This is a genomic window from Laedolimicola ammoniilytica (assembly GCF_025567165.1).
Taxonomy (GTDB): domain Bacteria; phylum Bacillota; class Clostridia; order Lachnospirales; family Lachnospiraceae; genus Laedolimicola; species Laedolimicola ammoniilytica.
Genome location: NZ_JAOQKC010000022.1, coordinates 1 through 56,553 on the forward strand (window position 1 = coordinate 1; position 56,553 = coordinate 56,553).

Consider the following 56,553-nt stretch of genomic DNA (forward strand, 5'->3'; position numbering starts at 1 on the left):
TCTTATATGCTTGTAAGTACATAATTTTTGCAGTCATGACACAAGAAAAGCTCCCTCACAGGAAGGAGCTTTGTCTACAGTCTGAAATGAACTGTTATAATAATGACAGTTCATTTTTTTAAGGAGTATTCTGGTTATGATTCCTTCCTATTGCGCCATTGGTATCTTTTTTGGCATCTTCTGGGGTGTCTGTGTTCTCTGCCTGCGTTCTGGCCGTCTGTCCTTTTCCAAGGCGGAGCTTCTGGTGTTTTACCTGTTTTCACGAATCGTGCCCGTTTTTATGCAGGAGCATATCGCGGCGCGGAGCCTGCTGTGCCTGCTCCTGGAATGGATCCTGATCGGCGTTCTCACAGCTGTATGCCGCAAAAGAGAAGCAGCTGGACGGCGTATGCTCGCCTTTTACCTGTTTCAACCGGCTTCGATATTCTGTATTCTGGAAGGAATGGTTTCCGGTCTGTATCTGGTTTTCCTGTTTTTTATGGCAGTTTTGGCATTGGAACATCTGATTCGTCCACGCGACGGGAGACTTCTGAGCTTTTGGCCAGAATATCTGTCCGGCTGTATCGGGATTTACTGTACGGGATGGTCTGTTTTGCTTTTTCACGGACGTGCATCCCTGTTATCGGGCGTCGGAAATGTTCTTCTGGCCGGTTCTGTTCTGCATGTGTTCTACCGCGTATGGAAGCGGGACTGGAACCTTAGCCGCCCTGTGTCGAAGGGAGAGAGAAGCGTAGAAGTCCCGGCACCGCCATCACATTTTCGAACCCATGACGTCGTTCTGATGCTCCTGTTGACGTTTATCTTTGGCGCGATTGTTCTTTTTCGGCTGGGAAGTACCCAGGCCCCGGAGACCTTCCGCTCCATGACAGCTGAAAAATCGGATCAGAATCAGATTGTCTTAAAATTCAAAGAAAATACAAATATTTCAAAAATATATCTATTTCTCGGCTACCAGTCCAACCGCTGTTTTTCCTTCTCCTGTATCCAGCCTGGCGAGAATACGTGGACAGTATTTGACAGCAGTCGGGTGCTTCGAAGCGCTTTCTGCTGGAACGCTGTGGAGGTAAATCGGGAGCTTTCCTCCCTTGGTTTGGTACTGATGAAAGAGGATGCTGCTGTCGGGGAAATCGTCTGCCTGGACAGCAGTGGACAGCAGATTCTGCCGGAAAACGCGTCCGCGTATCCGGAGCTTTTCGATGAACAGGAGAGCTTTCCAGAAATTCCTTCCGCTTACGATCAGACGATTTTCGACGAGGTTTACCATGGCCGGACAGCCTATGAATTCCTTCACGGACTGCCCATCTACGAGACGACCCATCCGCCTTTTGGGAAAACCATCATCGCTGCGGGCATCCGGCTCTTCGGTATGAATCCTTTCGGGTGGCGGATTTCCTGCGCAGTACTCGGTATTCTTATGATTCCGCTGTTTTATCTGTTGGCATTTCAGTTGTTCCGACGGACCGGACCGACCGTTTTTGCAGTACTTCTCCTGGAAACGTCCTTTATGAATTATACCCTGTCCAGAATCGCGACCATCGATATTCTGGTGGCGTTTTTTGTGCTCTGTATGTTCTTTTTCATATTGTGTTTCCTGCAGAGCCTGGAAAAGCAGGAGAGTCAGGGACGGCAGTTCCTGTGGCTGTTTCTGTGCGGCTGCTCTACAGCCTTTGCCATATCCGTCAAATGGACCGGCTTTTACGCCGCAGCCGGAATTGCCATCTTCTTTTTCGAAGCCCTGTTCCGGGAAATGAGAGGGATCAGGAGCCGAAGCTATGCCTGGCATCATGTGATGCTTCCTATGGGGCTCTGGTGCTGCCTTTGCTTCCTTCTGATTCCGGGTCTGGTATATCTGCTTTCCTATATCCCGTTTCAGCGGCTCTATCCGGAGCAGAATCTGGTGAAACTGGCGGTGGAGAACGCCCGTTCCATGTTCAGCTACCATGTGGCCACCGTGGCGGAGCATCCCTATGCCTCTGAATGGTATCAGTGGCTGGTGGACTGGAGACCCCTCCTGGACAGCTATACGGCCTTTCCGGACGGCAGAACGGGCACTGTGTCCACCTTTCTGAACCCCTTACTCTGCTGGGGCGGTCTTCTGGCTCTGTTTCATCAGTTTTATCTGTGGAAGAAGCGCAGAGACCGGAACGCGCTGTTCCTGATTGTGTGCTACGGCGCCATGGTGCTTCCGTGGCTTTTTATTCACCGGACGGTTTTTATCTATCAGTATTTCATTGGCGGCTGTCTGCTTCCTCTGATGTTCGCCAATTCCTGCCGGCAGTTCCGGCAGAGCCGGGCGCTCATGGCTGGCATTTCCGTGGCATCCCTGTTGCTGTTCCTGGCTTTTTTCCCGGTTCTTTCCGGCCTCCCGGTTTCTCCGGCCTATGTAAGAACCTTCCTGACATGGCTGCCTTCCTGGATTTTTGTATAATCAGATATTGGATGAAAAAATAAAGAACCCTGCTTTGCGGGATTCTTTATTTTTTCGAACATATGTATTGACAAACGAATGTTCGGGGCTTATAATACAAGTATCAAAGGAACAGTTGTTCGGAAAACATGTTCGAATGATGCGACGCGCAGGAGAGCGCAGAATCTGGGGAGGGCACAGTTTATGTACGAGAGAAAAGCGAGATATGAGAGAAGAAGAGCACACGAAAGAAAAAGGAATCTGATGATTCTGGTTTCCGGCTTTTGCCTGGCCCTGACCTTTGCCTTTCTGTTCGGAAGTTTTCTTTCTAAAGCAGAGACAAGGGAATCTGACACTGTCTATTACAAGTATTATACGAACATCGAGATTCAGGCTGGCGATACGTTGTGGGATCTGGCTGCGGAATATATGGGAGACCAGTATGAATCCCGCACTGCCTACGTCGCAGAGGTTTGCCAGATCAACGGCCTCGCCAATACCGACGACATTGTGTCCGGAGAATATCTGGTGATGCCATATTATTCCGCAGAGTATAAGTAAAGAGCCTGCACTGTAACATGGCTATGTTTGTCAGTGGTACCACTGAGTTTTACATAGATATACATACGAGGAAATGCTTCTCTTTTAGGTACGAAAGCATATCTGCAACTGGGACACAAAAGATAAAATTTTTAAATTATAATACCAAAGAAACCCGGAGGTTTGATTCATTCATAGATTCAAACTTCCGGGTTCTTATTTTATGAATGAAAGGCAGAGAGTATCTATATCATATATTTCCATGGATTTCTATAGAAACAGATCTATTCGCCAAATCCTTGTTTTTCGAATAGATTAACCGAGATTGTCTAAAGAATCGTATGGATTGCGCCCTTTACAGATTTCACCATCCATGTCACACAAACTCAGGACAAAAAAACATCTGCCACCAGAATGTCCAAACTCCTCTCATTCCCCCCACCGGGAAGCTGCAGGTAATCCCGAATGAAAAGAAATTGAAAAATCTGAACATCACTGAGACAGATGTTGAAGCGGCCGGATTAAATATTGGGGTTGGTTTATAATGTAAGCGAATTCGTTGGGTAACAAGATATCGCTTTTTGAGGGATTTTGGTGAGGTACATTTAGCTTCCCAGCGTAACAAGCCGAATGCCGTCACGACCTGTCAGACCAGAAATCAAAATGTATGTTCAAGATTCATATCCCGGCTGCCTGTACGGTTCCACATCGAGCGCATTCCATAAACAAAAAATGCCTGCTTCCAAAAGCAGACACCCCAAAAAGGCATAACGCAAATACCTTTTTGTCAGGAACTGAACTTTCATCGGAAGTCTCTCCTCAAGTACTAAGCAGGTTTCCTGACTTACAGATCAACATATACCTTTTTCCTTCTCATACTGTAAAAGTACAATGGATACAAACAAAGGCTACTCCCTGAATACAGTGACCGGATCGCTCAGGATTCACACCTGATTCCCTTTTCTCATCGGGTTGAGAAACCCTCTGAGCACTTAATACCCTATATGGAATTGTACAAGAATTATTATAGCAGTTTGTACAGAAAAGTCAATTCTTTTCTGGAAGTTTCGCACAATAAATGATAAAATAAACCCATGGAAAGGATGAACAGAATCATGAAATACAAAAATTACCATGAGCAGAAGGATGCGGAGAATATTCAGCGGCTGCGGGAGGTGCTCACTACCCTGCCCTCTTTTGTCAGCGATTTTTTCAGGGCAAAGGAAATGAGCATGGCTACTACCACCAGAATTTCATATGGATATGACATACGAATTTTTTTTCGCTTTCTGGTAGAGAAAAATCCTTTATTTAAAAATTATAAAACAACAGATTTTACATATGAGGATTTAGATAAAATTAGTACCGTTGACATTGAGGAATACAAAGAATATTTAAAATTATATCAACGTGAGGAAGAACAGGGCGAAATTGATATTACAAATGGAGAACGCGGTATGAAAAGAAAGTTATCAGCCGTCCGTAGTTTGTTTAATTATCTTTATCGTTACGAACTGATAAAAAATAACCCCGTCGTCCTTGTCGACATGCCCAAGCTCCACGACAAAGCCATCATCCGTCTGGAACCCGACGAGACAGCCCGCCTTCTGGATTTTATCGAACATGGAGGCGACGATTTGACCGGGCAGAAAAAGGTCTATTATGAAAAGACCAAAGATCGGGATCTGGCTATTGTCACCTTACTTTTGGGTACCGGGATCCGTGTATCCGAGTGTGTGGGGCTGGATGTCACCGATATTGACTTCAATACCAATGGGATCCGTGTCATCCGAAAAGGCGGATCAGAAATGATCGTTTATTTTGGTGATGAGGTGGAAAAGGCGCTGAAGGATTATATCAATGGCAGCCGAAAGCTTGTGAATCCCCAGGAAGGCCATGAAAATGCCCTCTTCTATTCCACCCAGCGCCGTCGTATCGGCGTAAAAGCCGTGGAAAACCTGGTAAAGAAATACTCCCGTCAGGTGACGCCTCTGAAGAAAATCACACCCCATAAGCTACGTAGCACCTACGGCACGACCCTCTACCAGGAAACCGGCGATATTTATCTGGTGGCGGATGTCCTGGGTCATAAGGACGTCAATACCACAAGGAAGCACTATGCCGCTCAGGATGAGTCCCGGAGACGCAGCGCGGCGAATGTGGTGAAGCTTCGGAAAGAATAAGAAAGAATCGAAAGACAACAAAGAACCCGCGGGTTTCAGTCAGGCTGCAACCCGCGGGTTCCATTTTTGAAGTTGTTTACTCGACTACCAGTTCGCTCCACACATCGTCTGCTACAAAGCCAATGTAGGTCTTTCCGGTATTGATGGTAATCTCATCACCGTTCAGATCGCGGTATATGGTGCGATTCAGGTCAGAGTTCTTGGTCCAGGTGATTGGAATCGCCTTGCCGTTGGTGATGTAGTAGCCTTCCTGGCCGCTGGCCAGACAGTTCCATACCATGTAACCATGCTCATCCAGCTGGCTGTAGGACATCTTCTGCAGAATGACGTTCTTGAATGCCAGCTGCTTATTATCATTGCCCGGATCCAGGTGCTTGGAGCCATACTCGGAGTACAGGTAAGTGCCGCTCTCTTCATCGTAATCCAGCTGAGAACCATTGTGTTTGAAGGGCAGATCCACCAGGGTGCAGTCGATGCCGTCAGACAGCGCCACCGGCTTGCTCTCGGAAGCAAATTTGAAATGAGCCTCTGTGGGTGCATATTCATTGTAATTGCGGTCGATGCTGGAATTATTTTTAAAGTTCTTCTTCATATCGCCAGTCAGAACATACTCCGTAAACTCACGGGGCTTTCCGTTCTTTACGCGGGAGAAGGTTCCGCTGAAATGATCCACATAAGGATTGTTCAGGAATGTATTAATGTAGAAGGGGCCTCCGTCATGACATACGATGGCGTTCCATTCCGGAGCAATCATCAGGTTGGTGGGACGGACGCTTCGTACACTTCCCAGCTGCTTGATGCTGTCATAATCCTTTACCAGAACCATGAAGCGGGTAATGTGATCATTCAGTGTGCTATTCATCATTTCATAAATGATATCAGCCTGGGTCAGACCGTAATGCGGAAGCGCTGTTTTCTCATTATCTACCATGACTGCGATGGGACGCTGATCCTTCAGATCTTCGCTGATCCATTCATTGGTCAGCTCACTGCGGTACATCCCTTCCGGAGCGACCTCGTCCTCCGCTTCCTCTGTGTTCTCCGTGTCCTCTGCTCCATCTGCTGTCACTTCATCCTCTGTAGAAAAAGTGTTATCTGATGTGGCTTCCTCATCACTCTTGCCGCAGCCGGCAATGCTGAGAACGCCTGCAAGAGATAAGGTCAGCAGAATCAGGGTTAAACGTTTTTTCATCTGCATAGTTTCCTTCCTGTGTAGAATTTAATAATCCAGTAACAATTATAACATGTTCTGTAATCAGATACCAGTAAAAAAGAAAAAGTCTCTTAAAATTTACATAACATTCCAGCACTTTCGCCCTCTTTAGTATACATAAGTTTATTATGTATACTAAAGAGGAAATAGAACAAATTTTCTAAACATTTGTTTGCATCATCATACATCCTGTGGTATACTGATAATAAATACAGACCTTACGAAACAGGGAGGAATCGAATTATGGCTTACGGAAAAATTTCGAAAAAACAGTCCGAAATTCTTGAATATATTAAATCACAGATTATCAATAAGGGCTATCCGCCCTCAGTTCGCGACATCTGTGAAGCTGTACAACTGAAGTCCACGTCTTCCGTTCATTCCCATCTGGAGACTCTGGAAAAAAACGGCTATATCCGTCGCGACCCCACCAAGCCCCGCGCTATCGAAATCATCGATGACAGCTTCAATACCGCCCGCCGCGGTGAGGTGGTGAATGTACCGGTCGTGGGCCGTGTGGCTGCCGGAGAGCCAATTCTGGCGGTGGAAAATGTGGAATCTTACTTCCCGGTACCCATGGAATTCATGCCCAACGAGCAGTGCTTTATGCTGCAGGTCAAGGGCGAGTCCATGATCAATGCAGGTATTTTTGACGGAGATACCATTCTTGTGGAGCAGTGTCAGACAGCGGCCAATGGCGATATGGTTGTAGCTTTGATCAATGATTCCGCGACGGTCAAGACCTTCTATCGCGAAGCTGACCACATCCGTCTTCAGCCGGAAAATGATACCATGGCGCCGATTATCGTGCCGGATTGTCAGATCCTTGGCAGAGTATTTGGCGTGTTCCGTTTTTTCCGGTAAAATGTAATTATGAATATCAATAATCAGGCATATCAAAACCTTCACGCTTTCATGTAATATGGTATTTCCTATAGAGTAAAATAGCTCTGTATCACATGGGTTATCCCGATTTAGGATATCCTTTGTAATACAGAGCTTTTTGGTTTAAAATCTGATTGAGATCACAAAATCTCAACGTTAATTCTTATTTCATATTCAAAAATCCAAAAGGTTTTTCCGGATCTTCATACAGAAAATGCATCATCATATATGCGCACATCAGAGATACATTCTCCTCTTTCAGAATTCTTCGAATTTCCGCACGATCTGCCAGAACCACTTCGATCTCCTCGCCGTCCTCCAGGCCATCCCTGGAAAGCATGCCGTCTGCAGTTCCGTACACTGCAGCACAGGACTCATCGGTCATACCGATGGTGGTAAAATAGGGACGGCTGTACATCTCATCTACTTTGATGGGATGAAAAGTCAGACCAGTCTCCTCTCGCAACTCTCGCACGCCTGCCTGATGGTAATTTTCACCTTCGTCCACCAGTCCTGCCGGAAACTCATAAATATAATCGCCGATGCTGAAGCGATACTGGCGAATTAAAACTACCCGATCCCGCTTCTCTCCATAGAGGGCGTAGATAATGACGCCGTCCGGCTTATTAATATGAGTATTCAGTTTCAGCTCGGAGACATCCTTTGCCCTGGACGCCACATGGTAGAGCGCCTTGTGGCCGGTTTTGGTAACAGTATCCAGGTCGTACATATTCAGGAAGCGGTTGTCGGTGGTCTTTGTCACCTTTTCGATTTTACTCATTTTTACGCCTCCAGATCCTCGGCGGTAATGACAGATCCATCTCTCCAGATACGCTCCAGATCATAGAACAGACGATTTTCTTCATCGAACACATGAATGATGATATCGCCATAATCCAGCAGGATCCAGTTGGCGCTGTTATAGCCCTCCACCTGCTTTGGGACGAAGCCTGCCTTATGGAGCTCCTCCTGCACGTTGTCCACCATAGCCTGCACCTGGTTTTTATTGGAACCGCTGGCAATCAGAAAATAATCGGCCAGAACGGAAATTTCCGAAATATCAATGATACGGATATCACGCGCTTTCTTGTCTTCCATGGCCTGATAAGCCAGACGCGCCATTTCCTTAGACTGCTTCTGTGTCATGGTTTGCCTCCTCACGCTTTGTCTTGTAATATTCATAGGCTTTGACTGTCATCTCGTCCACCTCGCCCGGGCCATCGTCCAGATAGGACAGCGTATCAGACAGAATCTTATACAAAGCTTCATTCAAGTCAATGAATGCAAGCTTCCGTACCTCCGTCAGATTCGGTGCCTTGTTCCGGCGAGGCTCGATGTAGTCCGCCACATAGACGATCTTGTCGAGCAATGACATATTTGGTTTACCGGTTGTATGATTTAAGATAGCGCTGACAATCTCCTTGTCGTCAATGCCGTATTCATGCATGGCCAGAAAAGCCCCAAGCTTTGCATGTAGCAGAAAAGGATTGCGCCGCTCCACCTCTGTGATTTGAATGTTGTGCTTCTCACACAGCTTTAATTTCTTTCCATTGGGAATGCATTTGGCACAGTCGTGAAGAAGTCCCGCCATCTGCGCCTTCTGAATATCGTACTCATAGCGCATGGCCAGCGCGGCAGAGGTATACATGACGCCCAGCGTGTGCTGGTAACGTCCCTCGTCCATCTCCCGCTTCAGCTTTTTCTGATAGGATTTCATATCATAATTCTTCATCATACTTGGTACTCCTTAAGCCGGACTGTATAATCCCTGTTTGTAAATATATTCCTCCACCGCGGCAGGCACATAATACCGGATGGAACGGCCGTTGTGGACGCGCTCTCGGATCATATTGGAGGAAATGTCGATGTTGGGCGTCTCCATGGGATAGATATGAGCGCCGAACATCCCGGAAAGCTCCTGAATGCGCCTGGTCAAAGCCTCACTTTCCATATGATCCCGGGTGGCTGCCAGAATGCTGCAGGCGTCGCAGATGCGCTTGGGTTCCATCCAGGTGTGAAAATGCACCAGGGAATCCGCTCCCAGGATAAAATAATAATCTGTATCCGGGTGCTTCCGTTTCAGAAATTCCAGGGTCGCATAGGTATAATGATAATCCTGTGGCGTCTTCTCGAAATCAGATACCTTAAGATGGGGATTGTCAGACACCGCAAGCTCGGCCATGTGGGTGCGGTCTGCCATACTGGCGTTCACCTGACCGGCCTTGTGGGGCGGATTGCCATTTGGCATAATCAGCACATAGTCCAGGGAAAAGGATTCGTAGGCCGCTTCGGCCAGAATCAGATGTCCGGTATGAATCGGATCGAAGGTTCCACCAAGAATACCGACCTTTTTTCGCGTAGGCTCCATGATAATAACCGCCTTTCCATGTATACTGTGTCTGAAAATTATTTATAACGGAAGAAGAATCTTCTTTTTCTTATACTTTTCGTCTGTATTTTCGCGATACAGCACGATCTTCTTGCCGATAACCTGCACCACCTGAGAGCGGGTGCGGTCGGCGATAACCTCTGCGATCTCTCGGGGATCGTCGGCGCAGTTCTGCAGAACGCTGAGCTTAATCAGCTCTCTGGCAGTCAGCGCTTCGTCCACAGCCTTGGTAAATTCCGGTGTGACAGAGGATTTGCCCACCTGGAAAATCGGGTCCATGGTCATCGCAAGGCCTTTTAAATAAGCACGCTGTTTACTTGTCATGGTGTCTCCTTTTGTCTTATATTTATACCGCAGTGCGGGCTCAACTTGCCCCAGGGCACTCTCTCGCCCTCCGGGCTCACCTTGCCGCTACGCTCCGTTTCGCTCGCGGGCTTCGCCCTATGTGTCCAAAAGTCAACCGTCTGCCTTATGTGCAAGCACAACGTCAGCCAGCTGACTTTCGTCCACGCACTGCTCATTGCCTAACGAAAGTATTCGAATGCAAGTCCGTACATTCGGACGGTATCGCCTTCCTGAATGCCGGCCTGTTCCAGCTCCTTCAGGATGCCTGTGTTTTTCAGGAAGTTCTGGAAGAAAGCAAAGCCTTTCTCAGAATCCAGATTGGTATAACCCAGCATCTTTTCGATACGCGGGCCTTCCACGATAAATACGCCCTCTTCTTCCTCGGATTTGGCAACGGTATAGGGAAGGTTTTCGTATACCAGCTCTTCGCCCGGGAAGAATTCCTGTTCAAAAACGATAGCTTCCTGGGGTGCCTGGTCTAACAGCTCTCTCACATAGTAGAGAAGCTCCTTCAGACCTTTTCCGGCCACTGCGGATATGGGGAATACCCGGATTCCCTTGGGCTCAAATTCGTCCTTCAGACGCTGAATGGGCTCCTCGTCGTCGCCCAGGGCGTCAATTTTATTGGCTGCAATGACCTGCGGGCGGGCCGCGATTTCTTCATTGTAGGCCTCCAGCTCCTTGTTGATGGCATAGATATCCGCTACCGGATCCCGTCCCTCGGTGGATGCCGCGTCTACAATGTGAATCAGCACACGGGTACGCTCAATATGGCGCAGAAATTCATGTCCCAGGCCCATGCCCTCGGAAGCGCCCTCAATCAGTCCCGGAATATCCGCAATCACGAAGCCCGGAGCGCCCTGAAGATCCACCACGCCCAAATTCGGGTTCAGTGTGGTGAAATGATAGTTGGCGATCTTCGGCTGCGCATTGGTCACACGGGATAAGAACGTAGATTTTCCCACGTTCGGAAATCCGACCAGTCCCACGTCCGCGATCACTTTCAGCTCCAGAAGAACCTCCAGCTCCTGAGCCGGTACGCCCGGCTGGGCATACTTGGGAACCTGCATGGTGGAAGTGGCAAAATGCATATTGCCGGCGCCGCCACGGCCACCCTGGAGGATCACCTGTCTGCGGTTTTCACCGGACATATCCGCGATGACCTTTCCGCTCTCTGCTTCTCTGATGATGGTTCCTTCCGGAACCTTTAATATAATATCGCTGCCGTCCTTACCGTGGCAGCGTCGTTTTCCGCCTTCTTCGCCGTCCTGTGCCTTAAACTTTCTTTTGTGACGGTACTCATAGAGGGTATTCAGTCCCTCGTCTACTTCAAAAATGACGTCTCCGCCCCGTCCGCCGTCTCCGCCGTCCGGACCGCCGTTTGGTACGTACAGCTCCCGTCGGAAGCTGACATGTCCGTCTCCGCCCTTACCGGAACGGATCAAAATCTTTGCTCTGTCTGCAAACATATAATAAATCTCCGAAAATTAAAATGGTAAAAAAGGCTTCAAATCTTTCCGACTTGAAGCCTTTCATAACCAACTTATTCTGCTGCTACCGGAACGATAGAAACCTGCTTCTTATCTCTTCCCTTTCTCTCGAATCTTACGATTCCGTCGGTCAGAGCAAACAGTGTATCATCGCCACCGCGTCCTACGTTCACACCCGGGTGAATCTTGGTTCCGCGCTGTCTGTAAAGAATGTTTCCGGCCTTTACGAACTGTCCGTCGGCTCTCTTAGCTCCCAGTCTCTTGGACTCGGAATCTCTGCCGTTCTTTGTAGAACCTACTCCCTTTTTATGAGCGAATAACTGAAGGTTCATCTGTAACATGGTATTACACCTCCTTGAATACAATCCTGATATATGGTTTCCCATAGCTTTTTTGAATGTCTGTCAGCCCAAGTACCATGGAATCCATCAAAAGTGCGGCTTTCTCGGATAAAGGCTCCGGGAACGTACAGGTCAGCGACCCGTCCTCCTGTTCTCCGGAAAATTCATCCTCTGTGAAGGCCTCGATAGAGTTCAGCGTATTCAGTGAAAGTACACTGACCGCTGCACAGATGATATCGGAACCCTCCTCCGCGTATCCGGCATGTCCATTGATATCAAACCCCAGATACTGATTGGATTTCTTATATATGGTAACGGTTATCATGACAATTACTCAGCGTCTGCTGCTTCAGTGTCAGCTTTCTTCGCACGCGGCTTTCTTACGGAGATCTTCTCGATCTTCACTTCCGTGTACTGCTGTCTGTGACCATTCTTTTTGTGATATCCAGATTTTCTCTTGTACTTGTAAACGATGACTTTCTTGCCCTTACCATCACCGATTACAGATGCAGTTACAGTAGCTCCTGCTACAGTCGGTGTACCTACGGTCAGAGAATCTCCGCCAACTGCGAGAACCTGATCGAACTTATACTTCTCACCAGCTGCAACGCCAAGCTTCTCAACCTTGATCACGTCGCCTTCAGATACTTTGTACTGTTTACCACCTGTTGCAATAATTGCGTACATCCTGTGGCACCTCCTAATATAATTACTCGCCAATTTCGGTGACATGCCTTTCAGCATAACTGAAAATGCACATACTTATACCTCGTTGTGCGGCATCTTTAATATAATAACAGGATGATTTGTCTCTGTCAAGATATTTTAAAATTATTTTACGGATTTTTTGGGAATACGCACCTACTCCTGCACCTGCTCTGCCAGTGTTTTCTGGATCTTTTTCCGGGTGATTTCCACCAGTCCCAGAGGCGTCATATCCACCAGCGTGGCTTTAACCGGATCCCGTTTTAATTCGGAGGCAAGCACAGACAGTAATGTCCGGTTATCCTCCTCCCGATCCATGTCGATAAAGTCCGCTACGATAATACCGGACAGATTCCGGAGACGCAGCTGGCGGGCTGCTTCCCTGGCGGCCTCCAGATTGATTTTCAAAAAGGTGTCCGATTTTTTCTTTTTGCCTGTGTATTTGCCGGTGTTCACGTCTATGACGGTCAGAGCCTCCGTAGGCTGGATAACCAGATAGCCGCCGGATTTGAGCCATACCCGCTCCTTCAGGGCGTCCTCCAGGGCTTTGGAGAGCCCATAGACGCTATCCAGGGAAGGGGCTGTTTTTTCATAAAACTCAAGCTTTGGCAAATCCTCCGGCTGGTGGAGCGTCAGGTAATCCCGTAGCTCTTCGTATATCTCCGGCCGATCCGTCAGAATCTTATCAAAGCTGTCGGTCCGCAGTCCCCGCAATCTGGCAGTATAGGCGGAGGGTTCTCTGTATACAAGGGAAAAACAGGTCTGGTTCCGACCGGTTTCCACGGTGCGGCGATAGGTTTCTGTCAGCTCTTTCAGCTCCTGGCGTAAATCCTCTTCGGAAATTCCGGCCGCATTGGTACGGACGATGATACCGAAATCATCGCCCAGAAAGGGCTCCGCGATCGCCCGGAGCCGTTCTCTTTCGGCAGGTGTCAATTTGGAGGAAAGTCCCAGATGTCGTTTCCCGCTGGTGAGAACCAGGTATTTTCCTGCGAAATTCAGGTTTCCGCTGACGGTAGGAGCTTTCGTTTTCACGGCCTCCCGGCTCACCTGGACCAGAAGCTCGTCTCCGGCTGCCAGCTCCTTCTTTTTCTTCGGCGTAGTAAAAGCAGGCGTTTCCCCGGCGTCCAGGGCGTAATAACAGAGCTGCCCATCCCCTATCTCGATAAAAGCGGCGTTGATGTTGGCGGCAATGTTTTTTACCTTGCCCACATAGATATTGCCCAGGATAGAGTTGCCGCCGGAGGGCAGGCAGGAAAGCTCGGCCGCGGATCCATTTTCATAGAAAGCGTAAACAGTACGCTCCACGCCTCTGACCGAAAGGGTGGAAACTAAAAAAGTACCGCTTGTTGTCTGCTCCTTGATGAGCTCTGTCGGTTCCATTAAAATTCTTCTCCCAGATCTTCCAGTGATACCAGTCTGCGGGGTTCTCCCTCAGCCACCAGATTCGCGTACAGCTCCTTCCGGTGAAGCAGAAGGGCAAATTCCGGAAGGGTAAAGCCGGCGTAAGCCGCAAAAGCCTCCAATACCAGCTCCGGCTTTACATTCTCCGCGCTGCCGGCAGAAAGCTGCAGGAAAATGGAATCCTCCTGACAACGAGACTTATAAATCAGGGGCTTCAAATCCAGCTCCCGCTCTCCCTTTTTCGTCTTTTTGGTGACCAGAATCTGTTCCTGTGCGCAGAACGCCGCCCATTTTTCCTCCAGGCCATTTCCAAAGACGCAGCCCTCAGGCAGGCTGTTTTCCCGGAAACGAACCTCGTAATCGGCAGCCGCTACCAGGGACATGGCGTTGGCGGACTTTTCCTCGGGGATCTTCCGGAAGGAAAGAACCTCCACGCCCTCAGCCATAACCCCGTTCAGCCGCTTGACTGCCGCTTCGGAGGACAGTTCATTTCCAATCTCAATGTCCAGGTACTCGCCGTCACTGGTAAGGCCTACGCCTAAGGGAGAGGCGAAGGACATGATCATATGGGGGCTGAAGCCTGCGGAATAACAGATATCGATATCTGCCCGGCGCATGGCCTTCTGGAAATAACGCATGATATCCAGATGGCCGATAAATTTCATGATACCGTATTTACGGAATTTAATGCGGATTTTCATGCGTTTTCACCTCCTGTAACCATCGCCGCTGTGGGACAGCAGCCTGCGTGATAGCTGCCTGCGCCACAGCCCTGGCACTGCTGACGGCAGTTGGGCGTCACGGTCTCTTCGTGAGCGCGCTTCCACTCCCGCAACAGAAATTTTTTGGTAACGCCGATGTCGATAAAGTCCCAGGGGAACCGCTCGTTTTCATCGCGATGACGTGTCGTGTAGAACGGAATATCCAGACCGGTCTCTTCAAAGGCCTGAAGCCACTTGTCGTTATCGAAGCATTCGCTCCAGGAATCGAAGAGGCAGCCCTTGCGGTAGGCCGCAAGCAGGGAAGCTCCCACCCGCCGGTCGCCCCGGGCCAGGATTCCCTCCAGCACCGTTACGTCCGCCTCATGCCAGTTATATTTGATACTCTTTTTATTGAGCTGGGCTTTGATTTCGCTGTTGACAATATATGCCTTATCTAGGAACTCCTCCTTGGTACACATGCGCGCCCACTGGAAGGGCGTAAAGGGTTTCGGCACAAAAAAGGAGGTGCTGACGGTAATCTGACATTTGCCATTCCGCTTATCCTTGGGAATCTCATAGTACCGTTTCGCAATCTTTTCAGCCAGCCATGCGATAGCCTTCTCATCTTCTACCGTCTCCGTGGGCTGTCCCAGCATAAAGTAAAGCTTCACCTTCTGCCAGCCGCCCTCAAAGGCCTGTCCGGCTCCTTCCAGAATGATTTCCTCGGTCAGCCCCTTGTTGATCACGTCCCGGAGACGCTGGGAACCGGCCTCCGGCGCAAAGGTCAGGCTGCTCTTGCGGATATCCTGTACCTTGCTCATGACGTCCAGGGAAAAGGCGTCGATACGAAGGGATGGCAGGGAAATGTTGACGCCTTTATTTCCAAAGGTGTCGATGAGAAAATTTACCAGCTCCGGTAAATGACTGTAATCACTGGAGCTTAAAGAGCTTAAGGAGATTTCCTCATGTCCGGTATTCCGGAGCATTTCGGTTGCAGCCTCCGTAAGCATCTCCAGAGAGCGCTCCCGGATAGGACGGTACAGCATACCGGCCTGACAGAAGCGGCAGCCACGGATGCAGCCGCGCTGAATTTCCAGCACTACACGATCCTGGGTGACCTTAATAAACGGAACCAGCGGCTTCTTCGGATAAAAGGTATGGGTCAGATCTGTAACCACCTGCTTTTGAACCTTTGCGGGCGCATGGGGATTGTTGGACTCCATGGACGCAAGGGTTCCGTCCTCGTTATACGTCACATCATAGAACGAAGGCACATAGATTCCCGGGATTTCCGCCGCACGCTCCAGGAATTGTACACGGCTCTCCCCTGCCGCTTTGGAGGCCTTGAACGCGTCCAGAAGGGCAAAATAGGAGGTTTCTCCTTCACCGATGTAAAAGAGGTCGAAGAAATCGGCCAGGGGCTCCGGGTTGGTAGCACAGGGGCCGCCTCCGATGACAATGGGGTCGTCCCAGGTACGGTCCTTTGCGTAAAGAGGGATCTGGCTCAGATCCAGAATCTGCAGGACATTCGTGTATGCCATTTCGTACTGGAGGGTCACTCCAAGAAAGTCCATCTCCCGAATGGGATCCTGGGATTCCAGGGCAAACAGGGGAATGTTCTGCTCCCGCATGATTTTATCCAGATCGGTCCAGGGAGAATAGACGCGTTCACACCAGACGTCCTCTCTTTGATTGAACATGTCATACAGAATTTGAATGCCTAAGTGGGACATGCCGATCTCGTAGACGTCCGGGAAGCACATGGCAAAACGGACGTCCACTGCGTTCCGGTCTTTCATTACCGCGTTGATCTCGTTTCCAAGATACCGGGCCGGTTTATCTATTTTTAATAAAATTTCATCTGATAGAGCTAATCTTTTCATAAATACCTCTCTGATTTCTTATATTTTACAGGCTGTTGTCGGCCTGTGTTCCTGGTGTTTCGGTCGCCCGTTCCAGCTCCTGTACCGCCAGCATTCCCAACAGAATAAATCCGAAATCCAGGAAAATACTAGTGCGCTCCGAGGAGGCCCAGACTGTAGGCGACAAGCCCATACTGATCTTGGAGGCGGAGGCAATGACGAGGAGTGCCAGCGTGTCCATGAAACGTTTTGTCCTGCCCCAGATGAGGAACAGGGAAATTACCACACAGACGCAGCAGAGCGTGTATACAAGCAGCAGGATCCGTACAGAATCCGGCAGGCTTCCCTGATAATATACCACAGGCTGATCAAAGTCAAATACATGGAGAATCAGGTGTACCCATGGGTACTCCCTGTATCTTCCAAAGAGCAGGACGCCCAGAAGCCCCAGGTTCGAAAGCAGCGGAATCGCTGCGATTACGCGCGCCGGGAGGCTTCTCTGCTTCTTCCATACGGCAGCCAGAAGAATCATGGTCATCAGAAGATACGGCAGATTCAGATCCTGATACAGCGTCTTTAACAGGCTGTACCAGCCAAGCAGTATTTTCTGAACCAGGCTGAAACCGGCGTAGGCCGGGAACCAGAAATCAATGTTAGAGGCCTTGCGTGCCGCATTGCCGGGGCAGATGACGACGCAGACGGCAAAAAATATGGACAGGGTCAGCAGCAGGTACAGATAGGGATTCGTCTTCCGGCCCCGTAGTTTATCTGTAATAAGCAGATACAGGCAGGCCAATAGGGCCATGGCGCAGATTTGCTCCTGATTGATGGCAAAGATGGCCGCAAAGGCACCGAGGACATAGAACCCTTTTTTGCAGGCACCGTCCTGATACCAGAGGTACAGGGGCAGCGCAGCCACCAGAAGAGCTGCCAGAGGCCACCAGTAATTGATGGTTGTGGTCATATAGCCAGCCGAATCCATTTCCGTAAAATCATAGGAAAGGAGGAGGCAGAGGAACAGAATCAGGGATGTAAGCGGAACAGCCGTCCAAGTCCCAGACAAAGTGTTTTTGTCAGTCTGGATACTGCTTCCACTTCCATGTTTCCCATAGCCGCTGCAGAAAAATCCGCACAACAGCCACGCAATCAGCACCGACACCAGAATATCCAGCACCTTCCAGACCCAGATGGGTTGCTGCAGTACCAGCACCAGCACGCCCTCGATCACAAGCCGGGAGGACCAGCCATACCAGCGCTTCACCATGAATGCGCCGAAGCTTGTATCATCAAGGCAGGTCATAAAGTAGTAATCGTCCCCGCCGCCTAGCTTCAGCCAGAACATATGAAAAAGAATCGCCAGGACTCCATAGAAGCCAAGCAGAATCCAAGTTCGTTTGTCTTTCAACCAGATCATAACCTATGTTTCTCCTTCATTCGCCTGTGTCAAGGCATATAAGTATATTCCTGGTGCCGCATTTTATTTCGGACTTTCAGTTACGCCTGTATTCCGTGCACCGACACCAGATTCGGAATGCCCACGGTATAGAAGCTGTACAGGGACAAGAGACAGGTCAGACACAGTAATATCCGCAGCACCTTACTCTTCCCTTCGCAGTCCGCCCGATGAATCAGGTAGGCCGCATAGAACACAATCGGCAGCAGGTAACGTCCCTGAGGCTGGAAGTCCACCACCCAGGCATTGTATACAATCAGCGCGTACTGAATGAACAGAGACAAGGCCGCCGCACCAATCTCCCACCAGGTTCGGGAGTCCTTTTTCCGGTAAGCCCGTGCCAGCAGATATCCGATGATCGCCAGATAGAGAATGGCCATAACTGTATAATACCAGTCCCGCGCGCCGAATGCGTAAGAGCCGAAGAAGCCCGCAAAGGTGCGGAACAGATTTTTATTGAAATCAAAGCCGGTCAGAAGCTCTCCCAGGGTAACGCCCTTTTCCATAAAGCTCATGGAATACGCTCTCTCCAGTGCCGGGGTGGAAAGCTTGTATTCGGGCAATGCCGTCTGCTCCATCATATCCATATAGACCTGATATTTTCCAAACAGACCGTAGTACGGAAAATCTGTAATCATATATCGGATGGCGAAGATGCCAAGGGTAAAACCCACGATACCGAGATATTTATACAGTAGGACCTTCTGCTCCTCCTTCGGCGTATAGAACAGCCGGATCAGCAGCACCAGGAAAATGAAGATGAGCACCACGTAAAAGGTAGGCTTGCCCCACAGCGGCTGCACAAACAGCAGCCCCAGAAGCGCCATGGAAAGCAGCTGCTTTTTACAAAAGGGTCCGTCCAGCACCCGGTTCAGCATACTGTCCTTTTTCATGACCTGATACATACACAGGAAGCTTACGAAGAAGTCCAGGGAATCTGAAGTACAGTAGGAAAACAAATACCATACCTGGGGCGTCAGAAGCAGCATGGCAAAAAGCGCCCAGTTCTTTTTTACATTTTTCAGTGCGATCCCTGCCATGACGCAGAAGGTCACTGTCGTAAAAAACCGTACCCGGATAATCGGATCCGAGAAAAACTGGCCAATTTTCGCGGTCAGAAAATAAAACACCGTCCATTCACTGTGTCTGGTAGTGCCATAGATGGCGTAAGAATCAAGGATCTCCGGATCCCGCATATCCGGCGGCATGAAATGGGAAAAATAATAATTTACCGCCGACAGGGTATGATATTCGTCCGGATTCAGATAAAAGGGATTCCAGAAGCCGGTAAAAACCGTCATCAGAGTAGCCGCAAAAAGTCCGCCGAACAGTACGCAGGAGGTTAGTTTAAAAAAGAGACTTTGTTCCGCGATGGCCCGCACAAACCAGTGCACCAGAAGAATAGCCAGTACCAGCAGGAGACCGCTTCCAAGCCCGCCCAGAAGTCGCGCCGCAAGGGGCGTCCGGGCGTACAGTGCTTGGAATGCGTCCGTCGGAAGCATCTGGGAATCCTCGCCGGTCACACGGAAGGTAAAGCCTTCCTCTCCTATCAGCTCCAGATCCCCATTCACTGTAAAATAAGTCCGCAGCTCGTCTCCGGTAAGCGCCACAGTCTGAATGCCATTTTTCTTCACGGTAAGCCCCGTAATGGTCAGCGGCTCTCCCGTAGAATAATGCTGATCCAGCGGATCGATCCGCTTCAGAGAGCAATGTCTGCCATACTGGAGATCGCCATAGAAAACCCGCGCCACACCGTTCACCATCACCCGGTGATGGTCGTCCCGGGCAGTTATATTCGCCCCGGAACCGGCAAAGACAGTCGTCACTACTTCACCGTGGGGATCGCTTTCAAAGGTCAATGTCACGGTGGTAAATACCGGTGTCACAAATACGCAAACAAGCAGCCACAGGACTGCCGCTGCCAGAAAAAGTTTCTTTTTGTTCTGTTTTAAATGATTAAAATTCATGTCTTTCCTACTTTAAATCCGTTTATTTAAATTCGTTATTTAAAAAAAGTTCATTACAGCCTGAAGCACTCGCTGCTGAAGGTCTACACTTCGTTTCGGTCGGAGCTGAACAGACATCCACTGGATGTCTAGCTCCGTAAGAAAGTGATTCAGGAGTGCAAAATCCCATCGGCGAAGCCGATTTTATATGGATTTTGCAGCGTAACTGTGAAGGAACTGAACAGTTACATCAGCTGCACTAAGAGCATATAGCAGAAGGTTCCTGCCGCAATGCTTAAAAGCACATTCCGCTTCCAGACGTGTAAAAGCGCCGTCAGAAGCGTGGCTGTGAACTCCGGGATGCCGTGTGTGGCGGAAAAGAGATCTGCGCCCTTCAGACAATAGACCACCAGGGTCGCCATAATCGCCGGGGGCAGAATGGCACCCAGGTAGTTGACTGCTTTCGGCATCTCCTTGTTCCCTCCAAAAAGCACGAAAGGAGCAAGCCGGGTGATCAGTGTGCAGACAGCCGTCACCAGAATTATAACAAATGCTTGCGTTGCTGTCATGTATTTTCCACCTTTCCTTCCAGTCTTTTTTGCAAGGCCATGAGAATTGTCACCGTAATAATCAGGGAAGGCAGGATAAAATTACTGCCGCCGAAGATCAGAAGGCAGATCACCGAGCTGATAAGACCAATGACTGCGGGCAGATGGCTCTTCGCTTCTCTCCACTGATCCACAAAGATGGTCACAAAGAGCGCCGTCATGGCAAAATCAATGCCCGTCATATCGAAGGGCAGAACCTGTCCCAGAGCCGCGCCCACCACAGAACCGATGATCCAGTAGATCTGATCCAGCAGGGAAATCAGGAACATGACTTTCTTTTCATCCATTCCCTCCGGCACCTTTAAGGAGCACAACAGGGAATAGGTCTCGTCCGTCAGGGAGAAGATCATATAGGGTCTGGATTTCATGGCCTTGAATTTTTCGATGAAGGTCAGGCCGTAAAAAGCGTGGCGGCTGTTGATAAGTAAAGTCATCACAGCCACCACCGGAAGACTTGTCCCGGCGGTCAGAAAGCTTACCAGTACGAACTGAATGGAACCGGCGTAGACAATAGCGCTGATCAGAAGCGCCCACCAGAAACTGTAACCGGCTTCCTGCAGGAGCAGGCCGAAGGCCAGTCCCAGAAATAAATATCCCAGCATAACCGGGATGGTTTTCAAAAATGCAAATCGAAAAGATTCTTTCATTCGTTAAAATCCTGTATACAATCTAAAGTATAGAAAATCTCTGCCCTGTCTAAGGACACTGCCTCAGGAACCGGAAATCCGTATGGTGGACGCCGCCCGGCTTAGAAGCTGATTCAGATCTAGGTTTAATTGTTCTGAGTAATCCCGCTCCACTTCCCGGCAGATGCGTTCGCTATTCCAGGAAGCAACATTTGCCTGGCTGTAATCCAGCAGCACATACGCCGCAAAAAGACAGAGACAGACATAAAAGCGAATCCGGATCCAGATTCGTCCGGTCGGCTCCTCCGACGCCGGGGCCTGCCCTCGCTGCGCCAGAAGAAGCTGTCGGTACTGCCCGCCCTGTCTTTCTGATTTTTTCATATTTGATTACCGCCTTTTATTTTATGGGAATTACTACACAGTATGAAATCCGTTCCAGAATCAGAACTGCCATTCATCCAAGTCCAGATACCTCATATCCGATAGTTACTCTTTTTAGAAATTCCCTGTAGGAAAGTATTCTATGGAAATCGGCGGTTATTAGCCATGGTTTTCTTCTTTGTTTATCGGTTCGCCAGCTCCGACGTAATATCCTCCCAGGTCACGCCCCGCTCCACCATCAGAACCATGGCATGATAGAGAAGATCCGACATCTCGTACTTGATTTCCTCCGGATCCGGATTCTTTGCCGCAATGACCAGTTCGGTGGCTTCCTCTCCCACCTTCTTCAGGATTTTGTCGATTCCCTTGTCGAAGAGGTAATTGGTATAGGAACCCTCCTTCGGATGTACCTTACGATCTGCGATGACCTTGTATACATTCTCAAAGACCTTTAAGGGATTCGTATTCTTATAATCGGTTTTCGCGATCTCATGGAAGAAGCAGGACTTGTTGCCCGTATGGCAGGCTGCTCCGGTCTGGGATACCTTTGCCAGTATGGTGTCGCAGTCGCAGTCTACCACCAGCTCCTTCACATACTGGTAGTGGCCGCTGGTCATTCCCTTTACCCAGAGCTCCTGACGGCTTCTGCTCCAATAGGTCATCTTTCCGGTTTCGATGGTCTTATGGAAGGATTCCTCGCTCATATAAGCCACCATCAGCACCTCATCCGTGCGGTAATCCTGTACCACCACCGGAACCAGGCCGTCGGGACCCAGCTTGAACTCGGACCATTCCATATTGCAGCTTAAGGGACGGACCTTCTCCACGAAGGGGGCGATCTCGTTCAGATAAATGAGTTCGCTTACATACTCCTCAATCAGAGCTGCCGGAGCGCTGACCACGTCGGAGCTGTCCACGCAGGCCGCGATCTTCTCTTTGCCGAAGCGTTTGGAAGCCTCCTCGGTCAGATCGATATTCTCCTGTCGGCCATAATTTAGAATGACTTTCTCGCAACCCGCATAGAGAATTTTCTTTACATCTTCCAGCCGTTTGATTCTGCCGCCGGCCTTCACCGGCACCTCTACCGCGCGGCAGATTTCTTTCAGGGCTCCGATGGACAGGTCGTGATCCGCGTCTGTATCGGACAGATCAAAGACCAGAATCTCATCCGCTCCATTATCACTGTAATAGCGTGCCAGGACATCCCCGTCCTTATCTGCCTGCTCTCCCTGCACCTTTCCGGCCAGAAGCCGGATGACTGCTATATTTTTTTCACTCATATCAAAGACTTCCTTTCGTAGATAATACGTCTGTAATTCTCGGGTCCTGTGTGGTCGCCATGTCGAGGGCCTTGGCAAAGGCCTTAAACATGCCCTCAATCATGTGATGGCTGTTGCTGCCGGAGAGCATTTTGAAATGCAGGTTCATACCGGCGCTATAGGAAATGGCGTAGAAAAACTCCTTCACCATCTGGGTGTCCATTTCTCCTACCTTTTCTGTCGGAAACTCTGCGTCAGACACATAATAGGGACGTCCGGATAAATCCAGGGAGCAGAGTACCAACGCTTCGTCCATGGGAAGAATGCAGGTGCCGTAGCGCACGATGCCCTTCTTATCTCCCACCGCCTTCCGGATCGCCTGCCCCAGCACGATGCCCGTATCCTCGATGGTATGATGGCAGTCCACCTCCAGATCCCCCTTCACCTGACAGGTCAGATCAAAGAGTCCGTGCCGGGAAAAACCGTTCAGCATATGATCGAAAAAGCCAATGCCCGTGGAGATATCCGCTTTTCCGTTGCCATCCAGATTCAGGGTGATGGCGATATCCGTTTCTTTCGTAGTTCTGGAAAGACTTGCGATTCGTTCCATATGCTAGTCCTCCTTCTTTTCAAACCGTACGGCGATGGAATTGGCATGGGCGGTCAGCTGCTCTGCTTTCGCAAAGGTCTCGATATCCTCATGCACGGCCTCCAGAGCTTCTCTGGAATAATAGACGATACTGGATTTCTTCATAAAATCGTCTACACTAAGCGGGGAGAAGAACTTCGCCGTACCGTTGGTCGGCAAGATGTGGTTCGGTCCCGCGAAATAGTCCCCAAGGGGCTCGCTGGAATTTTCTCCGATGAAAATCGCGCCTGCGTTCTTAATCTTGGTCATCACCTGGAAGGGATCCTTTGTGACGATCTCCAGATGCTCGCTGGCGATCTCGTTGGCCGCCGCAATGGCCTCGTCTAGATTCTCCGCAATCAGAATATATCCATAATTTTCCAGGGATTTCTCCAGAATCGCTTTTCTGGACAGCTTCTGTACAAAATCCTCGATCTCCACCTGTACTTTGTCCGCCAGCTCCTTACTGGTAGTCACCAGAATTGCGGACGCCATCTCGTCATGTTCCGCCTGGGATAAGAGATCGGCCGCCACATAACGGGGATTCGCGGTCTCGTCGGCCAGCACCAGAATCTCGCTGGGGCCTGCGATGGAGTCAATGCTTACATAACCATAAACGGCCTTTTTCGCCAGGGCCACATAGATATTGCCGGGGCCTACAATCTTGTCTACCTTCGGCACACTCTCCGTACCAAAGGCCAGGGCTGCGATGGCCTGGGCTCCGCCCACCTTGTAGATCTCATCCACGCCCGCCTCGCAGGCAGCCACCAAAGTATTCGGAGATACCTTACCGTCCTTTCCGGGCGGTGTGGTCATAACAATGCGGTCTACGCCTGCCACTTTGGCCGGCGCCACGTTCATCAGAACGGAAGACGGATAGACCGCCTTGCCGCCGGGCACATAGACGCCGCAGGAGGCGATAGACCCGATTTTCTGACCAAGCAGAGTGCCGTCCGGCTTGCTGTCAAACCAACTGTAGCGGCGCTGCTTCTCGTGATAGCTACGGATATTGACCAGAGCTTTTTTGATGACATCCAGAAGCTTCGGATCTACTTCCCGGTAAGCCTCCTCGATCTCCTCTTTGGTGACGCGGATAGTGGAAGCGTCAAGCTTCGCCCCGTCGAACCGCTCCGTATAGGAAAAGAGGGCTGCGTCTTTATTCTTTTTAACATCTTCAATGATGGCGTTGACCCGTTCGGTAAACTCCCCGTAATGGTTGGGGCTTCGCTTCAACAGCTCATCCAAGAGATTTTGTTTGCTATTCTCATCCAATGTAACGACTTTCATTTTGATGACCTCCCAATGAGACGTCCGAACCAACGGTTGAAGATCCGGACAACCGGAACCTCCGCGGCACAGACCAATATTGCAACGCCCAGATTGAACACAGGCTGGGACATTGGTATCCATTTTTTGATAAAAAACATGCCTAACGACACATAGTATATCACCAGAAAGGTGGCGTGTGTACACATAATCACCAGGGAATTCCGGCCAAGCCAGCAAAGTACGCGGTTCACCGGAAGGGCTTTTACCAGGCTGATGATCCCGGCGCAGCATAAAAACGCGTTCAGATAATGCACCGGATGCACATACAGATAATGCAGATCAAACACGGGCGACCGGAGTGCCAGCAGGCTTCCCGGAATCAGCAAAAGCGTATACCAGCCCTTCGGAATCTTCACCAGATACCAGCCCATCAGCAGAAACGGCAGGGCCAGAAGACCCCGAAGCATCGTGATAAGCAAATCGTAACCGATATATCCACCCAGGCTGCATTCCCAGGTCACATACTGATCAAGCCCCAGTCCGGCGGAAAGGCCGTAAGCGCCAAGGGCCAGCAGGATAATTGCCAGATTCCGCTTCCATTCCCGCATGCCCTGAAGCAGCGCGAACACGGCTCCCGCGATAAAATAGGCCGGTAAAAACCACAGGATATGCACGCCATAACCGGTAAACGTATCTAGATACTGCCTTGCGAGTGTCGTCCCGGAAAGGGTCTCCGGATTTCGGATACTGGTGATGGTATTCATGACCAGCAGCATCAGGGAAAAGGACAGATAAGGCGTCAGGACGCCCCGGATCCGGCTGCCGATGGTCTCGAATGCCGTCCGGCCCGTATCCCGTCTCAGATACACCAGAATCCCGCCCACCACGAAAAAGAGTGGCATATGAAAGGACGAGAGCCATTTCAGGGTGTCCTCCTGTATATATTCGATATGTCCCAGGATCACCAGAAAGATTCCGATGCCCTTCGCCATATCCAGATAGTCCAAACGCTTTTGCTGCATGCTTCCTCCAGTTTAAAGTGCAGCCCTCAGATCCTGAATCAGCTTCGTAATCCGCTCCGATTCCATCTTCATGCTCACCTGATTGACCACCATGCGGGCGGACAGAGGCATTACCTCTTCCAACACGCCAAGGCCGTTTTCGCGGAGCGTGGAACCAGTCTCCACGATATCCACGATCACATCAGACAGGCCCACGATGGGCGCCAGCTCGATGGAGCCGTTCAGCTTGATGATCTCCACGGTCTGATGCTTCTGATTATAGAAATAATCCTTTGCGATATCCGGATACTTGGTGGCCACGCGGATCTGTTCCTGATGAGCCAGCTTCTCTCTGGCCGACTCCGGTCCGCAGACGCACATACGGCATTTTCCGAAGCCCAGATCCAGCACCTCGTACATCTTCCGGCCTTCTTCCACCAGCGTGTCCTTGCCGACTACGCCGATGTCCGCCGCGCCGTACTCCACATAAGTCGGCACGTCCGGTCCCTTTGCCAGGAAGAACTTGAGCCCCAGCTCTTCATTGACAAAGATCAGCTTCCGGCTGTCCGGATCCTTCATCTCCTGGCAGGTGATGCCCACCTTTTCCAGAAGCTCCAGAGTCTTCTTTGCCAGACGTCCCTTGGTCAGCGCAAAGGTCAGATAGCGCTTGCTGTCGCCGGTGGCGTCCATTTTCTTCCCCGCGTCGTTTCTGAGGGCCCGCTGAAGCTGATCTACTACGATGGCAAAGCCGACCGCAGGCAGCTCCCGGCCAAAGTGGGACAACAGGTTGTCATAGCGTCCGCCCTTGGCAATGGGTTCGCCGTAGCCATAAGAATACGCATGGAAAATGATACCCGTATAATAATTATACTTGCTTAACATGCTCAGGTCAAAGGTAACGTACTTTTCATAGCCCTTTTTCTTCAGTCCTCCGTAAATCTCCTGAAGCCGCGCAAGGGCTTCTAGGGCCTCGGCGTTATCAGTCAGGCTCCTGGCTTTCTGCAAAGCCTCTTCGCCGCCGGTCAGTGTCGCCATTTCCAGGAATGTATTGCGAAGTTTCTCCGGGATCTCGTAACTGGACAGAAGCTCCTCCGCGCCGAAACGGTTCTTATCGGAAATGAGTCTTCGAAGGCTTTCCTCCGCCACATTCCCGATGCCGGCCTCACGAAGCAGAGCTTTAAAGAACTCCACTTGTCCTACACTTACCTGAAATTCCCGAAGGCCAGCTTCCTGAAGGGCCTCAATGAGCACCGAAAGCAGCTCCACATCGGACTGCACGCTGCCGTCGCCCATAAGCTCCGCGCCCATCTGGGTGGTCTCTTTTAAGCGACCCTGATATTTGTCGTAGTTGATAAAGGTATTGCCCATATAGCAGAGCCGGATGGGCGTCTCGTCGTGAAAATACTTGGATACCGCCCGGGCGATGGACGGCGTCATGTCCGGCCGAAGCACCAGGGTGTTCCCCTCTTTATCGAAAAATTTATAGAGCTCCCGGGATGGAACGGTACCGACTTCGCGGGAAAATACATCGAAAAACTCGAAGGTGGGCGTCTCGATACCCTGATAGCCGCGCCCTGCCAGCACCCGGTATAACAGCTGCTGCAATTCAAATTTCTGTACGAACTCATTGCCGTAGATATCCCGGACGCCTTCCGGGGTATGCAAAAGCGGATTTTGATTTTTCATCGTAATTTCTGCCTCCTAAACGCTTTACTGATTTACCATTATAAAGTGTTTAGCCCGATTCGTCAATCACTTTCTGAATTCCGTCCAGATAGGGAACCAGGTAGCCGCCGTGGGGCGCAAGCACATATGACAGGTCAAGCTCGTCATGGCGGAAGCTCTTCCGTCCGCCTGCCTCAGCCCGATCCCAGAATTCCTTCATTTTTTTATAAGGAAGAAAATAGAGTTCATTACGTCTGGAAAACAGAATAATCAGGAAGGACACGCCTTCCTGGTGCTCAAAATCGCCCATAAATTCCACCTGATGGGCGTGAATATTCTGCAGGGGAAAGGTGTCCGTATCGCACTCCTTGGCGTCGAAGCACACGGGAATGCCCTGGACGGCCCCGATATAGTCCACAGTGCTCTTCTGGTCAAAATAAGCCAGGGTAATGTGACGGTGTTCTTTATCGATTTTCATGGGAGTAATGGGCGTCGGGACTTTCTGAATCAACGCCAATCCCTGTTCCCGGTATTTTTCATTGGTTCGGTTGATCAGATCCTCCAGGGTCGAGCCCCGGAGGCCTCTGGAATTCCAGGTTGCCATTGCTTTGTCCTCTTTATCTTACAAATTAGAATCAAATAACATTATAAATCGAGAACGGCCATAAAACAACCTCCTATTTTTTCAGGGCGGTATCCGGGGAAAACAGCCGGAGTAAATAGCTGGGATACGAAAAAGCCAGTTCCCGAAAGAACTGACTTTTTACATAACTGTTACGTATCTTCCAGTATCCTGTGGATGTGCAGAGCCAGATACATCTTCTCCTGGCTGGAGAGCTTCTGGCGAAACTGCTCATACACGTAGATCTGAATCTTCTCCACGCACTCAAACTCCTTCTGACAGATGGAATGGATCTGCTCATAGAGAATGTCATTTTTTTCATCAGGCAGCTGATTCCGGCTCACCAGCCGCTGGGCAAACAGCCGTACATGGGTCACATACCGGGAATATGAAGTACTGTCTTCATTGTAAGTAATCCCAAAGGCATATTTTACAATATCCAGCACCGCGTCCAGCGTCCGGGAAATCAGCAGGTTCTGACTGTTGTAGGGGTGATTAAACTGGGCGTTGATGAAATGGAAGGCGATATTGCCCGCCTCGTCCGCCGGGATCTCCAGATCCAGGCGCTCCCGCATCAGGTTCACCGCATATTCCCCCACCTGAAACTCCTGGGGATTGAATTTTTTCATTTCCAGCGTGTAAAAATTCTGCAGAACAATGCCTTCCCGCACCCGTCTGGCCGCAAAGGACAGATGATCCGTCAGGGACAGATAGATATGGTCCATCAGCTTCATATCGAACTGTTCAATGGCATAATCAATCACCGCCTTGGCCAGCTCAAAGAAGACGCTGTCTGTCTCTGCCGCCAGACGGATGATGTTCCGGGAGACCTCCTTGTCCTTGAGAACAAAGACCTTTTCAATCTCGCTTTCCTGAAACTCATATCCTATGGACTTGTGAAAGCCGATTCCCTTTCCCATGAGAATAGACTCCTGGCCCGCGTTGTCCAGCGCAAGCACCAGCGAATTGTTCAACACCTTAATGACACGCATGGTATTACAGATTCTCCCCGTTTGTCTTAATTACATTCTGATACCAGTAGAAGCTGTCCTTCTTGATTCTTCCCAAATCCTTCAGGTTGAAATCATCACGGTTGATGTAGATAAAGCCGTAACGCTTCCGGAAGCCCTGATGGGAGCTTAAAAGATCCATCACAGACCAGGGACAGTAGCCCATCATTTCCACACCATCGTCGATGGCGTCGGAAATCGCCTGGATATGGCCGCGCAGATAGTCGATCCGGTAATCGTCATGCACGCGTCCGTCCTCAGTCAACTCGTCCGCCATACCGAGACCATTCTCGGTGATAATCAGCGGCAGATGGTATCTGCGATAGTACTCATTCAGCACAATCCGAAGACCCATGGGATCAATCTGAGCGCCGTATTCGCTGGCCTTCAGGTTCTCATTTTTCTCGTCCCGGCAGTAGCCGTACTGGTCAAAGTCTACCTCATTGCCACGGAAGACTCTGGAGCCAACCGGATGCTCCTCGTCCGCAGGCAGATAGCTTGCACAGAGGGTACGGTAGTAGTTCAGAGCAATGTAGTCTATTTTCGCGGACTTCAGAATCTCCGCGTCGCCCTCTTCCATCTTCGGAACAATATTGCGCTCCTTCAGATAGCGCATATAGTAACCCGGATACTCGCCGTTGATGTGCATCTCCAGGCAGTAGTTGGTCTTCAGCCAGTCGTTCATTTTGGCGGCCCATACGTCCTCCGGTTTGTTGGTCAGCGGATAGGTACAGGTGGAGGATACAGCCGGAGCGGCCTTTCCGCCCTCTACCAGCTCATGGCAGGCATTGACTGCCAGCGCATGGCCCAGAAACATGTGATAATCCATCTGAGCACGCATACGATCGGCTTCCCAGTCGTCCTCGGTGTAGATATTCATACGGTTGTTGACGCGGATCATCAGGTTCTGCTCATTGATCATCTGCCAGTATTTTACACGGTCTCCGAAGGCCTGGTAGCAGACACGGGCGTAACGCTCAAAGGCAAAGGCGCAGTCCCGGCACTCCCAGCCATTGTATTTCTCAACCAGTGCGTAAGGCAGGTCAAAATGATACAGAGTTACGAGGGGCTGGATGCCCTGTTCAAGCAGGTAGTTGATCACACGATTATAGAAATCGATGCCCTTCTGGTTCACCTCGCCATCTCCGTCCGGAATAATGCGGGCCCAGGAGAGGGAGAAACGGTATGCTTTCATACCCATCTCCTTCATCAGGTCGATATCTTCCTTCCAGTGGTGATAGAAATCGCTGGCCACCTTACTGTCCGCCTGCTTATCGGAACGTTTAAAAGAATTATAGTCTGCTACGGTCATGCCTTTGCCGTCTTCGTCCCAGCCGCCTTCGATCTGAAATGCAGAGGAGGAAGCGCCCCAGAGGAAATTTTCAGGAAAATTTGTCATAATTTTGTGCTCCTTTAGAAAGTTGTAAAAGCCAGGCAGAAGCATAGAGACTTCCGCCCGGCGGATGTGTTTGTTACGATGTGTTTATTACATCAAAACCATTTATTTTACAGCTTTGATAACAACCTTGGTAAGGTCAGCCTTCTCGGCCGGAACTCCTGTTACCTCTGCGAAATCAGCCGTATTGGAAACGATGACGCTTACCGTAGTATCATAGCCTGCTGTCTTAATCTTGTCAATGTCAAAGGATACGATCGGGGTGCCTTTCTTGATCTGGTCTCCCTCGTTTACGTGCTTGGTGAAGCCCTCACCGTTCATGGCTACGGTGTCCATACCGATGTGAATCAGAAGCTCGGTGCCGTCTGCAAGCTTCAGACCCATAGCGTGAAGGGTCGGATACAGAACAGATACAGTACAGTCAGCAGGTGCTACTACCTCTCCCTTGGTCGGAAGAACCGCGATTCCTTTGCCCAGTGCTTCAGAAGCAAATACCTCGTCCTGCACCTCATTTAACGGGTAAGCCTTTCCCTCTACCGGGGAAGCGATTTCTACAGTTTCGCCTGTGTGGGCCGGAGCTGCCGGCATAGCCAGATCAGACTCCAGTGCTGCTGCTCCTGCGGGAGCAGCGTCTACATCTTCAAAGCCTACGATATAAGTAAGGATTGCGCCGCCGAAGAACGCTACCGCGATACCGATTAAGTAAGCTGCGAACTGGCCGAGGCTTGTACCCTCGCCATAGTAGGACATGATGGTCAGGATACCGTTGTTTGCGAAACCTGTGTTGACTGCGTGTCCGATACCCATGATACCACCGCCGAGAGCTCCGGCGATTACCGCGCATACCATCGGCTTCTTCAGACGAAGGTTACAGCCATAGATAGCCGGCTCTGTGATACCTACCAGCCATGCGGACAGGGAAGCGGAAGCTGCTACCTGCTTTAAATCCTTGCTCTTGGTTTTGAGCATAACGCCCAGGGCTGCGCCTGCCTGGGAGAAGTTTGCGGAACCAGCGAAGCACATCAGGGTGTTGGTTCCTGTCAGGGCTACGTCATTCAGACCAATCGGAAGCAGTGCTCTGTGCGCACCGAAGATAACGCATACGCCCCACAGACCGCCGACGATGATACCGCCCAGTACCGGGCTGAATCCGTACAATGCATTGTAAAGGAACTGAATGATATAACCAACGTAGATACCAACCGGTCCTACAACAGTCAGCATAACCGGCACCATGATAATCAGGGACAGACCCGGTACCAGAATCAGCTGCAGAATTTCCGGAATTACCTTCTTTAAGAATTTCTCCAGGAAATACAGTACAATCACGCCCAGCAGAATCGGGATAACGGACTCGGTGTAAGCAAATACCTTAGAGGACTCTCCTACGGTAAACGCCATCTTGATAACCGGAAGTCCGAAGATGGTGGACTTGGTAGCTACGTCCTGAACCAGGGCATCGATGGTCGGATGGCAGATAAAGCCGCCCAGCATCATAGCTACAACAGAACTGCACTTCAGTGCCTTGGATGCAGTGTAAGCAAGGAAAACCGGCATGAAGTAGAAAATAACATTGGAAGCGGTGTTCATGATGATGTAGGTGCTGTTGGCTGTATCGAAGCCCGGCACCTTGGCAAATGCTGCCAGAAGACCCTTAATCAGACCTGCTGCCGCGATAGCCGGTACCAGCGGTGTGAAGATCTCAGTAATCTTCTGCAGAATCAGGTTGCCCAGAGGCTGCTTCTGATCCGGAACCTGCTCGTCTACGGAACCGCCTGCTACGGCGTCTCCTAAGATCGCTACGGTCGCGTCATAAATCTTCGTTACCTTTGCGCCGCATACAACCTGGAACTGTCCGCCGGAAACAACGACGGAGATCACGCCCTCCAGATGCTCTACGATTTCTTTCTTTGCAAGGCTTTCATCCTTCAGGATGAAGCGCAGACGGGTGAAGCAGTGTGTCACCTGTTTTACATTGGCTTTGCCGCCCACATTATCAAGAATGTCCTGGGCAATTTTGTTGTAATCCATTCTTCTCTCTCCTTTGTATGTTAATGTTAAAAATAGATAGTTCTTATATCCGGCCAAGATATATGGTATCGAAAGACTTTTATTGCACAGCGACGGAGAATCCTGATTCGTAGAATTCTTTTCATACACAAAAAAAGATCCAGTGAAATGAACGTCCAATAGAAAATCCGGATACAGATATCATATATCTGCACTCTTTTCTATCTTCTTCATTTTCACCCGATCTTGCCTGCATGACCAGTAACACGTCGTATGTGAAACCACTATGTAATTGTCTCTCAATCTGGTAATACCTTACCACACTTCTTTTTTTGTTGCAAGTGTTTCTTAAATTTTTGTGAAATCTATATGAATTTTTTGAAAATGTTTTGTGTAGAATAACGAAAAACCGTGGCTTTTTTATTCGCCACGGTTCAAAACGTTCATAAATTCTTTGGGAAGCTGCGCAATATACTGCTGTCCCGAAAGATTGGAAAGCGCTCCGGTAAGCTCCGGCAGCTCCAGCCGGTAAGCGTGAAGAAGCTGATATTCCAGGCCGAAATTTTTCCGGAATTCCGCGTTCACCTTCGGATTGCCGTATTTGGCGTCACCGATGAGAGGATGGCCGATGCTGGCCAGGTGGGCGCGGATTTGATGGGAACGGCCGGTAATCAGGTTGATCTCCAGATAGGTATAAGGCTTTCCGTTGTAAGTTAGCTGTTTTAGCGGTACATATTCCGTACAGATAGGCAGGGCGTCCGCTCTCTTCTGCTGATAAATCTGTACCTGGTTGGTTCGTTCATTTTTCAGAAGCCAGCCTTCAATGCTCTGTTTTTCCCGGATACTGCCCACAGCAATGGTTCGGTAATATTTATGGAGATTCCGGACGCGGAACAGTTCATTCAGTTCCTGAAGTCCCCGAAGGCTCTTGCCCGCCGCCACCAGCCCGCTGGTATTCCGGTCAAGGCGGTTACAGATACCGGGACGGAAGCTGCGCAGACTTTCCTGGGTAGCCTCTCCGCTTTCTAACAGGTGCTCCGTCAGGTATTCTACCAGGGAGACGTCCGAGGGCTTTGCCTTCTGGGACAACAGACCTGCCGGTTTGTTGAAGAAAATGACATTTTTGTCCTCGTAGATGATTTCCGGGTGAAGCTTTGCGGGGAGTCTTTTAGTCCTCAAACCTGCTGCCGGGTTTGCTTTTCCGCTTTGTTTTGCATCTATGTTCTGGGGTAATTTCCCAGCCCCTGTTTTCCCAGCCATACTGGAAAAGCCGTCAATCGTCTCGTCCGCCAGAAACAGCCTGATCGCATCCCCCACCTCCAGACGCTCTTTCCCTTCTGCCTTCTTTCCGTTCAGGGTGATATTCTTTTTTCGCAGCATTTTGTAAAAGAAGCTGGTCGGGGCTTTATCCATATATTTGCCCAGCAGCTTGTCCAACCGCTGTCCGGCCTCGTTTTCTCCTACGGTCAGAAGACGCATATGGTTTCTCCTTTTCTCAGATAAATGAAATAAGTTAAAATACAGCAGGCCTTTTCTGCTTACAAAGCCTGCTGCATCATCTTTTCTTTTTTATTACAGGGACAGCGCCAGAATCAGCCCCCGGATCAACTGCTCCCGGTTCAGGGAGGGATAGCGTTCGTCCGGCGTAAACGGAATATCTTCCGGATCCTTCTTCGCCAACGCGTCCACCCGGTCCAGATAAGCCTTCAGATCCGCAAATACATGCACATGCACGCCGGAAATGCCGTTCTCCTTCAGCGTCTTGGTTACATGCGCCTCCACCGGCTTTAAGTCTGCATTTTTCAACGTGGTGTAGCCTGCCACTTCATTTCCACGGATCACCAGACTGTGGATCGGATAATTCTTTTCATAGGTGGTCAGAACCAGCTCGTAGGCGTGTTCCATCCCTCCTGTATGACGCTCCAGTTCCGCATAGAGATCCTGCGGGATGGAACGGCGTCTGCAGAACATGATCACGTTGACCAGCTCCTTACAAGCCGGAAGGCAGCCCACAACGGCCACCACCGTGAACATATTCAGGCGTGTCCTGGACGTCGCATAGCCGACGATAAAGATGACGGCAGGCAGCAGGAAGAAGATAAAGGTCTTAAAAAGCTGCGCCTTTTTATGGGCGTCCGTATAGCCGTGCTCGCCCTTCTGGGGTATATTTTGCATAAATATGTTCTCCTTGTAATTTCTTTATCTGGTGACTTCGCTTATTTTAATACTTTGATGTTCTCTTCTGTCAGATCTACCATGGGTATCTCAAGCTGGCCCGCGTCACCGATACAGAAATCCAGCCAGTCTTTCAGAACGGCCTCGTCAATCTCCTTCTCATCCTCATCTCCGGCCAGGTTCTGATAATAGACATCCGGCTCATCCTGTTGGAAGACGGATCCCAGAAGCTCGTAAGTATTCTCTTCCTCGTCATAAACAAAGAGTGTAAAGGGCTGGAAATCGCTGCCCTCTACGGTACTGGGATCGTGGTTCCAGTCTGCGCGCATCACACCATTGTCATAGAAGGTCGCAGCCGGGAAGCCGGTAAATTCCTCATGTACCGCCTCCAGCGCTTCCACAAAATCATAGATTAAAAACATCTGGCTGTCCGCGGACGCCGTTGTGTAAGCAATCAGCAGCTCATTGCGGCCATCTCCGTCGACATCATAGACGCCGAATTTATTTTCCGAAAGATCGCTGCCGTCATAGTCCAGTTCTAAACCATTCGGGAACTGCTGATTATAATAGATGTCGTCCAGAACCGAACGATAGGCGCTCTTTCCGGCATCGGACAGGGTACTTGCGCCTGCCGCGATATCGTCTGTGGTGCCCTTGATTTCCGATGTCTCAGTTTCCTGGTTCACCGTAGTTTCTGTGTCCTCTGCCGATGCTTCCTTTGCAGTATTCGTTGTATCTGTACTGCCTTTACAGCCTGCTGCCAGAACCGTTACACCAAGCAGCACGGCCAGCCAATATTTTCTCATATCAGATTCTCCTTTTTCTGTCCAGTCATTTCCATCCGGCGGGCTCTTCGCCCGCATTTCATTATACGCAGTTCTCCCTGATACTTCAAGCATTCTTTTCACAGAAATATGGAAAATATTCAGACGAAATTATTCAGACTCTGATTACTGAGAACAGTAACCAGGGTCTGAAACGTTAAAGTGAAGTTTTCATAAAGTTAATCGTACAGAAACGTGCAATCTTCTGCACGGTATTTCTTATTTTCTTGCAATAATATACCAGGTCTTGCTGAAATTCCCCTCATTTTCCAGGAAATGATTGGCACATTTCTCCACCTGGAAGCCGTTCTTCCGAAGCAGCCCACAGACGGCTTTCTCATCGTGGACAACCTCTTTGATATTCTCCTCGAACTGCTTGAGGCCATTTTCATAGACGGTGGTTTGCAGGTTAATACGACCTTCCGAATCGTGAGTCACCATGAACTGGGCCTTGACCGTCTCGCTGAAATCCAGGTCGATGGGTTCCGCCATCGGAACCTCTTTTTCGTTCAGAATATCGAAAATGAAGTACCCACCATCTGTCAGATAAGTGTATACATTCGCGAATATTCGATCAAGATCATCCAAATCCATAATATGGTTCAGCGCATCCCCGGTGCAGGTCACCAGATCAAACTGCGTCTCGGGCCGATAGGTAATCATATCCGCCACCTCATACTGAAGCTTCGGGTTCCGCTCCTTCGCAATCTTGATCATTCCTTTGGAAAAATCCATTCCGCTGGCCTCTATCCCAGCTCCCGACAGAATCTCACAGAGCACGCCCGTTCCGCAGGCCAGATCAAGGCTCTTCCGAACCGTCACATGATGTTCCTTCAGCCAGGTCAGAAGTTGCTCTCCGAAAGCCTCTGGGAAATAATTCCAGCCGAACTGGTTGTAAACCTTGCAGAATGCGGTGCTGTACATGATGAAATCCTCCCCTATGGAAATCTGTTATGTAAAGAACAAAATATTTCACAATGAAACCAACCGTTTCGCCTGCTCATACTCTTTTTTCTGTACATAAATTTTGTATTCGTAAATATAATCTTGCTTGACGCCACTTTCTTTTACATATAATTTTCCAGAACAAGTCGAATCGCATTGAGCACGACATAGACGCCAAAGCAGCTCAGGCTCTTTTTATAACTTTTTGTTTTTCTTCCTTTGGAATAAAACACAACGCCTAATGTAAAAAAGATACATACTGCAACTACCAATATTCTGTCAAGAAACACTGTAAATTCCATGTCATTTTCCTCCCAATAATCAGACAACAGTTTGTCCATTCTTATTTTATTGTAATCTACTTTTCGAAGACAGTCCCCCGCTTTAGTCGCCATAATCACTGTTGACTTTATAATCGATTCTCAGGAACGCGCACATCTTATCCCCAAAATCCATCCTTCCTTCGCTTCCTTCTTCCTCCTTCAACTCAATGGTATACTTATCGTAATGGAAGAAATCGCCAAAGGAAAAACTACCCGTGGCAATCACATTTCCATCGTAATCAAAGATCCGCATCATATCCTTATCCGCCAGATAATCCTTCGGATTGCCATCTGCGTCCATGAATACCGTATACCAGTCTCTTTCCAGGGTATTTGTTTCCAGGATCTGCTCCTGGGCGTAACCCAGGCAGTTATCATCCATGTCATAGTAGCCGTAGGTGTTGCCGCTGATGACCCCCTCCACATCGTTGATGGGTTCGTCGGTCACATAGCGCAGATAAAACCAGGCTTCTCCATCGCCGGTACTGATGGTGTATTTGCTGTTCCAGAAGCCCCGCTCCTGAATGTGCCCGGCCGCCTGTCCATCCGCCCAGATATCCGAATCCGCCACGATATCGTCCAGATCGCCTTTCATAGAAAGGACGCTGGCATTTTCGAGAGCCGTCCGTCCTTCCTCTGTAGGCGGCAGTTCTTCTCCGGCTTCACCGCAGCCCGCCACAGTCAGAAACAGCGACGTCGAGACAAGGGCTATCCCAAGCTGTATCTTTCTTTTCATAGTATTCTCCTTTTTGGAAATGATTCAGAATTAGGAATTCTCCTTCTCGTCGTCTCTCGCGATTTCCCGCGCCACCATAATGGCCATGGCGGTCAACAGCGGCAGATACTGCTCCTCGTAGCAGATCACCACAGAATTGTCGAAGACCACATTTTTCAGGGTGAACTCCAGATTCTCCATGATGCTGCCCAGCATCCGGTCATTCAGGATGACGAAGAAATTGTGGCCCAGGGAGCCTGCGTACTCGCGCAGCACCAGTTTGCCCTCTTTCACATTCATGGTAAAGGTATCCCTGATCAGCTGAAATTTCTTTTCCAGCCTGCCGTATTCCTCGCCGCGGTAATAGAAATCATAGGTGGGAAGGGCATGGAGAATCCGTTTTTCAATCCGGAAAATCTCGGTATTCTGAACGTCATAGATGTAAAACTGCTTCAGCGGCATGGTGCCCTCGATATGGTAAATCAGCTCGCCATCCTCATCCTGCAGATCAAAACGCTGCCCCATGAGCTTGAAGTCCTCGGTAAAGGTATAAACCTTGGAAGGTCTGGCCTCCACCACCGGAAGCACCTCTCCGGTCTTTACGAAATGCTCCATGCTTTTCTGCAGACCTTTCTGCATCAGCATAATGTCCGAATGGTAACAGATATAAGCCGCTGCATTGGTTCCGAAATCCTCATTTAATGGATGCAGAGGCTCGGTGATTCTCTTTTTTATCATACTTGTCAGGAAGGAATAGCCGATGTAACCCAGATTGCCGTCGCCAGTCAGCCAGAAATACAGGTAATCCCCTTCGCTGTTGGGACCGAAGGCCAGCGCGGGCCGTCTCATGGTGCGGAAGTTCGCCAGATAGCAGGAGCCCAGAGGTGTCGGCACATCCTTATAGGCCTCGTAAAATTCCTCGATTTTCCGCGGACGATCCATAGCAATCATTTGTACCATATCTGTGGACGAGTTATAGCTGCCCGGTGACGCCATCATCCACATGGCGATGCCGATAATCAGAATTACCGTACCGACACTGATGAGAAAGCTACTGTAATAGCCTTTTACGACAAACATCGCTCCGGCCACGATCACCGCCAGGCTGAGAAGCCGGTAAATCACGTATCGCAGCTTCAGGCTCGCCGACATATCACCGAATTTCATTGTTTCCTCTGACATGAATTCCCCTCCTTCATCCGTCCCGCTAAAATTATCTGGAACTGTATGTCTCAAAGAAAAAGCGCAAAAATAGTGTCGGCTGCGGCTTTCCGCCACAGTTCGACACTATTATTTTACCAGTTTGTGGATTTCACGTCAATTCTCTCTTTTTCTGACTTTATTTCTGACTTTATTTCTGCTGATTCCTGATCTGTGGCGGACGATAATGATAGATCTCATTGTAGGCCTCCAATTCCTCCACATCCTGTACTCCACCCGGGATTAGTCCGGTGCAGTCGTGGGCTGAGGCGGCATTGGATAAATAATCGTAGGAATCAATGAGCTGTTCGTTGGGTTTTCGCATAGCAGAACCTCCTGAAAATCGCATGAAAAAGGACAATCCCTATGTTCTTGTGACATAGTTATTGTCCCCTGATTTTATGTGATTATGTCTGTTGTTTTCTGGTTTTATTTTTCATGTACCTGTTTTCAAGTCAGGTGTTCTATGGTAATTTCGTAAAGCAGAACTGCCTTTCCGTCCCGTGCCATCTCGGCGTCCATTTCTGTCTAAAACATCACCCTGATATTTCTGCGGACAGGATCCAATCTTGGATAACTTATGAGAAATGCCGAAAAGCATAGGATTATTTACTCTCTCAAAGTGCAGTTCCCTTTTGTGGGACAAAGAACTGGCTCATATCCGTACGCTCCAGCTCCAGCAACGCCACTTTTTTCTCCATTCCGCCCGCATAACCCGTCAGGCTGCCGCCAGTTCCTACTACCCGGTGACAGGGAATGATAATGGACACCTCATTGTGCCCCACTGCGCCGCCGACCGCCTGGGCGGACATGTGGGGGACCTTTCGTATCTCCGCCATTCTGCGGGCGATCTCGCCGTAAGTCATGGTCTGTCCATAGGGAATCTGCAATAAGATCTGCCACACAGCCTGCTGGAATGCAGACCCGGCAGGCTGAAGCGGCGGTGTAAAGTCCGGTTCTTTCCCGGCAAAATAGATGTCCAGCCAGCGCCTCGCTTCCGCGAGAACAGACGTCTCCATTGAAATATGCTCTTTGGGAAGTGTACGGGCAAAGTATTTCTGACCTTCAAACCACAGGCCGGTCAGTCCGATTTCGTTCGCAGCCAGTAAGATAGTTCCAAGGGGTGACTTGTATGTAGCTGTATTTGTCATTTGCGCGTCTCCATTTCTGATTCATCTTTTTTTACTTCACGTTACGATTCATAGACCGGTAGGAACTTCTCATCCAAGCTGTAAAAATATCGGCCTGAGAGTGCGAGGCATTTATCTTGGATGTACTTCAAAATGGTTTCATCCACTTCCTTGTTTTTCTTTTTCCTGATTTCTTCTACAGATCCTTTCACCACTAAGAGCGTTGCGTACAATTCTTCATCTTTTTTAACCAGCATTAGCTGTTTTCTTCCGAGACAGATTTCTTCCAGGGTTTTCTTTTTATCATATCCGCCATTTTCCCTATCAAGCTCCAGCCCTTTTATAAGTTCGTTGAGATTTTCAGCATGTCTGATCTGTGTTTTGCCTGAAATCCATTCTAATTGTAGATATCGGCTTTTCCCTTTCTGAAACAATTCCTCTGTGTGCTCTTTTCGGAGTAATAAAAGATCAGCCAACATATCGATCTCCCCAGCAGATGTGGAAAATAAATACATACTCATGTTGATGTCGTACTCCTTTAAAAGCTGCTCTGCCAAAGCAAGTAGAACTTGGATGTTCCATAACACAGAAAAAGGAGCCAGGTGCAGTGCTCTTGTTTACAGTATTTCGGAAACGGCAAAGCTGAACAATCTGCGCCCGTACTACTACTTCAGGCATATCCTCACGGAGCTGCCTAAGTATTGTGACGAAAAAGGAAATATAGAACCGACAAAACTGGACCAGCTGATGCCCTGGGCAGATGAGCTTCCCAAGGAATGCCGGAAACCACACCGCTCATAAAAGCGGCGTTAAATTTAAGGGTAGGCGCAGGATTATTTGACGTTTACCCGAAGGCGGGGTCACCACAATGGATCACAATAATGGAATCACGTGGATGCAATGTATAAAGCATTTCTTCATAATGGTCTGTAAAAATTTCTTGAAGGATGTTCATAAGACTATTATGCAGGAAAAAGCAAGAAAAAGAAACCCCCACCCCTCAAGAATGAGGGGCAGGGGAGTTGAATAGGCGAAGCCTATTTTTTATTTCGAAAGACAAGTGGTTTACCGATTACTTACAAAAAATCACTGAGACTATGAGAAAATCTCTGTAAATTAGATTCTTCTATGATAATGAAGCTTCCTGTATAATAAAAAACGTGGATGTTGAAAATTGAAAATACCTCAGAGTACAATAAGACTACTGACTGGCAGGTTAGTAAAAATCTTATTGAACAGAGAGGTATCTACAATGAAGTCTAACACACAGAACGCAAAAATTGAAGCTATTACAGAAAAAACTTTGGTACTCGGAATTGATGTCGGAAGTGAAATGCACTATGCCAGAGCTTTTGATTACAGGGGAATCGAGTATTCGAAGAAGCCATTTAAGTTTAGCAACACAGAGGCCGGATTTGTGACATTTAAGGAATGGATCCTGGACCTCAAAGAAAGACATGAGAAGGATAAGGTGGTTCCAGGTATGGAACCGACCGGGCATTACTGGTTTAATCTCGGAAAGTTTCTACAGGATAATGAAATGAAACCAGTGCTTGTAAATCCTCATCATGTGAAAAAATCAAAAGAACTCGACGACAATAATCCTACTAAAAATGACCGTAAGGATCCGAAAGTTATAGCAGGATTAGTTAGAGAGGGACGTTACATGATCCCATATCTGCCGGATGGTGTTTATGCTGATCTTAGAACAGCATCAAACATAAGATTCCAGTTACAGGCGGAACTTACAAGAATTCAAAACAGGATCAGTCGTTGGTTCAATATATATTTTCCTGAATATAAGACGGTATACGGAAAGCCGGATGCCAAGAGCGGAATGCTAATCCTTAAAGCAGCACCACTCCCTGAAGATATCCTGACGTTAGGTATCGATGGAGTGAACCAAATCTGGCGTGATGCAAAGTTAAGAGCAGTTGGAAAGGCGAGGGCGAAGACCCTGATAGAAGCTGCTGAGCACAGCGTTGGAAGCAAAGAAGGTGCGGTGTCTGCAAGAATGGAAATCCGAATGCTTCTGGAGGACTATGAATCCAGAAATACGCGTCTACAGGAAGTTATGGTTCTAATTGAAGAACTGGTAAGAAAGATTCCGATGGCTGAAAAGCTGTTAGAGATCAAAGGTGTGGGAATCAGGACAGTGTCAGGGTTCCTTGCAGAAGTAGGTGATATCAGCCGCTTCAACAATCCGAAGGAACTGCAGAAGCTTGCAGGATTGGCATTGGTTGAAAATAGTTCGGGAAAGCACAAGGGTGAGACAACAATAAGCAGACGAGGTCGAAAGAGACTCAGATATCTGCTCTTTGAGGTTACAATGTCACTTGTGTCGAAGAACCAGGAGTTCAGGGAACTCCATAATTATTACACAACCAGAAGGCTGAATCCATTGAAGAAAATGCAGTCACTTATGGCAATTGCAGCCAAGCTGATACGTATCTTTTATGCGATGCTGACAAAAGGTGTGGATTATGATCCGAAAAAGATGGTCAGTGATATCAGGAGACCGGCAGCTTATCTGCAAGCAGCGTAAGCAAAAAGCAACTATAATGGAGGCTGTCATCTGGGCAGCCACTGAATCAAGCAGAATGTAACAGATAACGTCCACTAATCACAGTGCTGGAACAGGAAGCAAGTCAGTAATCAATAATACAAAGAATGAGTCAGTAGTCGGCGGAAATTGTCACCATAGGGCATGACCCTGTAATGAAGCATAGCTGACACCCTGGTTATGGGCAGGCAGGACGAAGGAAGTTAGGACCTCTGGAGACAGAGATGATCCTGGTGGATATAGGAGGTTAGCTGCCATAGAGGGAAGGGTATACACAAAGCTAGTAAAGCGAAAATCAATGACGTTTTATTTCGTATACCATTCAACCGCTATTTCAGTACCTGATACATCGAAATGCTCATAGCTGTGGCTTATTCACTGAGATATGAAAGGTTGAAAAACCTTGAATTTTCAATAAAAAACACTTGATTATATGAGGAGGGTGAGAAGCTTACAAATCAGGCTTTTCACCCTTGTTTTATATATAACAGTTACTGTCAGGCATGTCAAGAGCAGGCGGCTGGCCGCCTGTCTTAGACTATGTTTTTACTTATTCTGGAAGTCGTCCTTCGTACATGATACTCAACTCCCCGTAGACCTGGCCCCAGTCCCGGATGGTAGTTGTCCATTTCTTAGTAGCCTCGAAAGTGGCCAGATATAAGGCTTTTAACAGCGCTGTATCACTTGGAAATACGCTTCTCTGGCGATTCAGTTTCCGGTATGTGGAGTTCAGTGACTCTATCGCATTTGTTGTATAAATGACCTTTCGGACAGTGGTTGAAAACTTAAAAATTGGGGAAACAGCATCCCAGTTGTCCTTCCAGCGTTTCATGGAATTCGGGTATTTCGGACTCCATTTTTCTGTCACACGGTCTAAAGCAGCCAGGGCCTTCTGCTCATCAGCAGCCTGATAGATGGTTTTTAAATCTGTAGCGAAAGCTTTCCTGTCTTTATCCGGAACGTATTTCAGCGTATTTCTTACCTGATGGACAATACACCTCTGATATTCTGTCTTTGGAAATGCCGCCGAAATCGCTTCTTTAATGCCTGTAAGGCCGTCTGCACAGATAATCAGGATATCTTTAACCCCTCGATTTTTTAGTTCATTTAAGACAGAAAGCCAGTATTTCGCACTTTCATTGTCACCAATCGTGATGGTCAATACTTCCTTTTTGCCCTCTGTGTTAATGCCCAGAATTACATAGGCTGCAAGTTTACGAATCACTCCGTTGTCCCGCACAGAATAGTGGATAGCATCAATGTAAAGAATCGGATATACGTCATCCAGCGGTCGATTCTGCCAGTCTTCAATCTGCGGAAGTATCTTATCTGTTACATCAGAAATAAAACTCTCAGATGTTTCAAAGCCATAGATATCTTCAATCGTTTCCGAAATTTGGCGTGTAGTCATTCCTTTGGCATACATGGAGATAATTTTCTGGTCAATGTCAGAAATATCCTTCTGACGCTTTTTGACAACCTGTGGTTCAAAGGTGGACTTTCGATCTTGTGGTACTTCGATTTCCATAGAACCATACCGACTGTTTACCTGCTTGCGTTTATAGCCGTTTCGATAATCGTCGTTGTCAGAACGCTCGGATTTCTCATATCCGAGATGGTCATCCATTTCTGCTTCCATCATTTCCTTGATGGTGCCGCCCAGGAGATCCTTGAGAGCATCCTGGATATCTTCAGCAGTCTCAATATCGTATTCTTCGAGAAGCTGACGAATGATATTTCTTTTTCCATCGGTCATTTCAACTCTGTGTACAGGTTTCTTTTGTCTTGCCATAATAAAGGCCCTCCTAATGATATTTATTTTATCATAGAAGAACCTTATTGCGGTTATTTTACAGAAAAAGTTTCATAGGTGAAAAATGAAATTGTGAATTCCACTCTCCCAATCCCCAGTGGAATTCTCTCTCGCACAATTCACATTTACTCTTTCATACATTCATGCTACCTTTATCTTAACCCTGACAGCAGTGGAAGGAGTTTTTATGAGTAAATATATTCCCGGAAATCAAAAACATCTCTCACTGCAGGATCGTATTTATATTCAAAATGAGTTGTCAAAAGGCTCCTCTTTTAAGGATATTGCCCGTTTCCTATGCAAGGATCCAACTACCATCTCCAAAGAGGTCAAATCCCGTCGGCTTTCTGATTGGTGGCATAAAGGTACCTTCTATAATGCCCATAACTTCTGCATTCATCGGTACCATTGCAAAAAGAAAAATGCCTGTGGAAAAATTGTTCTCTGTGGCGTGAAATGTGCTTCCTGCCCCACCTGCAACCAAACATGCCCTGATTTTGAAAAAGAACGCTGTAACCGTCTGGACAGGGCTCCTTATGTCTGCAATGGCTGCACAAAGCTTATAAACCATTGCACGATTGCCCACAAATATAACTACAATGCCAAAGCCGCTGACCGCAAATATCGGGAAACGCTTTCTGACTCCCGTTCCGGCATCAGTCTCTCCAGACATGAACTGCGTCTTAAAGATAAAGTTATCAGTCCCCTGATTGCCCAGGGACAGTCCCCTTATCAGATCATCACCAACCATCCGGAACTGGATATGTCGGTCAGAACAGTCTACACCTATCTCGATATGGGCCTTTTTACATCCAGAAACATTGATTTAAAACGAAAGGTAAAATTCAAACCAAGGAAAGTACACAAAACACAGATTTCTGACCGGAAAGTTTTTACTGGCAGAACTTACTCTGATTTTTCAGAACTACACCTGGATTCCTTTGTGGAAATGGATACCGTTCACTCCTCCAACGATTCCGCTAAAACTTTGCTTACTTTTTTCTTCACCAAAGAAAAACTATTCCTGGCTTTTCTGATGAACCGCAACACGGAAGGTGCTGTAAGGCTTGTTTTTGACCGTTTGGAGAAACGTTTGGGAACTTATGAATTTCTTTCCCTGTTTGAACATATCCTAACCGATCGCGGTTCTGAATTCGGAGATCCAGATTCATTGGAAACAGGGATAACCGGATTCCAGCGCTCCAACATTTACTATTGTGATCCTATGCGTAGTGGGCAGAAAGGCGGTATTGAACAGGCTCATACCATGCTTCGTATGGTGCTCCCCAAAAAGACAAGCTTTGAATTTCTGACCCAATGGGATGTAAATCTCATTGCCAGTCACATCAATTCCACTCCTAGAGAAAGCCTGAATGGACGCACCCCGTATTCCGTTGCAAAAGAAACATTCGGTGAAGAGGTCCTAAAAGCATTTCAGCTTAGGGAGATTGACCCCGACGAGGTTCATCTGACACCTAAGCTGATCCGCTTCAACCGATAATCCATCAAAAAATCTGCTGTCAGGGTAGAACTAGATTTTTCACACATTTCCCATGCGTCCGGTGGAATTTAGTCACGCACACTGAACTCCAGCGGTCTCTTTTTCATGCCCTGAAACTGAGTATTTTTTGAAAAGACAGATTCATTATAGCAGAAATCCTTTGTTTTATCACTATAAGTGGTTTTAAAAATTATAATTAAAAATTCAATCTTCCGAAATTCCTTGATTTTTCAAGGCTTACCGCCTATCAAATATCAAAACCTTATGTATTTTCCCTTGTTTTTGCCCTTATGAGCCGAAACAAGGGAATTTTTTATGCTTCGCCCACAACCTTATCCAAGAGCCTTGCGGAAGTCCGCTTCGCTTCTCTGGTAGAGTGGGCATAAATGTTCATTGTGGTACTGACATCAGAGTGTCCGAGAAGTTCCTGCACATCTTTGGGTTTTGCACCGCCCGAAAGCAGATTGCTTGTGTAGGTATGGCGGAGTGTGTGGAAATGAAAGTCCTCCAATCCCTCAACCTCTGCTTTTGCCTTGCGGCAAATCTGACCGACTGCACTTGCAGAAACAAAAGCACCGTCCTCTTTTAAGCAGACAAAGGATAATTCTCTGTCATTTTCGGGCGTTTCCTGTGTTCTTTGCAGACTGTAAACCTCATAATAAGTACGCCCTTTTTCTTTGACCGTCTTACAGTAGTTCAGATGATACAGTTCGCCATAAAGGAAACGGTTTTTATGCTGTTCTGTTTTTACTTTCCGTAAGATGTCCGCCAATGTGTCACAGAAATCAACGGTACGGACTTTACTGCGTTTTGTCGTGCCGACTTCGTGCTTATGCCTTGTGCCATTGTACCGCATACTGCGTCTTACGGTTAGATACTGCTCGTCAAGGTTGATGTCCTGCCAAGTCAGACCGCAGACCTCTCCGATACGCAAGCCTGCATAGTAGGCTATCTGCACCGCAAGCAACGCAGGGTGTTTCTTTTGGGTTAAGAAGTCCGTCAGTTTTTGGTATTCCCCGTGTGTAATGGTAGGAACAGGAACAATATCTTCTTCGCTGTCCGAGAAAATATCTGTTTCCTCTTTTCTGCCACGCAACTTCACATACTGCATCGGGTTAAAGGTTATCAGCCTTTTCGGAAATACAGCAAAACGAAATGAATTTTGCAGTACCGCCGAGAATTGCAGCATATAGCCTTTACTCATCGGCTTTGAAGTTGTACCGCCAGGATTTATCCCTCCGTAACTCATCAGGTCGATAAACGACTGTAAATGGTCGGCAGTCACGGTTTTCAGTTTTCGGCTGCCAATGGGATATTTTTTAATCTTTTTGACTGCCGCCATATATGCCATAACCGTACCGTTGCTAAGGCTGCCGGGCTTCAGTTCTTCCTCTACCCACATATCCAGCATTTCGCCAACCGTGATGTTTTCGGCTTTCCCGACAAACTTCTTTTCCTCATAGTCAGCGATTGCTTTTCTGAGCAGGGCTTCTGTTTCAGACTTGCTTTCTGTTCCCACAAACTCTTTCTGTACTTTTCTGCCGCTTTCATCTTCGATATAGAAGCGTGCGTACCACTTTTTACCTTTTTTTCTTACAGAACCTTTTGCCATAGATAAATTTCTCCTTTCTATCCGTGGCAATCGGGACTGTGACATATGGTGTGCGTAAAGTAATAGTGTCACTTATGCCGATGAATGTCAATCGGCATTTTCACTTGTCAAAGTGCCACGGAATTTTTCTTTTTCAGCAACCCTTTCCTCGGCTGCTGTCACTATCCCGAACAGGTCGCCCATCTTTACAGCGGTGCGTCCCTCATCGTAGATATGTAAAATTCCATCTAAAAACTGCTTCATATTCTCGATAGGAAGTTCCATTTCTTTACGGTAAACTCTTTCCATAATCGCCCCTGACTCAATCGCATAGCGGCGTAAGGACTGCTTTAAGCCCTCGTCCTCCGCTACACGGTCAACCTCAGCCATAGCGTCTGCAAAGTGATAAGTCATAACCGTATAGAGGTCAATCATCTTTCCGAGGAATGTGGTGAGCAGCTGTTGGTGCGGTTCTCCCTTTACCACAGAAGAAACGGTATCAAGATAATTTTTGATATGTTCCTCCATATCCTTTGCACATAAAGTGTGGCTGTCGTATTCCTTATCTTCGGAAAGTCCTGTCAGCCATTCGGGAGTGGTCAGGAGTGCTTCTGCCAGTCCGTTGATAATCATTGTACGCTTCGGGTCTACACCGTCCGCTTCATATCTCTGAATGGTAGATTTGTTTACTCCGACACGCTTACCAAGTTCGGGCATTGTTAAGTTTAACTCTGTTCGGCGTTCTTTCACTCGTTCACCGACCTGTTTTGCGGTGAATGTAATTTCTTGTTTCAAGGTTTTCACCTCCTATTGATGATAGTATAGCACAGAAAAACTTATTTTGCAACCATAAATTTAATAATAGGCAAAAATATTTCTTGATAAGTTGCAAAACAAGTTGACAAGAGATAGTAAAATAAGTATAATTACAGATACATAGTTGCAAAATGCGTATTTTGAAAGGAGGTTGATAAAATGAGCAACATCAAAATGGGTTTAACCATAGAAGAAGCCGCAGAATGTACGGGTATCGGAAGAAATACAATGCGTAAGTTGGTAGACTGGGGCAAACTTCCCGTCCTCAAGGTCGGAAGAAAAGCGATTATCCGCAGGGATACTTTAGAGCGATTTATGAGCGTCAATCAGGGAAGAAACCTGCTCAATGAAAACGATGTTCGCAAAGTAGAATAACCATTCTCCAAGCCCTCGGCGTTTGAGAGCGAAATACACCCCTCGCACAAATCTTCGAGTTGTACTCTGGTTATTTCGCCCTTGCAGGGGGCTATGTATCACAGCTTCGGACAATGCACCGCCGCTATGATACAGAAGAAAACAGCACGCTGTTTTCTTCGCTGTCCGTCTGCTTACGCTGCCGAAACAGCAGCAACCGATTTCTCGGTTGCAAAAAGAGTATGCCCGTCACGGGAGGAAGGAGTATATGGCAAGACACAGTTTTATACAGATGTCAAAGCTACCCAATGTCAAGGGAAGAATATCCTATATCACAAGCCACGCAAGACAGGAAAATCTCTATGCCACCTACCGCATCGCCGACAATGAATTTTGGAGTAACCTTGCAAGGGAAAGCCAGCAGGAATTTAAGCGAAGCGGTACGGAGGGCAAATGTATTGAAGCAAGGGAATTGATTATCGCCCTGCCCGAAGTATATACAAAATACGAGCCGCAGGAAGTCCTTGAAGATTTTACGGAGGAGTTCCACAGGCGGTATGGTGTAGAGTGCGTGTCAGCCCTCCACCACAACAAACGCAAGACAAACTATCATATCCACCTTATCTTCAGCGAAAGAAAGCTGCTTCCTGAACCTGACATCAAGATAGCCACACGCAGCGTGTTCTATGATGAAACAGGCAAAAGGGTACGCACCAAGAAAGAAATCACAGGGGAGGACGGACAGATACGAAAAGGCTGCACCGTCATTAAAAAGGGCGAGGTTTACGAAAGCCACCTCTTTACCGTGAAAGATGATAAATTCAAAAGCGAGCCTTTTCTTCGGGAGGTAAAAGAGATTTACACTGACCTTATCAATCGCCATATTGCTGATCCCGAACAGCAGTTAAAGGTATTTGATAAGAACAGCGTTTATCTTCCTACCAAGAAAATCGGTAAGAACAATCCCAAAGCCGCCGAGATTGAAGCCGACAACGCCGCAAGGCAGGAATGGAACAGGACGGCGGATATGGCATTGTTATCGGGGATTGAGGAAACAAAGATACTGGAAATCAAGAAAGAGGAAATCCACCAAAAGGCAAGTCAGTCCATTAAAGAAAAGGGCTGGCTGCCTACCTTGTTCCGCAGCATTATCGGCAGGGCAAAGGAGCTTCTGCAAAGCCTTATCCGAGAAAAGGATATGCCGCCCAAGCCTACGCTGGATATGGATATGGCGGAATTTCGACGCATGAAAAATCTGATGATAAAGGCGCAGGAGGGCGCAAGGGAAATCCGCCGTTTGCAGGACGATGTTCTCCCGAAACTGAAAGCGCAGCTTGCAGACACAAAGGGGCTTTTCAAAGGCAAGGAGCGTAAAGCCCTGTCCGAGCAGATACAGCAGACGGAAAAGGAAATCGCTGCAAAACTGGATATGCTGCCCGATATTCTGAAAGAGGACGGTTATCCCGATGTGCAGGCGTTCATGCGTACTTTCCGAGAAATGGAAAGCGTTGTGGAACAGTACAGCCGTGACCTTGCCGAGTGGGAGCGTCAGACCAGCAGGAAACCGTCAGCCGCCGCCAAAGAGCAGCGCAGACCACCCGAAAAGCAGAGCGTATTAAAACATTTGCGGGAGATACAGGATAAAAATAGGCAGAAACCACCCCAAAGACAGCGCAAAAAATCCATTGACAGAGATAGCCGATAGATATGGAAAAACCGCCGTTATGGTGTTACCCATAGCGGCGGTGGTACATAATTATTTGCTGACTGCAAGCGTGATTTTCATATCCTGAACATTGATGATTGTTTCTTTTTTGCACTTCGGACAGTAGAGAGGAAAGTTTCTCATCTCAGTATTTTCCTGTATCATTGTTCGGGTTTTATTGCCGCAGACAGGGCAAAGTATCCATTCTGTTTTCATAATGTCGACCTCTTTGCGTTTCTCACTAATGGGAAAATATGAAATCTATATCATTCAATTTCAGTTAGAAATCTAAATTCCCCAATCCTGACTAATCATTTGCAGCTTTACCATATGCGGATAAATTTTGCCTGTGTTCATCAGTTTTTCCGGCGTTCCCTGTTCGGCAACCGTACCGTTTAAAAGCACAACCACTTTATCTGCGCCGCTTACGGTACGCATACGGTGGGCGATAACAAGTACGGTCTTGTCCTTTATCAGTCTTGACAAAGCAGCCTGTATCAATGTTTCATTTTCCACATCAAGACTTGCCGTTGCTTCATCAAGTAAGATAATAGGGGAATTTTTGAGAAAAGCGCGGGCGATTGAAATTCTCTGCCTTTCCCCGCCAGACAATTCGCAACCATTTTCACCAATCATACTGTTATACCCGTCTGGGAGCTTTTCTGCAAATTCTTCACAATTTGCTAGTCTTGCCGCCGCAATTACTTCTTCGTCGGTCGCGTCCTTTCTGCCTATTCTGATATTCTCCATGATTGTGTTGTTAAACAGCGTCACATCTTGAAATACGATAGAGTACAGAGACAGCAAGGTTTCCGGCTCTATTTTCGATATATCCATACCACCGACAGTAATCTTCCCTTTGTTTATGTCCCAAAACCGCGAGGCAAGACGCGACACCGTAGTTTTTCCGCCGCCGGACGGTCCGACTAAAGCGGTAACTTCTCCCTGTTTTGCCGTAAAAGACACATCTTTCAATACGGTTTCCCCAGTATTATAAGCAAATCCTACATGGTCGAATACAATGTCATAACCTTTATTTATCAGTTGATTTTCCCCTGTCTGAATAGGTTGGTCAAGGATTTCGTTCATGCGGTCTATGTTCGTTTTCGTAGAGATTACCGCAGCAAGATTTTGCAATGCGCCTTCAAGCGGGGCATAAAGCCTTGAAGCTACAAGCAAGAACATAAAAAACAGCGGAATATCAATTTCTCCACGAATAAGCAGCGTAGAGCCTACAAGCGCAACCGTAGCAATTCCAAACTTTAATATTAGTGTTGAAGAAACAACAAAAAGTGCTGTTCCAAGTTCTGTTATAATGTGCCGTTTTTCTACATAGTCAATTTTTTTGTCAAGTCCTTTCAGATAACTTTCTTCCGCATTGTTTGATTTCAAGTCCTGTAAACTTTCGATACACTCTTGTACACCGCTTTCAAGCGCGACATTTGCCGCTACAGATTTACAGTTGAAGTATTCCTGTATGCGAGCTGAAAAGAATGTGATTGTAAATGCAATCGGTAAAACCCACACCGCCGCAAGAGCCATTCGCCAGTCGTAAGCAAAAAGGCAGATTGCAATTAGTGTTGTTGAAATGAGGGAGCCTGCCAATGCGGGTACATAATGGGAGAATGCAGTTTCAAGCGTAGCACAGTCTCCCATAATAGAATTGGTTAAATCCGCAAGGTCTTTTTTGCCAAAAAAGGACAACGGGATTTTGCGTAGCCGTTCCGCTAAGGATATACGCCTTACCCCGCTTTCCACATAAGTCGCTAAGTAAGTGGCGTTATATTGAAACCAAGTCGCAATAAATATAAGGCATAAGCAAACCAAAGAACCAACCGCATAAAAAGCAATGCGGCTTCCATTCAAGTTCCCATTCATGGTGTCAATGACAAAGTAATAGAGCAATCCCACAGGGAGCATAAAGGATATATCCTGTACGACGCAGGCAATACAGCCTTTTATCAAATCGACAGCCCCCTGTCTTGATAATGCAAAACGTCTTTGCAATGTCTTAATCATGCGTTTACCTCCTTTGCAATCTTCCATTCTGCCGCTTCGGAATAATCCTTCCACATTTTTGTAAATATGCCGTTTCTTTCTATCAGTCCGCTATGTGTGCCGCTTTCGACAATTTCACCGTCTTGCAGTACATAAATGCAATCCGCGTCTGTGATTGACGACAACCTGTGTGCAATCATAATGACGGTCTTTCCCTTTGAAAGCGCGGATAAAGCCTGCTGTACGCGCACCTCATTATCGGGGTCGGCAAATGCGGTCGCTTCATCAAGGATTATGATAGGCGCATTTTTCAAAATCGCGCGGGCAATCGCTATTCTTTGCTGTTCGCCGCCGGACAGATATACGCCTTTTGCGCCGACAACCGTATCAATGCCATTCGGTAATTTTTCAATAATATCCAAGCACTGTGCAGCTTCCAAAGCATGGGCGATTTCTTCGCGTGTAGCGTCAGGCTTTGCCATACGCACATTTTCCAATATGGACGCTTTGATAAGTCGGCTGTTCTGAAATACAAAGGACACCTTATTCATCAATGTTTCTTTCGGAATGTCGCATATGTCGATATTCCCTATCAGTACGCGCCCTTTTTGCGGGTCAAAAAATCTTGTGACGATATTTGCAAGCGTTGTCTTGCCGCCGCCGGACGATCCTACCAATGCGACTGTCTGCCCCGGTTTTATGGAAAGAGATACATCATTGAGCGCGTTTTTCTTTCCGTCATAGCTGTAACTAACGTGTTCTAATGTAATCCCATTATCTTTAGGGATATTATTCACGCTGCTTTCAGATAATGGTTTTTCGTTCAGCACTTCATTAATCCTGTTAATTGCGTCGCCTACAATCATTGCGTCCTCGCTCATAAACATAATTTTTGTGAGCGTCGTACCAATGACGGGCGTAATCACAATATAGAAAATAAGGTTTAACAGAAGTTCATTTGTTACGCCGCCCCTTGTAAAGAGAATACCTCCGGCAATCAGAAACGCGAATACACTGTTAATTGCCGTTGTATAGAACATCATAGGCAGACGCAGCCCCTTTGTGTATGCGATTACCCATGTTTCGTAATTGTCTATCGCGTTTTTGAAGCGTTTGAAAGAAAAGATTGTCTGTCCGAAAGTCTTTACTACGGGTACGCCCCGCACATATTCAACGGCTTCATTTGACATATCGGCAAGCGCATTTTGATATTGTTCCATTCGCTTTTCCATGTCTTTTCCTGTCATTTTCATCATAATCAGAAAACCAAGCACAACGGGAACAAGGCTTAAAAGCCCTAACCGCCAGTCAAAAGCAAGCAACAGGAAAAGTAGCCCTATAGGGGTGGCAATCGCCCCCGCTTTGTCGGGAAGCCTGTGTGCAAGATACGTTTCCGTAGCAGCACTGGAACCGTTTACTATTCTCCGCAGCTTTCCACTTCCATACTTCTCCGTTACTCCGAGCGGCAATGCTGCAATATGGCGCATAAGCTCTTTTCGGATATTAGCGGCAACCCGGAACGCGCTCAAATGCGAACACATCAAAGCGGCTATGTAAACAACAATAGAGATAACTGCAAACAATACGGCAGACCAACCGTAGCCTGTGACATTCTCCGCCTGTGAGAAGTCCGGGGAAACCTCCAGTATGTCGTGAATAATACACCATATATACCAAAAAGGTACAAGAGCCAACAGTGCACTCATTACAGACAGTACCCAAGAAAGATAGGTCAATATCTTATGCCCTCCGGCATAACCCATCAGTCTTGATAGATTTGACTGTTTTTTCATTGATAAAACCTCCTTGAAAATTTTTTATGATACGAGAACAAAATGAACGTCCTCCAATATCCTCATTTCAGTTAGTGTTGCCCTTGTGAAGTTAGCAGTAACTAACCTGTGTATAAAAATTATAGGGCAGATTGCCCTAACGAATTTATTCATTTTTATTGCCCCATAATTTTCATCCACCCGGCGGTATAGAAATCTCTCATTTCTTTCAAATAGTGCTTTGCTTCTTCAAGAGGCATTTCATGTATAATCAGCTCAAAAAATGTATTAAACATTCCTGTAATCAAGATATGCTCCAACCGTTCATCAATGGGGGGAGCAGGTCTGCCTATCTTTTCAAGAACTGCTAAATAATCATGTGTTCCTTTTGTTTCTATTTCCACCATTTCATCAATCAATTTTGAAAAACGTGTTCCCTCCGAACAGCAAAGTATGAGCTTAAATTCATTCAAGTGTTCATAGGCATACAAGAGCATTTCATACATACATTCGCCGGAAGTAGAAGTAAGATTGTTAGGTTGTTCTTCTGGCGGAATTTCAGCAAATTCTTTTTGAGCCTTGCAAAATCGTTCCAGTAAAAAATTGTAGTGTTCGCCTACCAATGCTTCAAACAAGTCCTCTTTACTATCATAATAGCCATATAAAGCCCCTGTGGTTACGCCTGCTTTTTTAGCAATATTTCGTAATGAAGCAGATGTGAAGCCTTTTTCAAGAAATTCCTGTATAGCAGCCGATAAAATCATCTGCAATGTCGTTTTTTCTTCGTTGCTCATTTTTAATCCTCTTTTTATAACACTATTATATAACATCGTTATAATAGCACCTCGCAAAAACTTTGTCAATTCCCCAATATTATTTTCCACTATCCAAATATCATTTTCTGTCTGCTCAGAGATGTAAATTTCATTATCTTTTTGTTTGAAAAGGTGTTAAATGACCGTCTTTCAGTTAACACCCCTTGAAAGTGCGTTTACCCCCCATATATTCAAGGACTTTCGCCTGTTTCGTCCATTTGCCCTCGTAAATTGTGCCCCTTGTTAGATAACGGGGACTTTGAATGGCTTGCAAGCATGACGGGATTACTTCGCCAGTTGCTGAAATTGTGAGCGTATCCGTTAAGTATATCAGGTAAAATTTAAAAATTGTTTTACTTTCGAGCAACCACACAAAGCCAGCCTTTAGCATTTTTGTTCGTTTCTATATGCGTAAATCCTGCTTTTTCCAAAGAATATTTAATCTCTTTGGAAGTATAAATTTTCATTCCTTTTATAATCTCTGTCCATTTTTTATCTTTGTCATTTTCGCCATTTGACTCATTACAAACCATAAAAATTCCACCTTTTTTTAGCACTCTATATATCTGGCTAAAACTTTGGTCAATATCAGACCAAAAATATATTGTTTCAAAAGCAGTTGCTAAGTCAAAGGTTTCATTGGCAAAAGGAAGTTCCTGCACATTTCCTTGCAGAATTTCACAATGCTTTCTTTCTACTGCAAATTTATTAACTTTTTTTGATTTTCTAACACTAACCTCTGAATAATCAATGCCAAAAACTTTACCCTTTGGACTTTTTTCTAATAGTTTTTTTATATTTGCACCACCACCGCAACCAACGTCTAATGATATATCGTTCTTATTAATTTTTATATGCTTCAATCCCCATTCTGCCATAGGAGAATGACCTATATTCATCATATTAACCATAAGGCTTCCGCCAAGTCCTTTAGGTTTACAAGTGTTTTGAAAAAAAGACATAATTACACCTCTCCTTACATCAATCAAGTTAGCTTTGACTAATTCATTCTATCATTATTATAAAATTCGTGCAATAAAGTCTTAAAATAATTGCAGAAATGAGATAGTGTATTTACGCAGGTTTTCTCAATTTAGTATCTGTTTTCAAGTCAAAGAGGGTAGACAAAAAATATTATCTGCCTACCCTCTTTTTCATCTTATAAGCGTTACATTACTATGCGTAGATAATTTCTGCATTGACGATTTCTCTTGCTCTTGCCTGTATCTCGTTTATTCTGCCAACCCACAACATCGGGCGTTCTGTTTTGAGCTGTTCAGTAACGCCCTCCTTATCAGCCATTTGCTCAACCAATCGAAACATCATCTCCGTTGCCTGTTCGTCAATATCAGCAAGATAACTGTTCAATCTGCCACTTGTGAGTAGCGTGATGTAAACTGCTTTCTTGCATTCCTGTAAATAGCGTTTGTGTCGCTGTCCCCATAAGCCGATAGGCTTGTTTTCTTTTTCGGTTGGTAAAGTAAGGCAAGGAATATAATAATCCCCCTGCAATTCATACCAAAGTCCGTTGCTTTCATCGTAAATATATTTCTCCATAGTGTTATCCTCCAAAATAATCTATTCGCACATACATCACAGTTTCCCGATTACCACACTTTGTTATATTGTGTTATCAGATTTTTCTGCCCTTGATTTTGCCCTTATGATTGTGCAGAACAAGGGTAACATTGTGTGAAATCATATAAAGGGATAAGGTGGACTGATTGCGATAAATCCTTTATTTTCAAGGCTTTCGGAGGATTTTATTAAAACTCTATGAGGTGCGATAAACACCTGTGAAATTATGAATTTCTAATTAGAATTTTAAATATGGGATGGAATTTACTGCTGCACTGGAATTTCGGATTTCAAGTCAGCAAAGTTTCATAGGCGAGGGTGCGGACAAAATTCTGGACTACTATAGGGCTTTGAAAGGAGCCTTTTTATGTATTCAAAAGAACAAAAGGATATTGC

The 56,553-nt window shown here is 47.5% G+C and carries 55 protein-coding genes, 1 pseudogene and 1 riboswitch; of the genes and pseudogenes, 9 read left to right on the forward strand and 47 right to left on the reverse strand.

What is annotated here, in order from left to right; all coding sequences use genetic code 11:
* Positions 1-136 precede the first annotated feature (136 nt).
* The 3 genes from OCV63_RS13690 to OCV63_RS13700 all read left to right on the forward strand — a co-directional run bounded on the left by OCV63_RS13690 (position 137) and on the right by OCV63_RS13700 (position 5,130).
* On the forward strand, positions 137-2,428 hold the full coding sequence (locus tag OCV63_RS13690) for a phospholipid carrier-dependent glycosyltransferase (protein ID WP_158364755.1): 2,292 nt from the start codon (positions 137-139) through the stop codon (positions 2,426-2,428).
* Between the two features lie 183 nt (positions 2,429-2,611).
* Complete coding sequence (locus OCV63_RS13695; RefSeq protein ID WP_262670880.1) at positions 2,612-2,968, forward strand: LysM peptidoglycan-binding domain-containing protein; 357 nt, start codon at positions 2,612-2,614, stop codon at positions 2,966-2,968.
* A 791-nt stretch (positions 2,969-3,759) separates the two neighbouring features.
* A riboswitch (cobalamin riboswitch) is annotated at positions 3,760-3,958 on the reverse strand.
* 92 nt (positions 3,959-4,050) lie between these two features.
* Complete coding sequence (locus OCV63_RS13700; RefSeq protein WP_416862055.1) at positions 4,051-5,130, forward strand: tyrosine-type recombinase/integrase; 1,080 nt, start codon at positions 4,051-4,053, stop codon at positions 5,128-5,130.
* Between the two features lie 76 nt (positions 5,131-5,206).
* Here the strand turns inward: OCV63_RS13700 and OCV63_RS13705 are convergent, their stop codons facing one another.
* Entirely contained in the window at positions 5,207-6,322 is a 1,116-nt protein-coding gene (locus OCV63_RS13705; protein ID WP_262670881.1) for a DUF3048 domain-containing protein, read from the reverse strand.
* 264 nt (positions 6,323-6,586) lie between these two features.
* Between OCV63_RS13705 and lexA the strand changes: the two genes are divergently transcribed.
* On the forward strand, positions 6,587-7,207 hold the full coding sequence (lexA, locus tag OCV63_RS13710) for a transcriptional repressor LexA (protein ID WP_158364761.1): 621 nt from the start codon (positions 6,587-6,589) through the stop codon (positions 7,205-7,207).
* 184 nt (positions 7,208-7,391) lie between these two features.
* Here the strand turns inward: lexA and OCV63_RS13715 are convergent, their stop codons facing one another.
* The 37 genes and pseudogenes from OCV63_RS13715 to OCV63_RS13895 form a co-directional block, all read right to left on the reverse strand.
* Positions 7,392-8,009 carry an NUDIX hydrolase gene (locus OCV63_RS13715; RefSeq protein ID WP_158364763.1) on the reverse strand — a complete coding sequence of 206 codons (618 nt, stop codon included), beginning with the start codon at positions 8,007-8,009 and terminating at the stop codon, positions 7,392-7,394.
* A 2-nt stretch (positions 8,010-8,011) separates the two neighbouring features.
* A complete protein-coding gene (gene rsfS / locus OCV63_RS13720) occupies positions 8,012-8,374 on the reverse strand; it encodes a ribosome silencing factor (RefSeq protein ID WP_158364765.1) in 363 nt (120 codons plus the stop codon).
* Positions 8,355-8,960: a bis(5'-nucleosyl)-tetraphosphatase (symmetrical) YqeK gene (gene yqeK, locus OCV63_RS13725; protein WP_158364840.1), complete on the reverse strand. Its 606-nt coding sequence runs from the start codon at positions 8,958-8,960 to the stop codon at positions 8,355-8,357. Before yqeK ends, rsfS begins: the two co-directional genes overlap by 20 nt.
* A 15-nt stretch (positions 8,961-8,975) precedes the next feature.
* On the reverse strand, positions 8,976-9,596 hold the full coding sequence (nadD, locus tag OCV63_RS13730) for a nicotinate-nucleotide adenylyltransferase (protein WP_158364767.1): 621 nt from the start codon (positions 9,594-9,596) through the stop codon (positions 8,976-8,978).
* Between the two features lie 42 nt (positions 9,597-9,638).
* A complete protein-coding gene (gene yhbY / locus OCV63_RS13735) occupies positions 9,639-9,941 on the reverse strand; it encodes a ribosome assembly RNA-binding protein YhbY (RefSeq protein ID WP_158364769.1) in 303 nt (100 codons plus the stop codon).
* 200 nt (positions 9,942-10,141) lie between these two features.
* Entirely contained in the window at positions 10,142-11,431 is a 1,290-nt protein-coding gene (obgE, locus tag OCV63_RS13740) for a GTPase ObgE (protein WP_158364771.1), read from the reverse strand.
* A 74-nt stretch (positions 11,432-11,505) separates the two neighbouring features.
* Positions 11,506-11,793: a 50S ribosomal protein L27 gene (gene rpmA / locus OCV63_RS13745; protein ID WP_087306297.1), complete on the reverse strand. Its 288-nt coding sequence runs from the start codon at positions 11,791-11,793 to the stop codon at positions 11,506-11,508.
* Between the two features lie 4 nt (positions 11,794-11,797).
* The gene (locus OCV63_RS13750; RefSeq protein ID WP_158364773.1) at positions 11,798-12,118 is read right to left on the reverse strand and encodes a ribosomal-processing cysteine protease Prp; all 321 of its coding nucleotides are present in this window, start codon (positions 12,116-12,118) and stop codon (positions 11,798-11,800) included.
* A 5-nt stretch (positions 12,119-12,123) separates the two neighbouring features.
* Entirely contained in the window at positions 12,124-12,480 is a 357-nt protein-coding gene (rplU, locus tag OCV63_RS13755) for a 50S ribosomal protein L21 (protein ID WP_158364775.1), read from the reverse strand.
* A gap of 174 nt (positions 12,481-12,654) precedes the next feature.
* The gene (locus OCV63_RS13760) at positions 12,655-13,881 is read right to left on the reverse strand and encodes a ribonuclease E/G (RefSeq protein WP_158364777.1); all 1,227 of its coding nucleotides are present in this window, start codon (positions 13,879-13,881) and stop codon (positions 12,655-12,657) included.
* The gene (locus OCV63_RS13765; protein ID WP_158364779.1) at positions 13,881-14,603 is read right to left on the reverse strand and encodes a TIGR03936 family radical SAM-associated protein; all 723 of its coding nucleotides are present in this window, start codon (positions 14,601-14,603) and stop codon (positions 13,881-13,883) included. The genes OCV63_RS13760 and OCV63_RS13765 overlap by 1 nt, the downstream gene beginning before the upstream one ends.
* Entirely contained in the window at positions 14,600-16,486 is a 1,887-nt protein-coding gene (locus OCV63_RS13770) for a TIGR03960 family B12-binding radical SAM protein (RefSeq protein WP_158364781.1), read from the reverse strand. The genes OCV63_RS13765 and OCV63_RS13770 overlap by 4 nt, the downstream gene beginning before the upstream one ends.
* Before the next feature lie 25 nt (positions 16,487-16,511).
* A complete protein-coding gene (locus OCV63_RS13775) occupies positions 16,512-17,879 on the reverse strand; it encodes a hypothetical protein (protein ID WP_158364783.1) in 1,368 nt (455 codons plus the stop codon).
* Between the two features lie 80 nt (positions 17,880-17,959).
* Positions 17,960-19,885: a glycosyltransferase family protein gene (locus tag OCV63_RS13780; RefSeq protein ID WP_158364785.1), complete on the reverse strand. Its 1,926-nt coding sequence runs from the start codon at positions 19,883-19,885 to the stop codon at positions 17,960-17,962.
* A 224-nt stretch (positions 19,886-20,109) separates the two neighbouring features.
* Positions 20,110-20,433 (reverse strand): branched-chain amino acid transporter permease, encoded by a 324-nt coding sequence (locus OCV63_RS13785; protein ID WP_158364787.1) that lies wholly within the window; start codon positions 20,431-20,433, stop codon positions 20,110-20,112.
* Complete coding sequence (locus tag OCV63_RS13790) at positions 20,430-21,119, reverse strand: AzlC family ABC transporter permease (RefSeq protein ID WP_158364789.1); 690 nt, start codon at positions 21,117-21,119, stop codon at positions 20,430-20,432. Before OCV63_RS13790 ends, OCV63_RS13785 begins: the two co-directional genes overlap by 4 nt.
* Positions 21,120-21,182: 63 nt before the next feature.
* Positions 21,183-21,479: a hypothetical protein gene (locus tag OCV63_RS13795; RefSeq protein ID WP_158364791.1), complete on the reverse strand. Its 297-nt coding sequence runs from the start codon at positions 21,477-21,479 to the stop codon at positions 21,183-21,185.
* A gap of 182 nt (positions 21,480-21,661) precedes the next feature.
* Entirely contained in the window at positions 21,662-22,759 is a 1,098-nt protein-coding gene (gene hisIE / locus OCV63_RS13800; RefSeq protein WP_158364793.1) for a bifunctional phosphoribosyl-AMP cyclohydrolase/phosphoribosyl-ATP diphosphatase HisIE, read from the reverse strand.
* Between the two features lies 1 nt (position 22,760).
* Positions 22,761-23,348, reverse strand: coding sequence for an imidazoleglycerol-phosphate dehydratase HisB (gene hisB / locus OCV63_RS13805; RefSeq protein ID WP_158364795.1), 588 nt, complete (start codon positions 23,346-23,348; stop codon positions 22,761-22,763).
* Between the two features lie 3 nt (positions 23,349-23,351).
* Complete coding sequence (gene hisD / locus OCV63_RS13810; RefSeq protein WP_158364797.1) at positions 23,352-24,653, reverse strand: histidinol dehydrogenase; 1,302 nt, start codon at positions 24,651-24,653, stop codon at positions 23,352-23,354.
* Positions 24,650-25,657, reverse strand: coding sequence for an acyltransferase family protein (locus OCV63_RS13815; protein ID WP_158364799.1), 1,008 nt, complete (start codon positions 25,655-25,657; stop codon positions 24,650-24,652). Before OCV63_RS13815 ends, hisD begins: the two co-directional genes overlap by 4 nt.
* Before the next feature lie 12 nt (positions 25,658-25,669).
* Complete coding sequence (hisG, locus tag OCV63_RS17665; protein WP_262670884.1) at positions 25,670-26,326, reverse strand: ATP phosphoribosyltransferase; 657 nt, start codon at positions 26,324-26,326, stop codon at positions 25,670-25,672.
* Between the two features lie 30 nt (positions 26,327-26,356).
* Positions 26,357-27,322, reverse strand: a pseudogene (hisZ, locus tag OCV63_RS17670) (ATP phosphoribosyltransferase regulatory subunit); the annotation flags it as partial.
* 49 nt (positions 27,323-27,371) lie between these two features.
* Positions 27,372-27,905 (reverse strand): Holliday junction resolvase RecU, encoded by a 534-nt coding sequence (locus tag OCV63_RS13830; protein ID WP_158364803.1) that lies wholly within the window; start codon positions 27,903-27,905, stop codon positions 27,372-27,374.
* A gap of 170 nt (positions 27,906-28,075) precedes the next feature.
* A complete protein-coding gene (locus OCV63_RS13835; RefSeq protein ID WP_158364805.1) occupies positions 28,076-28,915 on the reverse strand; it encodes a PRD domain-containing protein in 840 nt (279 codons plus the stop codon).
* Positions 28,916-28,919: 4 nt separating this feature from the next.
* Positions 28,920-30,332, reverse strand: a complete 1,413-nt coding sequence (locus OCV63_RS13840) for a glycoside hydrolase family 1 protein (protein ID WP_331485568.1) — start codon at positions 30,330-30,332, stop codon at positions 28,920-28,922.
* Positions 30,333-30,434: 102 nt separating this feature from the next.
* Positions 30,435-32,360, reverse strand: a complete 1,926-nt coding sequence (locus OCV63_RS13845; protein WP_158364807.1) for a beta-glucoside-specific PTS transporter subunit IIABC — start codon at positions 32,358-32,360, stop codon at positions 30,435-30,437.
* 399 nt (positions 32,361-32,759) lie between these two features.
* Positions 32,760-33,818 carry an RluA family pseudouridine synthase gene (locus tag OCV63_RS13850; protein ID WP_158364809.1) on the reverse strand — a complete coding sequence of 353 codons (1,059 nt, stop codon included), beginning with the start codon at positions 33,816-33,818 and terminating at the stop codon, positions 32,760-32,762.
* 93 nt (positions 33,819-33,911) lie between these two features.
* Entirely contained in the window at positions 33,912-34,514 is a 603-nt protein-coding gene (locus tag OCV63_RS13855) for a hypothetical protein (protein WP_158364811.1), read from the reverse strand.
* 41 nt (positions 34,515-34,555) lie between these two features.
* Positions 34,556-35,320, reverse strand: a complete 765-nt coding sequence (locus OCV63_RS13860) for a hypothetical protein (RefSeq protein ID WP_158364813.1) — start codon at positions 35,318-35,320, stop codon at positions 34,556-34,558.
* A 237-nt stretch (positions 35,321-35,557) separates the two neighbouring features.
* Positions 35,558-36,262, reverse strand: a complete 705-nt coding sequence (locus OCV63_RS13865; protein WP_158364815.1) for a class I SAM-dependent DNA methyltransferase — start codon at positions 36,260-36,262, stop codon at positions 35,558-35,560.
* Positions 36,263-36,405: 143 nt separating this feature from the next.
* Positions 36,406-36,585 (reverse strand): hypothetical protein, encoded by a 180-nt coding sequence (locus tag OCV63_RS13870; protein ID WP_158364817.1) that lies wholly within the window; start codon positions 36,583-36,585, stop codon positions 36,406-36,408.
* Between the two features lie 82 nt (positions 36,586-36,667).
* Positions 36,668-37,342, reverse strand: coding sequence for a hypothetical protein (locus tag OCV63_RS13875; protein WP_158364818.1), 675 nt, complete (start codon positions 37,340-37,342; stop codon positions 36,668-36,670).
* A 30-nt stretch (positions 37,343-37,372) separates the two neighbouring features.
* Positions 37,373-38,503, reverse strand: a complete 1,131-nt coding sequence (locus OCV63_RS13880) for an LURP-one-related family protein (RefSeq protein WP_158364820.1) — start codon at positions 38,501-38,503, stop codon at positions 37,373-37,375.
* A 169-nt stretch (positions 38,504-38,672) separates the two neighbouring features.
* Positions 38,673-38,846, reverse strand: a complete 174-nt coding sequence (locus OCV63_RS13885; RefSeq protein WP_262670882.1) for a hypothetical protein — start codon at positions 38,844-38,846, stop codon at positions 38,673-38,675.
* Positions 38,847-39,138: 292 nt separating this feature from the next.
* Entirely contained in the window at positions 39,139-39,672 is a 534-nt protein-coding gene (locus OCV63_RS13890; protein ID WP_158364822.1) for a methylated-DNA--[protein]-cysteine S-methyltransferase, read from the reverse strand.
* Between the two features lie 41 nt (positions 39,673-39,713).
* The gene (locus tag OCV63_RS13895; RefSeq protein WP_158364824.1) at positions 39,714-40,172 is read right to left on the reverse strand and encodes a hypothetical protein; all 459 of its coding nucleotides are present in this window, start codon (positions 40,170-40,172) and stop codon (positions 39,714-39,716) included.
* A 52-nt stretch (positions 40,173-40,224) separates the two neighbouring features.
* Between OCV63_RS13895 and OCV63_RS17675 the strand changes: the two genes are divergently transcribed.
* The gene (locus OCV63_RS17675; protein ID WP_262670883.1) at positions 40,225-40,452 is read left to right on the forward strand and encodes a transposase domain-containing protein; all 228 of its coding nucleotides are present in this window, start codon (positions 40,225-40,227) and stop codon (positions 40,450-40,452) included.
* 451 nt (positions 40,453-40,903) lie between these two features.
* The gene (locus OCV63_RS13905; RefSeq protein WP_158364826.1) at positions 40,904-42,196 is read left to right on the forward strand and encodes an IS110 family RNA-guided transposase; all 1,293 of its coding nucleotides are present in this window, start codon (positions 40,904-40,906) and stop codon (positions 42,194-42,196) included.
* Between the two features lie 568 nt (positions 42,197-42,764).
* Here OCV63_RS13905 and OCV63_RS13910 read toward each other — a convergent pair.
* Entirely contained in the window at positions 42,765-44,006 is a 1,242-nt protein-coding gene (locus tag OCV63_RS13910) for an IS256 family transposase (RefSeq protein ID WP_158364828.1), read from the reverse strand.
* Positions 44,007-44,214: 208 nt separating this feature from the next.
* On the opposite strand from OCV63_RS13910, the gene OCV63_RS13915 reads away from it, so the two are divergent.
* Positions 44,215-45,528 (forward strand): IS30 family transposase, encoded by a 1,314-nt coding sequence (locus OCV63_RS13915; protein ID WP_158364830.1) that lies wholly within the window; start codon positions 44,215-44,217, stop codon positions 45,526-45,528.
* A gap of 313 nt (positions 45,529-45,841) precedes the next feature.
* Here the strand turns inward: OCV63_RS13915 and OCV63_RS13920 are convergent, their stop codons facing one another.
* Entirely contained in the window at positions 45,842-47,140 is a 1,299-nt protein-coding gene (locus tag OCV63_RS13920) for a tyrosine-type recombinase/integrase (protein ID WP_119204752.1), read from the reverse strand.
* A gap of 87 nt (positions 47,141-47,227) precedes the next feature.
* Complete coding sequence (locus OCV63_RS13925) at positions 47,228-47,914, reverse strand: helix-turn-helix domain-containing protein (RefSeq protein WP_158364832.1); 687 nt, start codon at positions 47,912-47,914, stop codon at positions 47,228-47,230.
* Between the two features lie 180 nt (positions 47,915-48,094).
* On the opposite strand from OCV63_RS13925, the gene OCV63_RS13930 reads away from it, so the two are divergent.
* A complete protein-coding gene (locus OCV63_RS13930; RefSeq protein WP_004612412.1) occupies positions 48,095-48,310 on the forward strand; it encodes a helix-turn-helix domain-containing protein in 216 nt (71 codons plus the stop codon).
* 247 nt (positions 48,311-48,557) lie between these two features.
* On the forward strand, positions 48,558-49,994 hold the full coding sequence (locus OCV63_RS13935; RefSeq protein ID WP_158364834.1) for a MobA/MobL family protein: 1,437 nt from the start codon (positions 48,558-48,560) through the stop codon (positions 49,992-49,994).
* Between the two features lie 51 nt (positions 49,995-50,045).
* Here the strand turns inward: OCV63_RS13935 and OCV63_RS13940 are convergent, their stop codons facing one another.
* The 6 genes from OCV63_RS13940 to OCV63_RS13965 all read right to left on the reverse strand — a co-directional run bounded on the left by OCV63_RS13940 (position 50,046) and on the right by OCV63_RS13965 (position 56,136).
* Positions 50,046-50,210, reverse strand: coding sequence for a cysteine-rich KTR domain-containing protein (locus tag OCV63_RS13940; protein WP_054689890.1), 165 nt, complete (start codon positions 50,208-50,210; stop codon positions 50,046-50,048).
* Between the two features lie 72 nt (positions 50,211-50,282).
* The gene (locus tag OCV63_RS13945; protein ID WP_158364836.1) at positions 50,283-52,013 is read right to left on the reverse strand and encodes an ABC transporter ATP-binding protein; all 1,731 of its coding nucleotides are present in this window, start codon (positions 52,011-52,013) and stop codon (positions 50,283-50,285) included.
* A complete protein-coding gene (locus OCV63_RS13950) occupies positions 52,010-53,785 on the reverse strand; it encodes an ABC transporter ATP-binding protein (protein ID WP_119204755.1) in 1,776 nt (591 codons plus the stop codon). The genes OCV63_RS13945 and OCV63_RS13950 overlap by 4 nt, the downstream gene beginning before the upstream one ends.
* A gap of 155 nt (positions 53,786-53,940) precedes the next feature.
* The gene (locus OCV63_RS13955) at positions 53,941-54,558 is read right to left on the reverse strand and encodes a TetR/AcrR family transcriptional regulator (RefSeq protein ID WP_119204756.1); all 618 of its coding nucleotides are present in this window, start codon (positions 54,556-54,558) and stop codon (positions 53,941-53,943) included.
* A 374-nt stretch (positions 54,559-54,932) separates the two neighbouring features.
* The gene (locus OCV63_RS13960) at positions 54,933-55,541 is read right to left on the reverse strand and encodes a class I SAM-dependent methyltransferase (protein ID WP_119204757.1); all 609 of its coding nucleotides are present in this window, start codon (positions 55,539-55,541) and stop codon (positions 54,933-54,935) included.
* Between the two features lie 214 nt (positions 55,542-55,755).
* Positions 55,756-56,136, reverse strand: coding sequence for a TnpV protein (locus OCV63_RS13965; protein ID WP_046446979.1), 381 nt, complete (start codon positions 56,134-56,136; stop codon positions 55,756-55,758).
* Positions 56,137-56,553 lie beyond the last annotated feature (417 nt).

Coding starts and splice junctions, on each gene's coding strand:
- OCV63_RS13690 (WP_158364755.1), top strand. CDS start 137: ATGATTCCTTCCTATTGCGCCATTGGTATCTTTTTTGGCATCTTCTGG.
- OCV63_RS13695 (WP_262670880.1), top strand. CDS start 2,612: ATGTACGAGAGAAAAGCGAGATATGAGAGAAGAAGAGCACACGAAAGA.
- OCV63_RS13700 (WP_416862055.1), top strand. CDS start 4,051: ATGAACAGAATCATGAAATACAAAAATTACCATGAGCAGAAGGATGCG.
- OCV63_RS13705 (WP_262670881.1), bottom strand. CDS start 6,322: ATGAAAAAACGTTTAACCCTGATTCTGCTGACCTTATCTCTTGCAGGC.
- lexA (WP_158364761.1), top strand. CDS start 6,587: ATGGCTTACGGAAAAATTTCGAAAAAACAGTCCGAAATTCTTGAATAT.
- OCV63_RS13715 (WP_158364763.1), bottom strand. CDS start 8,009: ATGAGTAAAATCGAAAAGGTGACAAAGACCACCGACAACCGCTTCCTG.
- rsfS (WP_158364765.1), bottom strand. CDS start 8,374: ATGACACAGAAGCAGTCTAAGGAAATGGCGCGTCTGGCTTATCAGGCC.
- yqeK (WP_158364840.1), bottom strand. CDS start 8,960: ATGAAGAATTATGATATGAAATCCTATCAGAAAAAGCTGAAGCGGGAG.
- nadD (WP_158364767.1), bottom strand. CDS start 9,596: ATGGAGCCTACGCGAAAAAAGGTCGGTATTCTTGGTGGAACCTTCGAT.
- yhbY (WP_158364769.1), bottom strand. CDS start 9,941: ATGACAAGTAAACAGCGTGCTTATTTAAAAGGCCTTGCGATGACCATG.
- obgE (WP_158364771.1), bottom strand. CDS start 11,431: ATGTTTGCAGACAGAGCAAAGATTTTGATCCGTTCCGGTAAGGGCGGA.
- rpmA (WP_087306297.1), bottom strand. CDS start 11,793: ATGTTACAGATGAACCTTCAGTTATTCGCTCATAAAAAGGGAGTAGGT.
- OCV63_RS13750 (WP_158364773.1), bottom strand. CDS start 12,118: ATGATAACCGTTACCATATATAAGAAATCCAATCAGTATCTGGGGTTT.
- rplU (WP_158364775.1), bottom strand. CDS start 12,480: ATGTACGCAATTATTGCAACAGGTGGTAAACAGTACAAAGTATCTGAA.
- OCV63_RS13760 (WP_158364777.1), bottom strand. CDS start 13,881: ATGGAACCGACAGAGCTCATCAAGGAGCAGACAACAAGCGGTACTTTT.
- OCV63_RS13765 (WP_158364779.1), bottom strand. CDS start 14,603: ATGAAAATCCGCATTAAATTCCGTAAATACGGTATCATGAAATTTATC.
- OCV63_RS13770 (WP_158364781.1), bottom strand. CDS start 16,486: ATGAAAAGATTAGCTCTATCAGATGAAATTTTATTAAAAATAGATAAA.
- OCV63_RS13775 (WP_158364783.1), bottom strand. CDS start 17,879: ATGATCTGGTTGAAAGACAAACGAACTTGGATTCTGCTTGGCTTCTAT.
- OCV63_RS13780 (WP_158364785.1), bottom strand. CDS start 19,885: ATGAATTTTAATCATTTAAAACAGAACAAAAAGAAACTTTTTCTGGCA.
- OCV63_RS13785 (WP_158364787.1), bottom strand. CDS start 20,433: ATGACAGCAACGCAAGCATTTGTTATAATTCTGGTGACGGCTGTCTGC.
- OCV63_RS13790 (WP_158364789.1), bottom strand. CDS start 21,119: ATGAAAGAATCTTTTCGATTTGCATTTTTGAAAACCATCCCGGTTATG.
- OCV63_RS13795 (WP_158364791.1), bottom strand. CDS start 21,479: ATGAAAAAATCAGAAAGACAGGGCGGGCAGTACCGACAGCTTCTTCTG.
- hisIE (WP_158364793.1), bottom strand. CDS start 22,759: ATGAGTGAAAAAAATATAGCAGTCATCCGGCTTCTGGCCGGAAAGGTG.
- hisB (WP_158364795.1), bottom strand. CDS start 23,348: ATGGAACGAATCGCAAGTCTTTCCAGAACTACGAAAGAAACGGATATC.
- hisD (WP_158364797.1), bottom strand. CDS start 24,653: ATGAAAGTCGTTACATTGGATGAGAATAGCAAACAAAATCTCTTGGAT.
- OCV63_RS13815 (WP_158364799.1), bottom strand. CDS start 25,657: ATGCAGCAAAAGCGTTTGGACTATCTGGATATGGCGAAGGGCATCGGA.
- hisG (WP_262670884.1), bottom strand. CDS start 26,326: ATGGACGCCACCGGCGACAGCAAGCGCTATCTGACCTTTGCGCTGACC.
- OCV63_RS13830 (WP_158364803.1), bottom strand. CDS start 27,905: ATGGCAACCTGGAATTCCAGAGGCCTCCGGGGCTCGACCCTGGAGGAT.
- OCV63_RS13835 (WP_158364805.1), bottom strand. CDS start 28,915: ATGCGTGTCATTAAGGTGTTGAACAATTCGCTGGTGCTTGCGCTGGAC.
- OCV63_RS13840 (WP_331485568.1), bottom strand. CDS start 30,332: ATGACAAATTTTCCTGAAAATTTCCTCTGGGGCGCTTCCTCCTCTGCA.
- OCV63_RS13845 (WP_158364807.1), bottom strand. CDS start 32,360: ATGGATTACAACAAAATTGCCCAGGACATTCTTGATAATGTGGGCGGC.
- OCV63_RS13850 (WP_158364809.1), bottom strand. CDS start 33,818: ATGCGTCTTCTGACCGTAGGAGAAAACGAGGCCGGACAGCGGTTGGAC.
- OCV63_RS13855 (WP_158364811.1), bottom strand. CDS start 34,514: ATGCAAAATATACCCCAGAAGGGCGAGCACGGCTATACGGACGCCCAT.
- OCV63_RS13860 (WP_158364813.1), bottom strand. CDS start 35,320: ATGAGAAAATATTGGCTGGCCGTGCTGCTTGGTGTAACGGTTCTGGCA.
- OCV63_RS13865 (WP_158364815.1), bottom strand. CDS start 36,262: ATGTACAGCACCGCATTCTGCAAGGTTTACAACCAGTTCGGCTGGAAT.
- OCV63_RS13870 (WP_158364817.1), bottom strand. CDS start 36,585: ATGGAATTTACAGTGTTTCTTGACAGAATATTGGTAGTTGCAGTATGT.
- OCV63_RS13875 (WP_158364818.1), bottom strand. CDS start 37,342: ATGAAAAGAAAGATACAGCTTGGGATAGCCCTTGTCTCGACGTCGCTG.
- OCV63_RS13880 (WP_158364820.1), bottom strand. CDS start 38,503: ATGTCAGAGGAAACAATGAAATTCGGTGATATGTCGGCGAGCCTGAAG.
- OCV63_RS13885 (WP_262670882.1), bottom strand. CDS start 38,846: ATGCGAAAACCCAACGAACAGCTCATTGATTCCTACGATTATTTATCC.
- OCV63_RS13890 (WP_158364822.1), bottom strand. CDS start 39,672: ATGACAAATACAGCTACATACAAGTCACCCCTTGGAACTATCTTACTG.
- OCV63_RS13895 (WP_158364824.1), bottom strand. CDS start 40,172: ATGAGTATGTATTTATTTTCCACATCTGCTGGGGAGATCGATATGTTG.
- OCV63_RS17675 (WP_262670883.1), top strand. CDS start 40,225: ATGTTCCATAACACAGAAAAAGGAGCCAGGTGCAGTGCTCTTGTTTAC.
- OCV63_RS13905 (WP_158364826.1), top strand. CDS start 40,904: ATGAAGTCTAACACACAGAACGCAAAAATTGAAGCTATTACAGAAAAA.
- OCV63_RS13910 (WP_158364828.1), bottom strand. CDS start 44,006: ATGGCAAGACAAAAGAAACCTGTACACAGAGTTGAAATGACCGATGGA.
- OCV63_RS13915 (WP_158364830.1), top strand. CDS start 44,215: ATGAGTAAATATATTCCCGGAAATCAAAAACATCTCTCACTGCAGGAT.
- OCV63_RS13920 (WP_119204752.1), bottom strand. CDS start 47,140: ATGGCAAAAGGTTCTGTAAGAAAAAAAGGTAAAAAGTGGTACGCACGC.
- OCV63_RS13930 (WP_004612412.1), top strand. CDS start 48,095: ATGAGCAACATCAAAATGGGTTTAACCATAGAAGAAGCCGCAGAATGT.
- OCV63_RS13935 (WP_158364834.1), top strand. CDS start 48,558: ATGGCAAGACACAGTTTTATACAGATGTCAAAGCTACCCAATGTCAAG.
- OCV63_RS13940 (WP_054689890.1), bottom strand. CDS start 50,210: ATGAAAACAGAATGGATACTTTGCCCTGTCTGCGGCAATAAAACCCGA.
- OCV63_RS13945 (WP_158364836.1), bottom strand. CDS start 52,013: ATGATTAAGACATTGCAAAGACGTTTTGCATTATCAAGACAGGGGGCT.
- OCV63_RS13950 (WP_119204755.1), bottom strand. CDS start 53,785: ATGAAAAAACAGTCAAATCTATCAAGACTGATGGGTTATGCCGGAGGG.
- OCV63_RS13955 (WP_119204756.1), bottom strand. CDS start 54,558: ATGAGCAACGAAGAAAAAACGACATTGCAGATGATTTTATCGGCTGCT.
- OCV63_RS13960 (WP_119204757.1), bottom strand. CDS start 55,541: ATGTCTTTTTTTCAAAACACTTGTAAACCTAAAGGACTTGGCGGAAGC.
- OCV63_RS13965 (WP_046446979.1), bottom strand. CDS start 56,136: ATGGAGAAATATATTTACGATGAAAGCAACGGACTTTGGTATGAATTG.